This is a genomic window from Streptomyces sp. IBSBF 3136, from assembly GCF_036815105.1.
GTDB lineage: Bacteria > Actinomycetota > Actinomycetes > Streptomycetales > Streptomycetaceae > Streptomyces.
Map to the genome: position 1 here is coordinate 1 of NZ_JAJSZC010000038.1, position 44925 is coordinate 44925.

Annotated in this window: 37 protein-coding genes and 1 tRNA gene; 15 read left to right on the forward strand and 23 right to left on the reverse strand. The window is 72.1% G+C overall.

The features are described 5' to 3' along the window. Nucleotides 1–754: SAM-dependent methyltransferase (locus V7E45_RS11065; protein ID WP_333773928.1), on the forward strand; the 754-nt coding region annotated here is incomplete at its 5' end. A gap of 467 nt (nt 755–1221) precedes the next feature. On the opposite strand, the gene V7E45_RS11070 is transcribed toward V7E45_RS11065, so the two are convergent. Beyond that, nucleotides 1222–2517 carry an MFS transporter gene (locus tag V7E45_RS11070; RefSeq protein WP_333773929.1) on the reverse strand — a complete coding sequence of 432 codons (1296 nt, stop codon included), beginning with the start codon at nt 2515–2517 and terminating at the stop codon, nt 1222–1224. Then, nucleotides 2514–3164 (reverse strand): GntR family transcriptional regulator, encoded by a 651-nt coding sequence (locus tag V7E45_RS11075; protein ID WP_333773930.1) that lies wholly within the window; start codon nt 3162–3164, stop codon nt 2514–2516. The genes V7E45_RS11070 and V7E45_RS11075 overlap by 4 nt, the downstream gene beginning before the upstream one ends. Nucleotides 3165–3354: 190 nt before the next feature. Between V7E45_RS11075 and V7E45_RS11080 the strand changes: the two genes are divergently transcribed. Beyond that, the gene (locus V7E45_RS11080; protein ID WP_333773931.1) at nt 3355–4260 is read left to right on the forward strand and encodes a D-alanyl-D-alanine carboxypeptidase family protein; all 906 of its coding nucleotides are present in this window, start codon (nt 3355–3357) and stop codon (nt 4258–4260) included. Between the two features lie 168 nt (nt 4261–4428). Then, entirely contained in the window at nt 4429–5502 is a 1074-nt protein-coding gene (locus V7E45_RS11085; protein WP_333773932.1) for a BRO-N domain-containing protein, read from the forward strand. 87 nt (nt 5503–5589) lie between these two features. Here the strand turns inward: V7E45_RS11085 and V7E45_RS11090 are convergent, their stop codons facing one another. The 3 genes from V7E45_RS11090 to pdhA (V7E45_RS11100) are packed head-to-tail and all read right to left on the reverse strand — an operon-like array spanning nt 5590 to nt 9211. After that, entirely contained in the window at nt 5590–7005 is a 1416-nt protein-coding gene (locus tag V7E45_RS11090; RefSeq protein ID WP_333773933.1) for a dihydrolipoamide acetyltransferase family protein, read from the reverse strand. Between the two features lie 11 nt (nt 7006–7016). Continuing rightward, entirely contained in the window at nt 7017–7982 is a 966-nt protein-coding gene (locus tag V7E45_RS11095; RefSeq protein ID WP_333773959.1) for an alpha-ketoacid dehydrogenase subunit beta, read from the reverse strand. A 23-nt stretch (nt 7983–8005) separates the two neighbouring features. Then, complete coding sequence (gene pdhA, locus V7E45_RS11100) at nt 8006–9211, reverse strand: pyruvate dehydrogenase (acetyl-transferring) E1 component subunit alpha (protein ID WP_333773934.1); 1206 nt, start codon at nt 9209–9211, stop codon at nt 8006–8008. Nucleotides 9212–9724: 513 nt separating this feature from the next. Between pdhA (V7E45_RS11100) and V7E45_RS11105 the strand changes: the two genes are divergently transcribed. Beyond that, entirely contained in the window at nt 9725–10768 is a 1044-nt protein-coding gene (locus V7E45_RS11105) for a phosphotransferase (protein ID WP_333773935.1), read from the forward strand. A gap of 64 nt (nt 10769–10832) precedes the next feature. Here the strand turns inward: V7E45_RS11105 and V7E45_RS11110 are convergent, their stop codons facing one another. Continuing rightward, nucleotides 10833–12428: a protein kinase domain-containing protein gene (locus V7E45_RS11110; RefSeq protein ID WP_333773936.1), complete on the reverse strand. Its 1596-nt coding sequence runs from the start codon at nt 12426–12428 to the stop codon at nt 10833–10835. Nucleotides 12429–12772: 344 nt separating this feature from the next. Here V7E45_RS11110 and V7E45_RS11115 point away from each other — a divergent pair, with 344 nt between their 5' ends. After that, a complete protein-coding gene (locus tag V7E45_RS11115; protein ID WP_333773937.1) occupies nt 12773–14398 on the forward strand; it encodes a Stk1 family PASTA domain-containing Ser/Thr kinase in 1626 nt (541 codons plus the stop codon). A gap of 101 nt (nt 14399–14499) precedes the next feature. On the opposite strand, the gene V7E45_RS11120 is transcribed toward V7E45_RS11115, so the two are convergent. Continuing rightward, a complete protein-coding gene (locus V7E45_RS11120; RefSeq protein WP_333773960.1) occupies nt 14500–15045 on the reverse strand; it encodes a bacterial proteasome activator family protein in 546 nt (181 codons plus the stop codon). Between the two features lie 165 nt (nt 15046–15210). Between V7E45_RS11120 and V7E45_RS11125 the strand changes: the two genes are divergently transcribed. Then, nucleotides 15211–15786 carry a hypothetical protein gene (locus V7E45_RS11125; RefSeq protein ID WP_333773938.1) on the forward strand — a complete coding sequence of 192 codons (576 nt, stop codon included), beginning with the start codon at nt 15211–15213 and terminating at the stop codon, nt 15784–15786. Nucleotides 15787–15817: 31 nt separating this feature from the next. Here the strand turns inward: V7E45_RS11125 and V7E45_RS11130 are convergent, their stop codons facing one another. The 7 genes from V7E45_RS11130 to pdhA (V7E45_RS11160) all read right to left on the reverse strand — a co-directional run bounded on the left by V7E45_RS11130 (nt 15818) and on the right by pdhA (V7E45_RS11160) (nt 23790). Next, nucleotides 15818–16798 carry an NAD(P)H-quinone oxidoreductase gene (locus tag V7E45_RS11130; RefSeq protein ID WP_333773939.1) on the reverse strand — a complete coding sequence of 327 codons (981 nt, stop codon included), beginning with the start codon at nt 16796–16798 and terminating at the stop codon, nt 15818–15820. A gap of 57 nt (nt 16799–16855) precedes the next feature. Beyond that, a complete protein-coding gene (locus V7E45_RS11135; protein ID WP_333773940.1) occupies nt 16856–17953 on the reverse strand; it encodes a potassium channel family protein in 1098 nt (365 codons plus the stop codon). After that, nucleotides 17950–19302 (reverse strand): molybdopterin molybdotransferase MoeA, encoded by a 1353-nt coding sequence (locus V7E45_RS11140; RefSeq protein WP_333773941.1) that lies wholly within the window; start codon nt 19300–19302, stop codon nt 17950–17952. Before V7E45_RS11140 ends, V7E45_RS11135 begins: the two co-directional genes overlap by 4 nt. Next, a complete protein-coding gene (locus V7E45_RS11145; RefSeq protein ID WP_333773942.1) occupies nt 19299–20198 on the reverse strand; it encodes an NTP transferase domain-containing protein in 900 nt (299 codons plus the stop codon). Before V7E45_RS11145 ends, V7E45_RS11140 begins: the two co-directional genes overlap by 4 nt. A 120-nt stretch (nt 20199–20318) precedes the next feature. After that, a complete protein-coding gene (locus tag V7E45_RS11150; protein WP_333773943.1) occupies nt 20319–21644 on the reverse strand; it encodes a dihydrolipoamide acetyltransferase family protein in 1326 nt (441 codons plus the stop codon). Next, nucleotides 21644–22648 (reverse strand): alpha-ketoacid dehydrogenase subunit beta, encoded by a 1005-nt coding sequence (locus V7E45_RS11155; RefSeq protein ID WP_333773944.1) that lies wholly within the window; start codon nt 22646–22648, stop codon nt 21644–21646. The genes V7E45_RS11150 and V7E45_RS11155 overlap by 1 nt, the downstream gene beginning before the upstream one ends. Further along, nucleotides 22645–23790, reverse strand: a complete 1146-nt coding sequence (pdhA, locus tag V7E45_RS11160) for a pyruvate dehydrogenase (acetyl-transferring) E1 component subunit alpha (protein ID WP_333773945.1) — start codon at nt 23788–23790, stop codon at nt 22645–22647. The genes V7E45_RS11155 and pdhA (V7E45_RS11160) overlap by 4 nt, the downstream gene beginning before the upstream one ends. Nucleotides 23791–23980: 190 nt before the next feature. Between pdhA (V7E45_RS11160) and V7E45_RS11165 the strand changes: the two genes are divergently transcribed. Then, a complete protein-coding gene (locus tag V7E45_RS11165) occupies nt 23981–24466 on the forward strand; it encodes an Lrp/AsnC family transcriptional regulator (RefSeq protein WP_333773961.1) in 486 nt (161 codons plus the stop codon). 114 nt (nt 24467–24580) lie between these two features. Here V7E45_RS11165 and V7E45_RS11170 read toward each other — a convergent pair whose 3' ends face one another. Both V7E45_RS11170 and V7E45_RS11175 read right to left on the reverse strand, forming a co-directional pair. Next, a complete protein-coding gene (locus tag V7E45_RS11170) occupies nt 24581–25168 on the reverse strand; it encodes a TetR/AcrR family transcriptional regulator (protein ID WP_333773946.1) in 588 nt (195 codons plus the stop codon). Further along, nucleotides 25165–26679, reverse strand: coding sequence for a 3-hydroxyacyl-CoA dehydrogenase (locus V7E45_RS11175; RefSeq protein WP_333773947.1), 1515 nt, complete (start codon nt 26677–26679; stop codon nt 25165–25167). The genes V7E45_RS11170 and V7E45_RS11175 overlap by 4 nt, the downstream gene beginning before the upstream one ends. A 159-nt stretch (nt 26680–26838) precedes the next feature. Here V7E45_RS11175 and paaN point away from each other — a divergent pair, with 159 nt between their 5' ends. Then, on the forward strand, nt 26839–28530 hold the full coding sequence (gene paaN / locus V7E45_RS11180; protein ID WP_333773948.1) for a phenylacetic acid degradation protein PaaN: 1692 nt from the start codon (nt 26839–26841) through the stop codon (nt 28528–28530). On the opposite strand, the gene V7E45_RS11185 is transcribed toward paaN, so the two are convergent. Genes V7E45_RS11185 through V7E45_RS11195 form a run of 3 tightly spaced genes read right to left on the reverse strand, consistent with a single transcriptional unit; the run spans nt 28527 to nt 31491 of the window. Beyond that, on the reverse strand, nt 28527–29285 hold the full coding sequence (locus tag V7E45_RS11185) for a TrmH family RNA methyltransferase (protein ID WP_333773949.1): 759 nt from the start codon (nt 29283–29285) through the stop codon (nt 28527–28529). The two genes, paaN and V7E45_RS11185, sit on opposite strands and share 4 nt — an antisense overlap. Continuing rightward, a complete protein-coding gene (locus V7E45_RS11190; protein ID WP_333773950.1) occupies nt 29282–30580 on the reverse strand; it encodes an HTTM domain-containing protein in 1299 nt (432 codons plus the stop codon). Before V7E45_RS11190 ends, V7E45_RS11185 begins: the two co-directional genes overlap by 4 nt. Beyond that, nucleotides 30577–31491, reverse strand: coding sequence for a DUF5819 family protein (locus V7E45_RS11195; protein WP_333773951.1), 915 nt, complete (start codon nt 31489–31491; stop codon nt 30577–30579). The genes V7E45_RS11190 and V7E45_RS11195 overlap by 4 nt, the downstream gene beginning before the upstream one ends. 314 nt (nt 31492–31805) lie before the next feature. On the opposite strand from V7E45_RS11195, the gene V7E45_RS11200 reads away from it, so the two are divergent. Further along, nucleotides 31806–32939 (forward strand): acyl-CoA dehydrogenase family protein, encoded by a 1134-nt coding sequence (locus V7E45_RS11200; protein WP_333773952.1) that lies wholly within the window; start codon nt 31806–31808, stop codon nt 32937–32939. 108 nt (nt 32940–33047) lie between these two features. Here V7E45_RS11200 and V7E45_RS11205 read toward each other — a convergent pair whose 3' ends face one another. The 4 genes from V7E45_RS11205 to V7E45_RS11220 form a co-directional block, all read right to left on the reverse strand. After that, nucleotides 33048–33377, reverse strand: coding sequence for a rhodanese-like domain-containing protein (locus V7E45_RS11205; RefSeq protein WP_333773962.1), 330 nt, complete (start codon nt 33375–33377; stop codon nt 33048–33050). Nucleotides 33378–33426: 49 nt separating this feature from the next. Then, the gene (locus V7E45_RS11210) at nt 33427–34239 is read right to left on the reverse strand and encodes a hypothetical protein (RefSeq protein ID WP_333773953.1); all 813 of its coding nucleotides are present in this window, start codon (nt 34237–34239) and stop codon (nt 33427–33429) included. Between the two features lie 269 nt (nt 34240–34508). Continuing rightward, nucleotides 34509–35945 (reverse strand): DUF2252 domain-containing protein, encoded by a 1437-nt coding sequence (locus V7E45_RS11215; RefSeq protein ID WP_333773954.1) that lies wholly within the window; start codon nt 35943–35945, stop codon nt 34509–34511. A gap of 336 nt (nt 35946–36281) precedes the next feature. Beyond that, nucleotides 36282–36365 (reverse strand) — tRNA-Leu (locus V7E45_RS11220). 387 nt (nt 36366–36752) lie between these two features. Here V7E45_RS11220 and V7E45_RS11225 point away from each other — a divergent pair. The 6 genes from V7E45_RS11225 (at nt 36753) to pknB (ending at nt 44846) form a co-directional block, all read left to right on the forward strand. Next, nucleotides 36753–37511 carry a DUF3662 and FHA domain-containing protein gene (locus tag V7E45_RS11225; RefSeq protein ID WP_333773955.1) on the forward strand — a complete coding sequence of 253 codons (759 nt, stop codon included), beginning with the start codon at nt 36753–36755 and terminating at the stop codon, nt 37509–37511. A gap of 10 nt (nt 37512–37521) precedes the next feature. Beyond that, complete coding sequence (locus V7E45_RS11230) at nt 37522–38040, forward strand: FHA domain-containing protein FhaB/FipA (protein ID WP_020941139.1); 519 nt, start codon at nt 37522–37524, stop codon at nt 38038–38040. A 140-nt stretch (nt 38041–38180) separates the two neighbouring features. Further along, nucleotides 38181–39728 carry a Stp1/IreP family PP2C-type Ser/Thr phosphatase gene (locus tag V7E45_RS11235; RefSeq protein ID WP_333773963.1) on the forward strand — a complete coding sequence of 516 codons (1548 nt, stop codon included), beginning with the start codon at nt 38181–38183 and terminating at the stop codon, nt 39726–39728. Between the two features lie 27 nt (nt 39729–39755). Further along, the gene (locus tag V7E45_RS11240) at nt 39756–41204 is read left to right on the forward strand and encodes an FtsW/RodA/SpoVE family cell cycle protein (RefSeq protein WP_333773956.1); all 1449 of its coding nucleotides are present in this window, start codon (nt 39756–39758) and stop codon (nt 41202–41204) included. Further along, nucleotides 41201–42679 carry a penicillin-binding transpeptidase domain-containing protein gene (locus tag V7E45_RS11245; protein ID WP_333773957.1) on the forward strand — a complete coding sequence of 493 codons (1479 nt, stop codon included), beginning with the start codon at nt 41201–41203 and terminating at the stop codon, nt 42677–42679. Before V7E45_RS11240 ends, V7E45_RS11245 begins: the two co-directional genes overlap by 4 nt. A 172-nt stretch (nt 42680–42851) precedes the next feature. Beyond that, nucleotides 42852–44846 carry a Stk1 family PASTA domain-containing Ser/Thr kinase gene (pknB, locus tag V7E45_RS11250; RefSeq protein WP_333773958.1) on the forward strand — a complete coding sequence of 665 codons (1995 nt, stop codon included), beginning with the start codon at nt 42852–42854 and terminating at the stop codon, nt 44844–44846. Nucleotides 44847–44925 lie beyond the last annotated feature (79 nt).

Sequence of the window (44925 nt, forward strand, 5' to 3'; positions counted from 1 at the left end):
CCCCGACGACCTCCCGCCCCGGCTGACCCGCCTCACCTTCCACGGCCCCCTCTCGGAAGCCCGCGCGGCCGCCATGGTCCGGCGCCTCGCCGCCGCCGGGCCCGGCCGTGTGCTGGACGTCGGCTGTGGCTGGGGCGAGCTGATGCTGCGCGTGCTGGAGGCGGTACCGGGAGCGCGCGGGGTCGGCTTGGACCTGGGCGGAGAGGACCTGGAGCGGGGCCGGCGGAACGCGGCGGCGCGGGGTCTGGCGGACCGCGTGGAGTTCGTCGAGGAGTCCGCCACGGGTACCCGGCGGGGCCCGGCGGACCTGGTGCTCTGCCTGGGCGCGAGCCACGCGCTCAGCACGGCCGAGCCGCCCACCGCCGAGGCGCTGCGGGAGCTGCGGCGGCTGGTGGCCGACGGCGGGCGGGTGGTGCTCGGCGAGGGGTTCTGGCAGCGGCCGCCCACGGAGGCCGAGCTGGCCGGGATGTGGCCGGGGGCCTCCGCCGGCGACCACCACGACCTGGGCACCCTGCTCGATCTCGCGGTCGGGGCCGGTTTCCGGCCGGAGTGGACCGAGACGGCGGGCCCGGACGAGTGGGAGGAGTTCGAGTCGGCGTACCAGGCGGACGCGGAGGTGTGGCTCGCCGGGCACCCGAGCCATCCGCTGGCCGCCGCGACCCGCGAGCGCCTGGACCGGCACCGGGGGCAGTGGATGGCCTACCGGGGTGTACTCGGCCTCGCCTACCTCACCCTCGTACCGGTCGCCGCCTGAGAGCTCCTGCCGGTCGCTGTCCGAAACGCCTGGGACGCGGCAGCCGCGGGTGGGCGGCGCCTCACGCCGGGCGCGCACACCGGGACGCGCCCGGCCTCCCCGACCCGGCCTCCGTGCCGAGCGCCGTCCGAGACCCGGCGGCCGCCGCCGACGGGGGTGGGGTCCGACTCACGCCGGGCGCACCGTCTCCCCCGGCCGGCCGCCGCCAAGGACTTCCCCTTCAGTGACGGACCACCCGACGCGAGCCGGGAAGGCCGGCTCACGCCGGGTGCATGATCCCTACCCGACCGGCCACAAGGCGTGCCCCCGCACTCGACCGGCCACCAAGCATGCCCACTCCCGGCGGGCTACCCAGCCACGGGCCGGAAGACGCGGCTCACGCCAGTACCTGCACCCTCTCCACCCGACCGCCCACCACACGCGCCCCCTCCCGGCGGGCCGCCCGGCCACCGGCCGGAAGGCACGGCTCACGCCGGTACGTGCACTGTCTCCACCCGGCTGGCCACCAGGCGTTCCCGCTCCCGGCGGGCCGCCCTGCCGCGCAGGCGCAGGATCTGGCTGACGCCCAGCGCCTGGAGGAAGAAGACCGCCGAGAAGGCCACCGTGTAGTCGTCCCCCGTGGCGTCGAGCAGGACGCCGATCGCGAACAGGGTCGTCATCGAGGCGATGAACCCGCCCATGTTGGTGATCCCGGAGGCGGTGCCCTGCCGCTCGGGCGGGTTGGCCGGGCGGGCGAAGTCGAAGCCGAGCATCGAGGCAGGACCGCAGGCGCCGAGGACCACGCAGAGGGTCAGCAGCAGCCCCATCGGGGCGTGGGTGCCGGGCCAGGCGAGGGTGAGCGCCCACAGCACCGCGGTCGCCGCGACGGTGCCGAGGGCCAGCGGCAGCCGCGCCCGGTGGTGGCGGGCGACGATCTGGCCGTAGACCAGGCCGATGGCCATGTTGGACAGCACGACGAGGGTCAGCAGGTCGCCCGCCCTGGCCCGGCTCAGTCCCTGCGCCTGGACGAGGAACGGCAGGCCCCACAGCAGCAGGAACACCATCGCCGGGAACTGGGTGGTGAAGTGCACCCACAGACCGAGCCGGGTGCCGGGCTCGCGCCAGGACGCCGCGATCTGCCGGCGCACATAGGCCGAGCCCCGGTGCGGGGACGGCTGGGGCTCGTGCCCCTCGGGGTGGTCCTTCAGGAACAGCAGGGTCAGCACCAGGACGACCGCACCGGCCACCGCGCTGCCCGCGAAGGCGGGGGTCCAGCCGATGCCGTGCAGCAGCCGGGCGATGACGAGGGTGGAGACGAGGTTGCCCGCCATGCCGACCAGACCGGCGAGCTGCGCGACCAGCGGGCCGCGCCGGGCGGGGAACCAGCGGGTGCCGAGGCGCAGCACGCTGATGAAGGTCATGGCGTCGCCGCAGCCGAGCAGCGCGCGCGAGGCGAGGGCCGTGCCGTAGGAGGCGGAGAAGGCGAAGCCGATCTGGCCCGCGGTGAACAACACCGCGCCGATGCTCAGCACCCGCTTGGTGCCGAGCCGGTCCACGAGCAGGCCCACGGGTATCTGCATGCCCGCGTAGACCAGCAGCTGGAGGATCGAGAAGGTCGAGAGGGCGGAGGCGCCCACGTGGAAGCGGTCGGCCGCGTCCAGGCCGGCCACGCCCAGGGAGGTGCGGAAGATGACGGCGACGAAGTAGACGGCGACGCCGATGGACCACACCGCGACGGCACGCCGGCCGCCCTCGGGGTCACCCGGCAGGGTGGCGTTGCTCATCGGACCTCACCCCGCGCGAGGTGCGAGAACCAGCCCACGTGCCGGTGCACGACGCCCACCGCGGCCTCCGCGTCCCCGGAGCGCAGCGCGTCCAGGATCTCCTCGTGCTCGGCGAGCGTCTTGGCGATCCGGTCGGGGTGGGAGTGCATGACCGCGACGCCCATCCGCAACTGACGGTCGCGCAGCTGGTCGTAGAGACGGGAGAGGATCTCGTTGCCGCCGCTGCGGACGATCTCGGCGTGGAAGCAGCGGTCGGTCTTGGCGGCGGCGGCGAAGTCCCCGGCCGCGGCCTGTCCCTTCTGCTGCTCCAGCAGCTCCGCCAGCCGTTCCAGCAGCGCGGGCGAGGCGGGTACGGCCTTGCGGGCCGCGTGCTCCTCCACCAGCAGCCGGGTCTCCACCACGTCGGCGATCTCCTGCGCGGAGACCGGCAGGACCAGGGCGCCCTTCTTGGGGTACAGCCTGATCAGGCCCTCCACCTCGAGCCGCAGCAGCGCCTCGCGCACGGGCGTGCGGGAGACCCCCACGGCGTCGGCCAGCTCGCCCTCGGTGAGCAGCGTGCCGCCCTCGTAGCGGCGGTCCAGTACGGCTTGCTTGACGTGGGTGTAGACGCGGTCGGCGGCGGGGGGCTGTTTCACAGGCGTAGCCATGTCCACAGGATAGATACAACGCGTACGCATACGGGAGCCCCGTCCGGCATATGAACGTGACGCAGATCTCACCCAGCGCCCGCACAACCTTCTGTGCTACTTACGTGTCGCACACGTGCGGCCCCACTCGCTTGGCAGTCCAACTCGGCCGCATTCCAGGGGCATTCAAAGACAATCGGGGTATTTCACTTTGATTACCGGCATCAAGGGCACCCGCCGCATCCGCCGAGCCACCGCCGTCGCCGTCACCTCCGGCGCGATGCTCGCCACCGGGGCCCTCACCGCGGCGCCCGCGCAGGCCGTCACCGCGCCCTCGATCGTGGCCAAGGGCGGCTACGTGATGAACAACTCGAGCGGCTCCAGCCTGTACAACAAGGCAGCGGACGACACGCGCTCCACGGGCTCCACCACCAAGATCATGACCGCCAAGGTCGTGCTGGCGCAGTCGAACCTGAACCTCGACTCCAAGGTGACGATCCAGAAGGCGTACAGCGACTACATCGTGTCGAAGGGCGCCTCGTCGGCGCACCTGATCGTCGGTGACAAGGTCACCGTCCGCCAGCTGCTGTACGGGCTGATGCTGCCGTCCGGCTGCGACGCTGCCTACGCGCTGGCCGACAAGTACGGCACCGGCTCGACCCGCGCCACGCGCGTGGCGAACTTCATCGGCAAGATGAACACCGCCGCCAAGAACCTCGGTCTGAAGAACACGCACTTCGACTCGTTCGACGGCATCGGCAACGGCTCGAACTACTCGACGCCGCGCGACCTGACGAAGATCGCCAGCAGCGCGATGAAGAGCTCCACCTTCCGCACGATCGTCAAGACGAAGTCGTACACCGCGAAGACGATCACGAAGACCGGCAGCACTCGCACCATGGGCCGGTGGGACAACACCAACACGCTGCTCTCCAGCTACAGCGGCGCCATCGGTGTGAAGACCGGTTCCGGCCCCGAGGCCGGCGCCTGCCTCGTCTTCGCCGCGACCCGTAACGGCAAGACCGTCATCGGCACGGTCCTGGCCTCCAGCTCCTACGCCCAGCGCGCCACGGACGCCACGAAGCTCCTCAACTACAGCTTCGCCAAGCTCGGCTGACACCCACCCAGCAGAGCACCGAGGGCCCGCCGCGACTCCGCGGCGGGCCCTTCGCGTCGTGGAATGCCAGCGGAATCGACGATCTTCCCTCGCAATCGTGAAAGATCCCGGTTGCGGTTGGCATGTTCGATTTCCTCCGCTCTACGTTCCGCAGCGGAGGTGGTTCGGATGAATGAACCCAGCAAGCGATCCGACTCGGCCGCACGGCACGAGGCGATCGACATCAGCGACTTCGTCTACGCGGCGACCGGAGCCCGGGTGCGAAGGCTGACCATGCCGGACGGGACGCATTGGTTTCCGGCTGTGGATGTGTGCAGGCAGTTGGGCCACACCAACCCGCAGAAAGCACTGGGCGACCATGTCCCGGAAGACCATCGAGAAAATCTCGAGACCCTAACTGGAGGTTACGGTCTCAGCGTTCCCGCAGGTAGGGAGTGGCGCCGAGACTTGAACGTCATCTCTCTCCAAGGTCTCATCCTCCTCGTCAGCGCCTGCACCAAGCCTTCCTGCGCCCCCTTCAAGCAGTGGGCGGCGGAAGTGATCGAGACAGTGCAGCGGGAGGGTTCCTACGCCCTCGAAGAGGCGGAGGTGCAGTCGGCCGAGCCGGGTGCTCCAGTCGCATACGCCATGCCGGAGCAGGTCGCCGAGGCCATCGTGCGGCTGGAGGCGCACAACCTTCAGCTGGACGAGGAGCTGGCGAACGGGCAGCGCGAGACGATCGCGCTGCAGAAGGAAGCCGTCGATCTGCAGAAGGAGACACTCGGACTGCAGAGGGAAACCGTCGACCTGCAGAAGGAGACACTCGGACTGCAGAGGGAGTCCGTCGACCTGCAGAAGGAGATGCTGGGCATCCAGCGGGAGACCCTGGCGACGCAGAAGGCCACCCTCGCCGTGCAGCAGGCCCTGGTGCGGGCGATGGAGCGCATCGCCGACCGGTTCGACGTCCTGGTCCTCGGTCGTGCCGCCCCCAGCTCCGCTCACCCCACCACGGAGACCGTGCTGGCCGACTGGCGGCGGCGGTTGTCGGTGACGGAGGACGTGTGGACGGTGGCGGTGGTGATCGCGCCGGTGCTCGTCGAGAAGGGTGAGCTGCGTGAGCCGCTCGAGTCGATCGCGGCCCGTACGGGCCTGACGGTGCATCGTGTCAACGAGTGCCTGCGCCTGCTGCGCCGGCACGCCTGCATCCGCTCCCAGGGCGGAGCCGAGGACGGAGCACCCGTCTACGTGCTCGGCCGCGTCTGACGACCCGGTGAAAAGACGGAGGGGGCGGCCGCAAACCAAACTTGCGGCCGTCCCCTCCAGGGCGTCGAGGTTACTCCTCCTGGGGTGTCAGGCCCAGGAGATCAGTCGCTTCGGCTGTTCCAGGATCGCCGCCACGTCGGCGAGGACCTTGGAGCCCAGTTCGCCGTCGACCAGGCGGTGGTCGAAGCTGAGGGCCAGGGTGGTGACCTGGCGGGGCTTCACCTTGCCCTTGTGGACCCACGGCTGGAGCTTGATCGCGCCGACCGCGAGGATCGCGGACTCGCCGGGGTTGAGGATCGGCGTACCGGTGTCGACGCCGAAGACGCCGACGTTGGTGATGGTCACCGTGCCCCCCTGCATCGCCGCCGGTGACGTCCTGCCCTCGCGGGCCGTGCCGACCAGCTCGCCCAGCGACTCGGCGAGCTGCGGGAGCGTCTTGGCGTGCGCGTCCTTGATGTTGGGGACGATCAGGCCACGGGGGGTGGCCGCGGCGATGCCCAGGTTGACGTAGTGCTTGAGCACGATCTCCTGGTTCGCCTCGTCCCAGGACGCGTTGATGTCCGGGTTGCGCTTGATGGCGACCAGCAGGGCCTTGGCGATCAGCAGCAGCGGGTTGACCCGCAGGCCCTGGAACTCCTTGTCCTGCTTCAGCTCCTCGACCAGCTTCATCGTGCGCGTCACGTCCACCGTCACGAACTCCGTGACGTGCGGGGCCGTGAAGGCCGAGCCGATCATGGCCTGTGCCGTCGCCTTGCGGACACCCTTGACCGGGACACGGGTCTCACGCGCGCCGTCGTGCGACACGACGGGCGCGGCGGCCGCGGGGGCCGTCACGGGCGAGGGGGCCGCCACGGCCGGTTCGGCGGCCTGGGGGGCCGCCGCCGCGTGGACGTCCTCGCGGGTGATGACGCCGTCGGGGCCGGACGGGGTGACCGTGGTGAGGTCGACGCCGAGGTCCTTCGCCAGCTTGCGCACCGGCGGCTTGGCCAGCGGCCGGGACTCGGCGGGGGCGCCGTGGCCGTTCAGCTCGGTCTGGACGGCCTGGGCGGCCTGGGCGGCCGCCGGGACCTTCACCTCTGGGCCCTTGCGCGGCCGGCGCTTGGTGGAGGTGGTCGCCACGCCGTAACCGACCAGCACGGGCTGGCGGGCCGGAGGCTTGGGCTCCTCCTCCACCTTCGCGCTCTCCGCGGGGGCCGCGGGCGCGGCCTCGGCCTGCTCGGCGGGGGCCTCGGCCGGGGCGCCGCCCGACACGTCCACCGCGATGATGGCGGTGCCCACGTCGACCGTGGTGCCCTCGGGGAAGCGCAGCTCGCGGACCACACCGTCGTAGGGGATGGGCAGTTCGACGGCCGCCTTGGCGGTCTCGACCTCGCACACCACCTGGCCGTCGGTGACCGTGTCACCCGGCTGGACGTACCACTTGAGGATCTCGGCCTCGGTGAGTCCCTCGCCCACGTCGGGCATCTTGAACTCGCGTACGGATGCTTCCGTCATCGTCGTCACGAACCCTCTCCTCAGTACGCCAGGGCACGGTCGACGGCGTCGAGCACCCGGTCCAGGCCAGGCAGGTACTCCTCCTCCAGGCGCGCCGGCGGGTACGGGGCGTGGTAGCCGCCGACCCGGAGCACCGGGGCCTCCAGGTGGTAGAAGCAGCGCTCCGTGATCCGGGCGGCGATCTCCGCGCCGGAGCCGAGGAACACCGGCGCCTCGTGGACGACGACCAGGCGGCGGGTCTTCTCCACCGACGCCTGGACGGTGTCGAAGTCGAGGGGGCTGACCGAGCGCAGGTCCACGACCTCCAGGGACTTGCCCTCCTCGGCGGCCGCGGCGGCGACCTCCTGGCAGAGCTTCACCATCGGGCCGTAGGCGACCAGGGTGAGGTCGGTGCCCTCGCGGACGACCTGCGCCTTGTGCAGCGGGGCGGGGATGGCCTCGGTGTCGACCTCGCCCTTGTCCCAGTAGCGGCGCTTGGGCTCGAAGTAGATCACCGGGTCGTCGCTCTGGATGGCCTGCTGCATCATCCAGTACGCGTCGGAGGCGTTGGAGGGGCTGACCACCTTCAGGCCGGCCACGTGCGCGAACAGCGCCTCGGGGGACTCGGAGTGGTGCTCGACCGCGCCGATGCCGCCGCCGTAGGGGATACGGATGACGACCGGCATCTTGACCTTGCCGAGCGCGCGGGCGTGCATCTTCGCGAGCTGGGTGACGATCTGGTCGTAGGCCGGGAAGACGAAGCCGTCGAACTGGATCTCCACCACCGGGCGGTAGCCCCGCAGCGCCAGGCCGATCGCGGTGCCCACGATGCCGGACTCGGCGAGCGGGGTGTCGATGACCCGGCTCTCGCCGAAGTCCTTCTGCAGGCCGTCGGTGACCCGGAAGACACCACCGAGCTTGCCGACGTCCTCGCCCATGACGAGGACCTTGGGGTCCGTCTCCAGGGCGCGGCGCAGCGACTCGTTGATCGCCTTGGCCAGTGCCATGTTCTTGGTCTCGGCTGCCATGGTCAGACCCCCTCTGCGTCCGCGAACGACGCCTGGTAGGCGGCGAACTGGGCTCGCTCCTCGTCGACGAGCGCGTGCCCGTCCGCGTACACGTTCTCGAAGATGGCGAACCGGTCCGGGTCCGGCATGGCACGGACCGCCTCGCGCACTCGCCTGCCCAACGCCTCGGACTCGGCCTCGAGTTCCGCGAAGAATCCCTCGTCCGCGTGGTTTGCGGCCTCCAGGTACCGGCGCAGGCGCAGGATCGGGTCCTTCGCCTCCCAGGCCAGGCGCTCCTCGTCACCCCGGTAGCGGGTGGGGTCGTCGGAGGTGGTGTGGGCCCCCATGCGGTAGGTGTACGCCTCGACCAGGGTCGGGCCCTCGCCGTTGCGGGCGCGCTCCAGCGCCCACTTGGTGACCGCGAGGCAGGCCAGCACGTCGTTGCCGTCCACCCGTACGCCCGGGAAGCCGAAGCCCTGGGCGCGCTGGTACAGCGGGACGCGGCTCTGCTTCTCGGTGGGCTCGGAGATGGCCCACTGGTTGTTCTGGCAGAAGAACACCACGGGCGCGTTGTAGACCGCGGAGAAGGTGAAGGCCTCGGCCACGTCGCCCTGGCTGGAGGCGCCGTCACCGAAGTAGGCGATGACCGCCGAGTCCGCGCCGTCCTTGGTCACGCCCATCGCGTAGCCGGTGGCGTGCAGGGTCTGCGAGCCGATGACGATCGTGTAGAGGTGGAAGTTGTTGCTGTTGGGGTCCCAGCCGCCGTTGTTCACACCGCGGAACATCCCGAGCAGGTTGGTCGGGTCCACCCCGCGGCACCAGGCGACGCCGTGCTCGCGGTAGGTCGGGAAGACGTAGTCGTCCTCGCGGGTGGCCCGGCCGGAGCCGATCTGGGCGGCCTCCTGGCCCAGCAGCGAGGCCCACAGGCCCAGCTCGCCCTGGCGCTGCAGCGCGGTGGCCTCGGCGTCGAAGCGGCGGGTGAGCACCATGTCGCGGTACAGGCCACGCAGCTCGTCGGGGGTGATCCCGGCGACGTACGCGTCGTACTCGGCGTTCTCGACCCGCTCGCCCTCGGGCGTGAGGAGCTGCACGAGTTCCGGGTCGGTGCTCTTCTTGGTGGTGCGGGTCGTGCGCTTGGTGCCGGTGGCTCCGGTCCTGCTGCCGGTGGTGCCGGCCTTGCCTGCGGCGCTGCGTCGCGGCTTGCGCGCGGCACTGCTCTCCACGGTCACGTGTGCTCCTCCGTCGTTCCGGCCCCCGGGGTTGCCGGTAGGCCAGTGCGGCTCACCTGTTTTCGACCACCGGGCACGGGGTGGGTGCCACTCGGCCGGGAACAGGCGTGACAGGTGCCCCGGCGAGCGCCCTGCGACTTTTACGTTACCCAGTGCTCCACATTTCTGTGAAACCCCTCCTGACCTGCGTTTTTGCTTGGATTTCCAAGTAAATCCGCAAGGACCGGAAGCCCGCTGGTCACAGCCTTGCAGGAGGCCGGAGCTACGGCACGTTATCCCGGCGACCCCGGACACGGGAAGAGCCTTCTTGTGACACTCGCCTCGCACACCAAGATGGACATGTCGTGACATTCCCGTCTGGCGGGACAGGATGCGGGTCGCCCGGCACGGCGCCCCGCGCGACCGGGGGGCGCTTTTTCGACCCGGTACGCCGGGTGACCGAAAGAGACCGCCGATGACTGCCTGTGACAACGCCCAGCTCACGGGGTCTTGGGGTGCCCTAACATCTGGCGCGTGCCGCGCTCATGTGTACCACCCCCTCTTTCGCACGCGCCCCCTCTGGGCGCCCTGCTGCCCCTGTATTCCGCCGGTGCCGCCCTCGCCTGTGAACCCGTCGACCAGGGCCTGCTCAACCGGGGCTACCGGGTCAGCACCACCCGCGGCCGCTACTTCCTGAAGCACCACTTCGACCCCGACACCGCCGATCCGGCGGCGATCGAGCGCCGGCACAGCGCCACCCAGCGCCTGGCCGACCTGGGGGTGCCGGTCGCCCCGCCGCTCGCCCACCGCGAGGGCCGCACGGTCGCCGTGGTCGGCGGCCACGCGTACGCCCTGTACCCGTGGGTCGACGGCCGGCACCGCCACGGCGGCCAGCTCACCCGGGGGGACAGCGCGCGCCTGGGGGCCCTCCTGGGGGCCGTACACGCCTGTCTGGAGCGGGTGATGCCCCCCAAGGGGCGCACCCGCCCCGCGACGAGCCCGCACCCCGTGGAGAGCGCCGACCCGGCCGACACCTTCAGCCTCATCGACGACCTGCTCGGGCACGTCCGCCGGCACCGCCCGGCCGACGCCTTCGACGCGCTGGCCCGCCACCGGCTCCTGGAGCGGCGCGCGCTGGTGGAGCAGCACGCGCACCGGCGCCCGCCGCGCGGCGGGCCGGTGGGGTGGGTGCACGGCGACTTCCACCCGTTCAACCTGCTCTACAAGGACGACGCCCCGGCCGCCATCGTCGACTGGGACCGGCTAGGGGTGCAGCCCCGCGCCGAGGAGGCCGTGCGCGCCGCGGTGATCTTCTTCGTGCGGCCCGTGGGCGCGCTGGACCTGCGCAAGGTGCGGGCGTACGCGCGCGCGTACCGGCGCGCGGCCGGGGCCACCCCCTCGGAGCTGGCCGCGGCCGTGCACCGGGTGTGGTGGGAACGCCTGAACGACTTCTGGATGCTGCGCTGGCACTACGAGCGCGGCGACACCCGCGCGGACTGCCAGTTCCCGGCCGCCTCGGCACTCCCGGTGTGGTGGACCCGGGAGTACGACGCGGTGTGCGACGCCTTCGTGGAGTGACCGCGGAGCCGCCCGCCGCGTGCGCGGTTCAGGGCGACGGCGGGAGCGACGGCGTCGACGGCCTTCAAGTCCCGTCGCCGCCGGCCGCGCCGTCGGTGGCGCCGCCGTCCGTGCCGCCGACCGTGGCGCCGCCGTCCGTGCCGCCGGCCGCCGGGTCCGTCGACGGCGGCGGACTGGTCTGCGGGGCCGTCTCCTCCTGCGAGGTCTGCGGGTCCGTCGGCTCGTCGGTCGGGTCGGAGGTGACGGTGCGGGACGGGGTCGCCGACGGCGTGTAGGACGGCGGCCAGTCGGAACCGGTGCCGGTGCCCGTGCCGTTGTTCGTGGACGTGTCCGTGGGCCGCCCGGTGGACTCGTCGGACGGCGTCGCGGAGTCCGTCTCGTCCTTGGTGGACTTCGAGTGCGTCTTCGCCGGCTTGACGTCGTCGCCGGTACCGCCGCTGCTGTTGTTGTTGTGGTTGAGCGCGAGCGCGACGCCCGCCGCGATCGCGATCACCGCGAGGACGGCCAGGATCCACAGCTTGCCGCGGCCGCTGCCCCTGTTGCCGTGCCCCTCGAAACCGCCGTCGTCGCCGTACCCGGTGGGCAGGATCGGCTGCGGGATCTGCGTGGTGCCCGCGCCGAACTCGCCGGGGTGCTGCATCGCGGTGGTGCCCGCGAAGCCGGCCGCCGGGGTGTGCCGGCCGTCGTGCGCCGCCACCGGGCCGGTGTTCCAGGTGCCGGTGTGGCCGCCCTGCTCGTACAGCATCTGCAGGCCGTACTGGACCAGGCCGCGCATCTCCTCGGCCGTCTGGAACCGGTCGTCGGGCTCCTTGGCGAGCGAGCGCATGACCAGGCCGTCCAGCTCCGGCGGGCAGGCGTCGGAGGTCTCGGACGGCGGGGTCGGGATGTCCTGGACGTGCTGGTAGACCACCGACAGCGGGGTCTCGCCGGTGAACGGGGGCCGCAGCGCGAGCAGTTCGTACAGCAGGCAGCCGGTCGCGTACAGGTCGGAGCGGTGGTCGACGGCCTTGCCGAGCGCCTGCTCCGGGGAGAGGTACTGCGGGGTGCCCATGACCATGCCGGTCTGCGTCATCGTGGTCGACGCCCCGTGCAGGGCGCGGGCGATGCCGAAGTCCATGACCTTGACGGCGCCGTTGTCCGTGATGATCACGTTGGCGGGCTTGATGTCGCGGTGCACGATGCCGTGCTGGTGCGAGTAGGCGAGCGCCTCCAGCACCCCGGAGACGATGATCAGGGCCTGCTCGGGACCCGGCGCCTCGGCGTTCAGCAGCAGGTCGCGGATGGTGCGGCCCTCGACCAGCTCCATCACGATGTACGGCACGGACTGGCCGCCCACGAAGTCCTCGCCGGAGTCGTACACGGCGACGATCGCGTGGTGGTTGAGACCCGCCACCGACTGGGCCTCGCGCGTGAAGCGGGCCTTGGAGGTGGGGTCCTCGGCGAGGTCGGCGCGGAGCAGCTTGACGGCGACCGTGCGGCCGAGACGGACGTCCTCGGCGGCGAACACCTCGGCCATGCCGCCGCGGCCCAGCCGATGGGTCAGCCGGTACCGGCCGTCGCCGACGAGCCCGCCGTTGCCCCACATCTCCGGCGTCTCGGACATGCCGCCACCAGTCGCCTCGGGGTCGGACGGGCCCTGGGCGCTGTGCGTCTGTGCCATCGGTCCTCGCCGTCGTTTCTGCCCGCGGTGCGCGCGGTGTTGTCACGGTCTCCGTCGGCCACGCTACAGCCTTCGCGGGGGCCGCCGGTCCGGATCCGCTACCGGGACCGGTCCCGGACGGATCGGTCATGAAACCTCTAGCACGCGCTCTCGTGCAAATTCTGTGTGCCGGTCGTACGCCCGCTGTAACGCTTGCGCGACGCTTCTTGCGCGTACGGTCACGGAACGGGCACCCCGCTTGACGTGTCCGGGCCCTGGGGCAGACTTGGCCGGGAATGAGACATTCGATCAAGGCATGTTCCGCTCGATGAAGGCGCCGGACGGCCAGTGGGGGACACGGAGAGATGAGCCAGGACGGCGCACAGGGCAGATACGCGGGGCGCGCTCTGGCGGGCGGTCGCTACCAACTGCGTGACCTGCTCGGTGAGGGCGGCATGGCCTCGGTGCACCTGGCGTACGACGCCGTGCTCGACCGCCAGGTCGCGATCAAGACGCTGCACACCGAACTGGGCCGGGAGCAGGCCTTCCGCGAGCGCTTCCGCCGCGAGGCCCAGGCCGTGGCCAAGCTCACGCACACCAACATCGTCTCCGTCTTCGACACCGGCGAGGACGACGTGGACGGCATGACGACGCCGTACATCGTCATGGAGTACGTCGAGGGCCGCCCGCTGGGCTCGGTCCTGGACGAGGACATACGGCAGTTCGGGGCGATGCCCGCCGACAAGGCGCTGAAGATCACCGCCGATGTGCTGGCGGCGCTGGAGATCAGCCACGAGAAGGGCCTGGTCCACCGCGACATCAAGCCGGGCAACGTGATGATGACCAAGCGCGGCGTGGTCAAGGTCATGGACTTCGGCATCGCCCGCGCCATGCAGTCCGGGGTCACCTCCATGACCCAGACCGGCATGGTCGTCGGCACCCCGCAGTACCTCTCGCCCGAGCAGGCCCTCGGCCGCGGGGTGGACGCCCGCTCCGACCTGTACTCGGTCGGCATCATGCTGTTCCAGCTGGTCACGGGGCGGCTGCCGTTCGACGCCGACTCGCCGCTGGCGATCGCCTACGCGCATGTGCAGGAGGAGCCGGTGGCTCCCTCCTCGGTCAACCGGTCGCTGCCGCCCGCGGTGGACGCGCTGGTCGCGCGGGCCCTGAAGAAGAACCCGAACGAGCGCTTCCCGACCGCCGAGTCCATGCGGGACGAGTGCCTGCGCGTCGCCGGCTCCTTCCAGGCGGCGGCGCCGAGCATCGTGCCGGGCTCCGCGCCGACGCAGAGCGGCTCGGGCGTCGGCTCCGCCGTGTTCCCGCCGGTCGACCAGGCGACCCCGGCGCCCACCGGCCCGGTGCAGACGCCGTACCAGCCGGTCCCGGCCCCGCACCCCTACGGCACCCCGCCACCCGCCTACGGCTATCCGCAGCAGGGCGGCTACCAGACGCCGCCCGCCGCGTTCGGGCAGCAGGCGCACGCGACCCCGCCGCCGTACTCCGTCACGTCCCCGACCACGGTCCAGGGACCGCAGGGCGGCGGCGGCAAGGGCAACAAGCCGGTGATCATCGGGTCCGTCGCCGTGTCCCTCGTCGCGGTCGTCGGCCTGGTCGTCGCGCTGACGCTGAACAGCGGCGGCGAGGACGACAAGGGCGGTGGCCGCGCCAGTGCCTCGCCCTCGACGCACGCGTCCGGCTACCGCCCCCCGGACACGTCGAAGACCATCGACAAGACGGAGTGCACGGAGCCGCAGGAGTCGTACACCGACCCCCACAAGGTGCGGCTCCCCAACTTCCAGTACAAGAACATCGACTCGGTGAAGGCGTGCTTCCAGGCCGCCGGCTGGAAGTACGAGATCAAGAAGGTGGACGACAACACCTGGGGCGACGGCACGGTCATGTCCCAGTTCCCCGTCGCGGACACGGACTTCGACGCCAAGGGCAGCCAGACCGTGCAGCTGAGCGTCTCGACGGGCAACCCGCCGCAGTGACCCGGCGCCGGTGAGGCGCACGCGAAGGGGCCCGGCGGTCGTCCGCCGGGCCCCTTCGCACGATTTCGGATACGGCCCTCGGCTACGGCCTTCGCCCCGCCCTACAGGTACGGCCCGCCCGAGCGGCCGCCGGCCCGGGGGTCCTCGACGCCCTCGGGGCCTCCCACACCCGGCGGGAGCGCGCGGCGCATCTGCTCCAGCTGCGCCCGCGCGGCCATCTGCTGGGCGAACAGCGTCGTCTGGATGCCGTGGAACAGGCCCTCCAGCCAGCCCACCAACTGAGCCTGCGCGATCCGCAGTTCCGCGTCGCTCGGGGTCGCCTCGTCGGTGAACGGCAGGGACAGCCGCTCCAGCTCCTCGACCAGCTCCGGCGCCAGGCCGTCCTCCAGCTCCTTGACCGAGCTGGCGTGGATCTCCTTCAGCCGGACCCGGCTGGCCTCGTCCAGCGGAGCGACCCGCACCTCCTCGAGGAGCTGCTTGATCATGCTGCCGATCCGCATGACCTTCGCCGGCTGCTCGACCTGCTCCGTCACCGGAATCTCGCGGGAGTCCTCGTCCCCGCCGCCGCCACCAATCGCCATGCCGTCCTGGCCCACGACCAGGATCTGGGGATTTTCCGGCGACCGTTCGTTCCTCGGCATCTCCATGCCGCCATTCTCTCGCACGACTCCACCTCATCACCGTGCTGCCCCCTCATGGGGCTGATCCACCCTTTAGACCTGTCGGCCCAATATGAAATGCCCTGTCCGTCCGGGAATGTGAGGCTGGCTTTCTGTCGGAGTTCGACGATCGGGCTACGGGAGGTCACCGACGTGACTCCATGGCTGCGCCTCACGCTGCGCCTCGTACGACTGCTGCTCGTCCTCGTGACGGCCACGCCGGTCTCCGGCGTGGCCCTCGCCTACGGCGCGGAGGCCACCCCGCCGGACGCGTCCGCGCCCCCGGGCCGGTCCCTCGTGTCCGTCTCCCCGGCCGCGCACGCCTCCGGGCGCGCCGCGTCCGCGTCCGCCGCCGAGCCCTCGCGGGCCGGGAGCCGCGCGGGCGAGGGCAGGATGCGGCCGGGCCGGCCGGACGGTCCGGCCGCCGAGGAGGAGGGGGACGACGACCCCAGCAGGATCACCGGGTCCCCCGGCCTCGCGGAGCCGCAGGACGGCTACCCGGAGGAGGCCGAGCCGCCGGGCGTCACCCCGGCCGCCTCCGACACGCCGGAGGAGGCCGGACTCGACCCCGGCCGGCAGCCGCTGACCCCCACGAGCCAGGATCCGGTCCCCCAGGCCGGCGCCCCCGCCGAACCGGCGCTGCGCATCCTGCCCCTGGGCTCCGGCCTGGTCCTCATCGGCCTGGGCCTGGGCCTGGCGTTCCTGGGCCTGCGGGTACGACGGAGCTGACCGGGGGCCGCCGCGGCCGGCGGGCCGGCCCTTACGGCGCGACCAGCAGCACCTTGCCGATGTGGCCGCTCGCCTCCACCACCCGGTGGGCCTCGGCCGCCTGCCGCATCGGCAGCTCACGGTCGACCACCGGGCGCACGTGGCGGGCCACGAGCAGCGGCCACACGTGCTCGCGCACGGCGGCCACGATGGCCGCCTTCTCGCTCAGCGGGCGGGCCCGCAGCGAGGTCGCGGTGACCGCGGCCCGCTTGGACAGCAGGGTGCCGATGTTCAGCTCGCCCTTGGTCCCGCCCTGCATGCCGATGATCGCGAGCCGGCCGTTGACGGCGAGCGCCTGGACGTTGCGGTCCAGGTACTTGGCGCCCATGTTGTCGAGGATGACGTCGGCTCCCGCACCCTCGGTGGCCTGCCGCACCTCGGCGACGAAGTCCTGCTCGCGGTAGTTGACGAGGACGTCCGCGCCCAGCTCGGCGCAGAACTCCAGCTTCTCCTTCGTCCCGGCGGTCACCGCGACCTTGGCGCCGATGGCCTTGGCGAGCTGGATGGCCATCGTGCCGATGCCGCTGGAGCCGCCGTGCACCAGCAGGGTCTCGGCCGGGCGCAGGTGGGCGACCATGAAGACGTTGGACCAGACCGTGCAGGCCACCTCGGGCAGCGCGGCCGCCTGCTTCAGGTCGATGCCCTCGGGCACGGGCAGCAGCTGGCCGACCGGGACGGCGACCTTCTGGGCGTAACCGCCGCCCGAGAGCAGCGCGCACACCTCGTCGCCCACGGCCCAGCCGGAGACGTTGGGGCCGAGCGCGACGATCCGGCCGGAGCACTCGAGGCCGGGGTAGGGGGAGGCGCCGGGGGGCGGGTCGTAGAAGCCCTGCCGCTGCATGATGTCGGCGCGGTTGACGGCGCTGGCCACCACCTCGACCAGCACCTCGCCCGCGCCGGGCACCGGGTCGGGGACCTCGCTCCACACCAGCGACTCGGGCCCACCAGGTTCGGGAATCGTGATCGCATGCATGGACGCGACGCTACTCCCCGCCGGCGCTGCTCCCGGGGCAGGCCCGCTCGGTCTGGCCTAGTCCTCGGGGAGCGGGCGGGCGTGCGGGGTGACACGGGCGCCTGGGGTCACCCGGACGATGGTGATCAGGCGGTCGGTGAGCTGGAGGTCGCCGATGGAGGAGTCGTCGTAGCCGAGCACCCGGTGTCCGCGCACGACGCTCACCACCAGGTCGTCCGTCTCGCGCGGCGAGCGGCCCACCTCGGCCCTTACGACCGGGCGTTCGACGATGTCCAGGCCGCTGCCCTGCTGGATCAGGTCCTCCATGACCATGCCGGCCGCGGGGCTGAGCACGGACAGGCCGAGCAGCCGGCCGGCCGCGCCGGAGCTGGTGATGACGGCGTCGGCGCCGGACTGCTTGAGCAGCGGGGCGTTCTCCTCCTCGCGCACGGCCGCCACGATCTTCGCGCCGCGGTTGAGCTGGCGGGCGGTCAGGGTGACGAGCACGGCGGTGTCGTCGCGCTGCGGGGCGATGATGATCTGCCGGGCCCGGTGCACCTCGGCCCGCTTGAGCACCTCACTGCGGGTGGCGTCGCCTATGACGCCCGCGAACCCCTCGGAGGTCGCCGCGTCGATCGCCTTGGAGCTGGGGTCGACCACCACGACCTGCTCCTTCTTCAGCCCCGTGGTGCAGACGGTCTGGATGGCCGAGCGGCCCTTGGTGCCGAAGCCGATGACCACGGTGTGATCGCGCAAGGTGGACCTCCAGCGGTTCAGGCGCCATTCCTCCCGGGTGCGTTCGGTGAGGACCTCCAGCGTGGTGCCGACCAGGATGATCAGGAACAGCACGCGCAGGGGCGTGATGACGAAGATGTTGGTGAGCCGGGCGCTGTCGCTGACCGGGGTGATGTCGCCGTATCCGGTGGTGGAGAGGGTGACGGTCGCGTAGTAGAACGCGTCGAGGAAGTCGACCGAGCTGTCGGAGTTGTCGCTGTAGCCCGCGCGGTCGGCGTAGACGACCAGCGCGGTGACCACCAGCACCGCGAAGGCCATGAGCAGCCGTTTGACGACCTGGCGGATCGGACGCTCCACCACTTTCCTCGGGAGTCTCACCCGATGGGTCACCAGATGTTCGTCCGCCTGGCGGGCGATGGCGTCATGGCCCGGAAGTTTCACGTGAAACACACCCCGATACCGGCCGCCGCCCACGGCAGGTCGAGCAGTTCCGCCTCCTCCCCCTGCCGGGCGCCGCCCGGTGGCACGACGGCCAGTGCGTCTGCGGCGGCGATACCGCGCAGCATGGCGGGGCCGTTGTAGTGCAGCGGGACGGCGTGGTCGCCGCGCAGCACCACCGGGATGAGCCGGGTGTCGTGCGGGTGCCCGTGCACGGCCTCCCTGAGCGCCAGCGTGTACGGCTCCGGGGCGGGGCGGGCGGCGAGGGTGCGCAGCAGCGGCTCGGCGAGCGTGAGCAGGCCGGAGACGGCCGCGAGGGGGTTGCCGGGCAGGCCGACGAGGTGCTGGTCCTCCTTGGTGCGGGCCAGCAGCATGGGGTGGCCGGGGCGCACCTTGACGCCGTCGACGAGGAGTTCGGCGCCCATGCGGTCCAGGGTGGGGTGCACATGGTCGACCGGTCCGGCCGCGGTGCCGCCGGTGGTGACGACGAGGTCGGCGGTGGAACCGGTGAGTGCCTTGCGCAGCGCCCTGGCGTCGTCGCCCAGCCTGCGTACGGCGGTGACCTCGGCGCCGAGCGCGCGCAGCCAGGGCGGCAGCATCGGGCCGAGCGCGTCCCGGATCAGCCCGTCGTACGGGCGCCCTTCGGTGAGCAACTCGTCGCCGAGGACCAGGACTTCGACGCGGGGGCGGGGGACGGCCGTGACGGTGTCGTATCCGGCCGCCGCGGCCAGGCCCAGGACGGCGGGGGTGACGAGGGTGCCGACGGGGAGGAGCTGGTCGCCGCTGCGGCATTCCTGGCCGCGGGGGCGGATGTCCTGGCCGTGGACGACCTCCCGGGTGGCGTGCAGCCGTCCCTGGGCGTCCGTGCGGCCGTGTTCGGTGCGCAGGACGGCGGTGGTGTCGGCGGGGACGCGGGCGCCGGTCGCGATGCGGACCGCCTCGCCGTCGGTCAGCGCGGCGGGCTGGGCGTGTCCCGCGAGCACGCCCTCGTCCCTGACCTCCCAGGGGCCGGGTCCGGCGACCGCCCAGCCGTCCATCGCGGAGGTGTCGAAGGAGGGCAGGTCGGTGAGCGCGTCGAGCGGCGACGCGAGCACCAGGCCGAGGGCGTCGGCGAGGGGGACGGAGACGGGGGTGCGGCGGCTGCCCGAGCGGGCGGCCCGGGCGGCGATGTCGCGGGCCCGGGGCCAGGGCGTGGCCCTGTGCCGCTCGTGCCGTCGCTCGGCGCGGACGGGCGTGGGCACGGGTGCGTCGCCGTCGTCCTTCGGTTCCCTCACGAGGGCCAGGGCCTCCTCGACGTCCAGGTCGTCGGCGTCCGCCGCGGGCGCCCCCGCCCGGGTACCCGGGGCGGTCATCCGGCGTCCGGACCGGGGTTGCCCGCACCGTCGGCGGCGTTCTCCCGCTCCCAGCGCACGGCCAGCGCGGCGGCCTTGCGGGCGGCCTCGGCGACCGCCTCCGGGCCGCCTCCGCCCTGGGCCGCGGCGTAGCCGACGAGGAAGGTGGTCAGGGGCGCGGCGGGCCGGTCCACGCCGTGGGCGGCGTCTCGGGCCAGGTCGAGCAGGCCGCGGATGTCGACGTCCAGGTCGATGCCCAGTTCGTCCTTGACTGCGGAGATCCATTCATCCAACACGTGCCCATGCTCCCTGATGCGTGCCCTGGCGTTGACGAGGTCGTCCCAGGTGTCGCAGTCGAAGGACGCGAGCGGGTCCGGGACGCGGGTGAGTCGGAGGGCGCCCGTCAGCCGGCGCAGGGGCAGGCCGGTGAGGCCGCCCGGCGTGGTGGCGAGGGCGGCCAGTTCGCGGCGCAGCGCGGCGGTGCGGTAGGCGGCGACGAGCGGCTGGTCACGGCCGTCGGCGTCGGTGAGCAGCGCACCGTCGGCGCCCGTCTCCCGCAGCGCGGTCAACAGCCGGTCCAGTGCGGCCGTTTCGAGGAACGGCAGGTCGGCGGAGAGGACGACCGCCTGCGCGGCGGTGGTGAGCCGCAGTCCGGCCTCCAGCGCGGCGACGGGCCCGGCGCCGGGCGGGTCCTCGCGTGTCCAGCGCACCGGGCGGGAGGTCGGCCGGGGACCGGCGACGACGACGGTCGTGGCCGCGCCGGCGCAGGCCGCGAGCACCCGGTCGAGGAGAGCCCGGCCGCCGACCCGCAGTCCGGGCTTGTCGGCCCCGCCGAGCCGCCGGGCGGCCCCGCCCGCCAGCACGACGGCGTCGTACGGTGCGGCGGCCCCGATGGCGGCGGGAGCGTTCTCGGTCACCCCCCGAGTATGCGGGCCCCGCTGATCACAGGGAACCGAGGATCGGTGTCGCACCGAGGAGGTGAGCCGCACCGCGCGGGGAACGCCCGGGTGCGGCGTCCCCCGCGGTCTCGCGTCGGGTCACAGGGTGCGCAGCAGCACCGCCGGTTGTTCCACGCAGTCCGCGACGTACCGCAGGAAGCCGCCCGCGGTGCCGCCGTCGCACACCCGGTGGTCGAAGGTGAGCGAGAGCTGGACGACCTGGCGCACGGCCAGTTCGCCCTCGTGCACCCACGGCTTGGGGACGATGCGGCCGACGCCGAGCATGGCCGCCTCGGGGTGGTTGATGATCGGGGTGGAGCCGTCGACGCCGAAAACGCCGTAGTTGTTCAACGTGAAGGTGCCGCCGGTGAGTTCCGCGGGGGTCAGCGTCCCGGTCCGGGCCGCCTCGGTGAGCCGGGCGAACTCGGCGGTCAGCGACTCGGCGTCGCGGGCGTGGGCGTCCCGGACGACCGGCACGACCAGGCCGCGCTCGGTCTGCGCGGCGAAGCCGAGGTGCACCTGGTCGAGCCGGACGACCTCGCGGGCCTCGGTGTCGACGTAGGAGTTCAGCTCCGGGTGGCGGGCCAGGGCGGCGGCGCAGATCCGGGCGAGCAGCGCGATGAGGGAGATCTTCGGTGTCCCGGCCGCGTTCATCGCGGCCCGCGCGCGCATGAGTTCCGTCGCGTCGGCGTCGACCCAGCAGGTGGCGTCGGGGATCTCCCGGCGGCTGCGGGACAGCTTGTCCGCGACGATGCCCCGAACGCCCTTGAGCGGGGTGCGGACGCCGTCGCGGACGGGGGAGACGCGGGCGGCCGGTGCCTGCGGCGCGGGGGCCGGCGCGGTCCTGGCCCGCAGCGCGCCCTCGACGTCGGCCCGCAGGATCAGCCCGTCGGGGCCCGATCCGGCGAGCTGCCGCAGGTCCAGGTCGTTGTCCCGGGCGAGCCGGCGCACCAGCGGGGAGATCACCGGGACGGGTCCCGCGACGGGCGCGGGTGCGGCAACCGGTGCGGCAACCGGTGCGGCGACAGAGGCGGGGGCGGCCGGGGCGGGCTGTTTCACCGGCCCGCCGGCGGCCGCGGTGCGCACCCTGCGGCGCCGCGCCGGCGCCTCGGAGGTGCCGTAGCCGACGAGGACGTTGCCCGATCCCCCGCTGTCGCCCTCCGTGTCCGGGGCGGTCCCGGAGCCCACCGCGACCGTCAGCAGCGGGGCGCCGACGGGCAGTTCGGTGCCCTCCTCGCCGAAGCGGGCGGTGACCACGCCACCGTAGGGGCAGGGAACCTCGACCATCGCCTTGGCCGTCTCGACCTCGACGACCGGCTGGTCGATGGCGACGACGTCGCCGACGTTCACCAGCCAGCGGACGATCTCCGCCTCGGTGAGCCCCTCACCGAGGTCGGGCAGCTTGAACTCCAGAACCTGTGCCATCAGCCCTCGGCCTCCCACTGCAGGCGCGCCACGGCGTCCAGGATGCGGTCGACGCCGGGCAGGTGGTGCCGTTCCAGCATCGGCGGCGGGTAGGGGATGTCGAAGCCGGCCACGCGCAGCACCGGGGCCTCCAGGTGGTGGAAGCAGCGCTCGGTGACACGGGCGGCGATCTCGCCGCCGGGGCCGCCGAATCCGGTCGACTCGTGCACGACGACCGCGCGACCGGTGCGCCGCACGGACGCGCAGACCGTCTCGTCGTCGAACGGCACCAGGGAGCGCAGGTCGACCACTTCCAGGTCCCAGCCCTCGGCCCGGGCGGCCTCGGCGGCCTCCATGCAGACCGGCACGGACGGGCCGTAGGTGAGGAGCGTGGCGCTGCTGCCGGCCCGCCGGACCACCGCGCGCCCGATCGGTTCCACGTCCGTCGGCTGCTCGGGGTTCCAGGCGTCCTTCGACCAGTAGAGGCGCTTGGGCTCCAGGAAGACGACCGGGTCGTCGGAGGCGATGGCCTGGCGCAGCAGCCCGTAGGCGTCGGCGACGGTCGCGGGCGTGACCACGTGCAGACCCGGGGTGGCCATGTAGTAGGCCTCGGAGGAGTCGCTGTGGTGCTCGACGCCGCCGATGCCGCCGCCGTAGGGGACACGGACGGTGATCGGCAGCGGCATCCTGCCGCGGGTGCGGTTGCGCATCCGGGAGACATGGCTGATCAGCTGCTCGAACGCCGGGTAGGCGAACGCGTCGAACTGCATCTCGACGACCGGGCGCAGGCCGTACATGGCCATGCCGACGGCGGTGCCGAGGATGCCCGCCTCCGCGAGCGGGGTGTCGGTGCAGCGGTCCTCGCCGAACTCCTTGGCGAGCCCGTCGGTCACCCGGAAGACACCGCCGAGGGTGCCGACGTCCTCGCCCATGACGTGCACGGAGGGGTCGGCGGCCATCGCGTCGCGCATCGCGCGTGTGAGGGCCTGCGCCATGGTGGCGGGCTTGACGGCGACGGTGGTCATCGCAGGCCGCCTTCCTGGTCGCCCTGCTCCGCCTCGAGCTCGGCGCGCAGCAGGGCGCGCTGCTCGCGCAGCTGTGCGGTGTTCTCGGCGTAGACGTGGTCGAAGAGGTCCATGGGGTTCAGTTCGGGGTCCCGGTTCATGCGCTCCCGCAGGTCGGCGGCCATCTCCTCGGCGTCCTTCCGGGCGGCCTCGAGACCGGCCTCGTCGAGCAGGCCGCGCCCGGTCAGCTCCCGCTCCAGCAGCTGGATCGGGTCGTGGGCGCGCCATGCCTCGACCTCGGCGTCGCCGCGGTAGCGGGTGGCGTCGTCCGCGTTGGTGTGGGCGTCGACGCGGTAGGTCACCGCCTCGACCAGGGTCGGGCCGCCGCCCGAGCGTGCGCGCCGCACGGCGTCGCTGAGCACCTCGTGCACGGCGATCGCGTCGTTGCCGTCGACCAGCCGGCCCGGCATGCCGTACCCGACGGCCTTGTGGGCCAGGGAGGGCGCGGCGGTCTGCTTGGCGAGCGGGACGGAGATGGCGAAGCCGTTGTTCTGCACCAGGAAGACCACCGGCGCCTGCCAGACGGCCGCGAAGTTCAGGGCCTCGTGGAAGTCGCCCTCGCTGGTGCCGCCGTCGCCGACCATGGCGAGCGCGACCACGTCGTCGCCCTTGATGCGGGCGGCGTGCGCGAGACCGACGGCGTGTGGGAGCTGGGTGGCGAGCGGGGTGCTCAGCGGGGCGACCCGGTGCTCGTAGGGGTCGTAGCCGGTGTGCCAGTCGCCGCGCAGCAGGGTGAGCGCCTCGACCGGGTCGACGCCCCGGGCGACCACGGCGAGCGTGTCGCGGTAGCTGGGGAAGAGCCAGTCGCGCTCGTCCAGGGCCAGCGCGGCGGCGACCTCGCAGGCTTCCTGACCGGTGCTGGAGGGGTAGACGGCCAGACGGCCCTGCTTGGTCAGCGCGGTGGCCTGCGCGTTGTAGCGGCGGCCGCGCACCAGCTGAGCGTGCAGTCGGCGCAGCAGGTCCGGGTCGGCCTCCGCCGCCGCCTCGGTGCCGAGGACGCGGTAGGGCTCGGCGTCGGGCAGCAGCGGCGCGGGGTCCATACGGGGCTGCCAGGCGGGCGGCGGCGAGGGCTGGTAAGCGCCTCGCTGCTCCATGACCGTCATGACGGCACCTCCTCGTGGGAGCGGCTACGGGAGGCGCGTCGGCTGTGACTCGCCTCACCAACCGATTGTTCGGTCGTCGGCACATTTTGGCTACAGGCCCCGCCAGGCTGTGGACAAACGGTTCTCCACAACCTGCAATGAACGCAGGACGTCCACGGCGATGAAGCGGGGGGACATGGCAGCTGAACAAATGGCCGACGGGCCGCAGGACGGAGCCGTCCTGCCGGCCCCGCGTCCGCTGGACGCGATCGACCAGGACATCCTGAAAATCCTCCAGGCGGACGGACGCGCCTCGATACGGTCCGTGGCCGAACGGGTGCACGTCTCCCGCGCGAACGCCTACGCGCGCATCAACCGTCTGGTCGAGGACGGGGTGATCCGGGGGTTCAGCGCCCGCGTCGACCACGAGCGGGCGGGGCACGGGACGTCGGCGTACGTCACGCTCAAGATCGTCCAGAACACCTGGCGCACGGTCCGCGAGCAGCTCAGGCAGCTGCCCGGCGCCTCCCACATCGCGCTGGTGGGCGGCGACTTCGACGTGCTGCTGCTGGTGCACACGCCCGACAACAGGGCGCTGCGCGAACTGGTGCTCACCCGCCTCCAGGCCATCCCCGAGGTGCTCAGCACCCGCACGCTGCTGGTGTTCGAGGAGGAGGACCTGGAGCCGGAGGCCTGAGCCGCGGGGAGCGGTACCGCTTACCCGCACGGCGGCGGTGGCCGTCAGCCCCGTGCCTCCTCGCGGCCGCGGGCCTCAGGCACTCCGCTCTCCCGCGACCGCGACCGCGGGCCCTCAGCCCTGCCGCAGGCCCGCGAAGGCCAGGAGGACCACCGCGTCGGCCACCTCGCGGCCACTGGCGCCCCGGGTGTCCGGCCGGTACCACTCCACGACGGAGTTGATCATCCCGAAGACCAGCCGGGTGGCCAGGCGCACCTCGACGTCGCCGCGTATGTCGCCGTCGGCGGCGGCGGCCTTCAGCAGCTCCGCGACCCGGTGGTCGAAGTCGCGGCGCCGCTCCAGCGCCCAGCGCTCGGTCTCGGTGTTGCCGCGCACCCGCAGCAGCAGCGTCACGTAGGGCAGCTCGGACATGAGCACCTCGACCGTGCGCCGCACGACGTGCTCCAGCCGGTCCGCGGCGCGCCCCGTGCGCGCGGGCTCCTCCTCCAGGATGCCGAACAGGCCGTCGAGCGCCCGGCTGACCGCCCGGCGCAGCAGCTCCTCCTTGCCGCTGACATGGTGGTAGATCGAGGACTTGGAGATGCCGGCCGCCCGGGAGAGGTGCTCCATGGAAGTGCCGTCGTAGCCACGCTCGTTGAAGACCCGCACCGCGACCGAGAGCAGCGTCTCGGGGGTGTACGTGTCGCGCTTGGCGGTGGTCATGGGGTGCTCTCCCGCTTGTCGGTGGCGTACGCGTGACGGTAGAGCGCGAGGGACGGTGCGTACCGGCCGCAGGGGTCGCGCAGGTGCAGGTCGTCCAGCAGGTCGTAGGCCCAGCCGCGGCCGAGCCTGCGGCTCCACTCGAAGGGGCCGAGCGGGTAGTTGACCCCCAGGCGCATCGCGGTGTCGACGTCCTCCTCGGTGGCGACGCCCTTGGCGACGGCGTCGTGCGCGAGGTCGACGATCCGGGCGACCGTGCGGGCGACGATCATGCCCGGGACGTCGCCGATGACGCTGACGTCCTTGCCGAGCGCCTGGAACAGGCCGATGGCCTCGGCGAGGGTCTGCGGCGAGGTGTCCTGGGAGGCCGACAGGGCGATGCGGGTCGCCTTGCGGTAGTCGAGGGCCAGGTCGAAGTAGACGACGTCCCGGAACTCCACGGACGTCTGGCCGTCGGCGAGAGCCAGCTGGCCGCCGCTGGGCAGCACCAGCCGGGTGCCGTTGTCCTCGTCGTCCTCGCGGACCTGGATGCCCGCCTCGCGGAGCATCGGGAGCAGGCCGGCGGCGGGGCCGAGATCGCCCTCGACGGTGACATGGGCCGGCGGCCGCTCCTTGTCGGCGGTGTGCGGCTCGGGGCGTTCGGCGCCCTCGGCGTAGTCGTACCAGCCGTGTCCGCTCTTGCGGCCGTGCCGCCCGGACTCCACCAGCCGGCGCTGGGCGAGCGAGGGCGTGAAGCGGACGTCCTGGAAGAAGGACTGCCACACCGAGTGGGTGACGGACTCGTTGACGTCCTGCCCGATGAGGTCGGTGAGCTCGAAGGCGCCCATCCGGAAGCCGCCGCACTCGCGCAGCACCGCGTCGATGGTGGCCGGGTCGGCGGCCTGGGCCTCGTAGACCGCGAAGGCCTCGGCGTAGAACGGCCGGGCGATGCGGTTGACGATGAAGCCGGGGGTGTCCGCGCAGGCCACCGGCGTCTTGCCCCAGACGCGGGCGGTCTCGTACGCGCGCGTGGCCGACGTGACGTCGGTGGCGAACCCGGAGACGACCTCGACCAGCGGCAGCAGCGGGGCGGGGTTGAAGAAGTGCAGGCCCACGAAGCGGCCGGGGTTGCGCAGCGCGCCGCCGATGGCCGTCACCGAGAGGGACGAGGTGTTGGTGGCGAGCAGGCAGTCGTCGGCGACGAACTCCTCCAGCTCACGGAAAAGCCGCTGCTTGACGTCGAGGCGCTCCAGGACGGCCTCGACGACCAGCGCGCAGTCGGCCAGGTCGGAGAGTTCGGCGGCGGGCGTGAGCCGGGCGCGGGCCGCGTCCCGCTCGGCGGCGGTGAGCCGGTCCTTGGCCACGAGCCGGTCCAGGCGGGCGCCGATCGCTTCGGCCGCCGCCCCGGCGCGTCCGGGGACCGCGTCGTAGAGCCGCACGGGGTGGCCGGCCACCAGCGCGACCTGGGCGATGCCCTGGCCCATGGTGCCGGTGCCGACGACGGCCACGGGGCTGCTGAGGTCGAGTGCTGTCATGTGCGCGATCCTCCCGCACGGCGTTGTCCACAGATGCGGCGGACCCCCTTGTCCCGACCGATCGTTCGGTTACTCTAGCTCTGACCGTCCCATCCCGCTGCTCTTTACGCCAGGTCGTGAACTCGAGGAAGAGTTCACCAGACGAGGAGTTGGTCCCGCATGGCCGCCGAACTGACCGCGCACGAGCTCATCGCGAAGCACCGGCCCACTCTCGACCAGGCGCTCGAGGCGATCCGCACGCGCGCGTACTGGTCCCCGCATCCCGAGCACCCCAAGGCCTACGGCGAGCACGGCAGCCTGGACGCGGCGGCGGGCAAGGCCGCCTTCGACGCCGTCCTCGGCACCCGCCTCGACCTCGGCCAGCCCGGCACCGACGACTGGGTGGGCGGCGAGGTCTCGCCGTACGGGATCGAGCTGGGCGTGACCTACCCGCACGCGGACATCGACGTGCTGCTGCCCGCCATGAAGGCCGGACAGCGCGCCTGGCGGGACGCGGGCGCGGAGATCCGCGCGGTGGTCTGCCTGGAGATCCTCAAGCGGATCAGCGACCGGACGCACGAGTTCGCGCACGCCGTCATGCACACCAGCGGTCAGGCCTTCATGATGGCGCTCCAGGCGGGCGGCCCGCACGCGCAGGACCGCGGCCTCGAGGCGGTGGCGTACGCGTACGTGGAGCAGGTCCGCACCCCCGACACGGCGGAGTGGACCAAGCCGCAGGGCAAGCGCGACCCGCTGGCGCTGAGCAAGGCGTTCACGCCGGTCCCGCGCGGCATCGGCCTGGTCATCGGCTGCAACACCTTCCCGACCTGGAACGGCTACCCGGGCCTGTTCGCCTCCCTGGCGACCGGCAACGCGGTCCTGGTCAAGCCCCACCCGCGCGCGGTGCTGCCGCTCGCCCTCACCGTGCAGGTCGCCCGCCAGGTGCTCACCGAGGCCGGCTTCGACGCGAACCTGGTCGCGCTGGCCGCCGAGCGCCCCGGCGAGGGCGTGGCCAAGACGCTCGCCACCCGGCCCGAGATCGGGATCATCGACTACACCGGCTCGACCTCCTTCGGCGACTGGCTGGAGGCCAACGCCCGCCAGGCGCAGGTCTACACCGAGAAGGCCGGCGTCAACACGGTCGTCGTGGAGTCGACGGACGACTACAAGGGGATGCTCTCCAACCTGGCCTTCTCGCTGTCCCTGTACAGCGGCCAGATGTGCACCACCCCGCAGAACCTGCTGATCCCCCGCGACGGCATCCGCACCGAGGCGGGCCCCAAGACCTTCGACGAGGTGACCGCCGACCTCGCGCGCGCGGTCGACGGCCTGCTCGGCGACGACGCCCGCGCCAACGCCCTGCTCGGCGCGATCGTCAACCCGGACGTGAAGGCGCGCCTCGAGGCGGCGGCCGGCCTCGGCGAGGTCGCCCTCGCCTCCCGGGAGATCACCAACCCGGAGTTCCCGGGCGCGGTCGTCCGCACCCCCGTGATCGTCAAGCTGGACGGCGCCAAGCCGGACGCCGAGGCCGCCTACATGAGCGAGTGCTTCGGCCCCGTCTCCTTCGCCGTCGCCGTCGACTCGGTGACCGACGCGCTGGAGCTGCTGCGCCGCACGGTCCGCGAGAAGGGCGCCATGACGGTCGGCGCCTACACCACGGACGCCGAGGTCGAGCGGGCCGTCGAGGAGGTCTGCCTGGAGGAGGCCGCCCAGCTGTCGCTCAACCTGACCGGCGGGGTGTACGTGAACCAGACCGCGGCCTTCTCCGACTTCCACGGCTCGGGCGGCAACCCGGCGGCGAACGCGGCCCTCACCGACGGCGCCTTCGTGGCCAACCGCTTCCGGGTGGTGGAGGTCCGCCGCCAGGCCTAGGACGGCGTGGGTGCGCCCCCGGCGGTGACACTCCAGTGGTACAGCGTCATGGCCACGCTCGTGGCCAGGTTGTAGCTGGAGACCTGGGGGCGCATCGGCAGCCGCAGCAGGCGGTCGGCACGCGCGCGCAGCTCGGCCGAAAGGCCGGTGCGCTCCGAGCCGAAGGCCAGCACGGCGTCGTCCGGCAGGACGGTGCCCCGGATGTCCTCGCCCTCCGGATCGAGGGCGAACAGCGGCCCGGCGGGCAGTTCCTCGACGTCGAGCCGTTCCACGACGGTCGCGAAGTGCAGCCCCGCCCCGCCGCGCACCACCGCGGGGTGCCAGGGGTCCAGGGTGCCCGTGGTGACCACCCCGGTCGCCCCGAAGCCCGCGGCGAGCCGGATCACCGCCCCGGCGTTGCCGAGGTTGCGCGGGTTGTCGAGGACCACGACCGGCGTGCCGCGGGGCGTGCGGGCGAGCACCCGCAGCTGCGCCTCGCGGGAGGGCCGTACGGCCAGCGCGGCGACACCCGTCGGATGCGGGCGCGGCACGAGCGAGGCGTACGTCCGGTCCGGCACCTCCGTCAGCAGCGCGTCCAGCCGGTCCCTGACGTCGTCGGCCAGTTCCCCGGCGAGGGCCAGCGTCGACCGCCGGTCGGTGGTGACCGCCACCGGGACCCGCGCGCCGAAGCGCAGCGCGTGCTTGAGCGCGTGGAAGCCGTCGAGCAGCACGGCACCGTCGGCGTGCTCGCGCCAGCGGGTCACGGGGTCGGTCATGCGGTGAACCCTACGTGGCCCCGCGCACCCTCCTCCGGCGAGCGCGGCGCCGGCAGCGCCCCGTCGCCGTCACCGTCGTCGCCGTCACCGTCACGCTTGCCGTCAGGGTCGAGGCCGCGGTCGCGGTCGCCGTCGCGGCCACGGGTGCCGTCACCGCGCCCGGTCAGCCGGTCGCGCGCCCGTGCCGCCAGGCCGCCGAGCAGGAGCAGGAAGGACGTCGGCAGGAAGACCGCGTCGGCGGTGATCATCGCCAGCGAGAAGAACGGCAGTCCGAGGACGACCGCGATCACGGCGTGCTCGGTCATCATCAGCACCAGCAGGACGTTCTTGACCCGCCGGTTGAACAGGGTGAAGGGGAAGGCGACCTGCACCATCACGGTCCCGTAGGTCACGATCATCATGATCGTGCCGCTGGACGACATCAGATCGGCGAGGCCGGGCCACGGCGAGAAGTAGTCCAGGTGCAGCGGGTAGTACACGGCCGTGCCGTCCTGCCAGCGCGACCCCTGGATCTTGTACCAGCCGGCGGTGGCGTAGATCAGGCACGCCTCCGCCATGATCACGCACAGGGCGCCGTTGTGCAGGACGTTGGCGATCACGTCCAGCAGGACCCGCGACTCCCGGGCTCGCTCCAGGCGCTGGACCGCTGCCCAGAGGCCGAGACCGGCCCACGCCGTCCACAGCAGCACCGGCACCAGCAGGTCGCCGTCGAACCGGCCCGTCAGCGTCACACCGCCGAGCGCCAGACCGAGCACCGCCCACAGCACGGGGCCCGCCCGGTCGGCACGCACCCGCTCCCCGCGCTCGCGCGCCGCCTCCCGGCGGGCGGCCCGCCGGGCGTCCAGCGACCACACCCCGCCGCACCGCGTGAACACCAGGTAGATCGACATCAGGTGCAGGACGTTGTCGCCGCCGTCCCCGACGAAGACGCTGCGGTTCTGCAGCGACAGGACGCCCACCATGAACAGCAGGGACGCGGTGCGGGTGCGCCAGCCCAGCAGCAGCGCCGCGCTGGAGAGCATCGCCAGCAGGTAGAAGACCTCGAACCAGGCCTGTCCGCCGGACCACATGAGGGCGGTGAAGGCGTGGTTGTCGGAGGTGAGCTGCCGGGCGAGGTCCCAGCTCCACGGGCCGTCGGGACCGTACAGCTCCTGGCGGTGCGGGAACTCGCGCAACAGGAAGAGCAGCCAGGTCCCGGCGAAGCCGATGCGGATCACAGCGCTCTGGTACCGGCCGAGCGGCGACTCGGTCACGCGGGCGATGGCCCGCGACAGGGTCAGGGAGAGACGGTTCACCGCACACCTCCCGCGGCCTCGTCGGCGCTCACCGTCCACCAGGGGAGCACACGGTAGACGGGCTTGTCGGAGATCTTCTCCTGACTCCACGCGGGCGGCTGCACGTTCGTGGTGGTGGAGCGGACCTGCACACGCCGTACGACGCCCTCGCGGCGGATCATGTCCTCACCGTTCAGGCGCATCACGACTATCCGGCGCACGTACTGCTCGGACAGCGCGCCCCGCATGCCGATGGGCCGGTTGTCCGCGCCGTGCGTGGCGACGAAGAAGTCCCAGCCGCGCCGCAGCTCGTTCTGCTGGGTGTGGCTCGGCACCAGGTTGCCGTCGATGTCGGCGCCGTCCTGCGCGGAGAGGTCGTACCAGCCGGTGGTGAACAGGCCGCCGTCCTTCGTCCGCAGTTCGGCGCGGACCTGGACGGCGATGTTCTGCTGCAGCGGGTTCGGGGCGAACAGCTTCCAGTTCTGCTCGAACTCCGGGTACACCCACTCCTCTATCGCCTTGCCGTGCTGCTTCGTCACCGTGTTCGCCGGCGCGACGCTCAGGAACACCATGGCCAGGTGCACACACGCGGTGACGGCCACCACGGCGAGCGCCACCGCGGCGCCGACCTGGTAGCGGGGGGAGAGGGCGGCGACCCCGGTACGGGGCGCGGCCGCGACGGTCACCTGCTCGGGAGACGGTGGACCACCGGCATCGCCGGGACCGGGACCACCGGGATCGGCATCCCCCGGGGCGTCGGAGTCACGTGGATCGCCGGGACCGGCATCGCCGGGGGCTTCGGAGTCACGGGGATCGCCGGAGTCACCGGCGTCATGGGAACCGCCGAGGCCACCGGGGGCGCCCGGGGCACGGAGGTCACCCGGGCCGCCCGGCCCGGCAGGGGCCCGTGAGTCCTCGTCGTACGCGTCCATTGCGCCCGTCCCCCGCTTCCAGTCGGTCGTCCCGGCCCCGTCACCGGCGCCCCGCTCGTCCCGAGCGCCACTCCTCGGCGCTCGCACGGAACGGTACTCAGCCCCGGCCGCCCAGCGCAGCCCCGGGTACGGCACCGTGCGGTGGCCCTCGCCACGCCGCACCGCCCGTGGCGGTGGGCCGGCACGAACGTACTCGATACGGCCCGCGCCGCCCTTCCCGTTCCCTTCTTCTAGAACCTGTTCTATCTTGACGGCCCGTCGGACGAACTGTCAGACGCACCGTCAGATCACCGGAGCGCCGGGAGGACAGGGTCGTGGACTTCACCTTCAGTGAGGAGCAGTTGGCGGCAGCCGAGGCGGCACGGGGGGTGTTCGCCGGGGTGGCACCGGACGCGGTGCCCAGCCCCGCGCTCACCACCGGCGCCGTGGCCGAGGGCTTCGACCGGGAACTGTGGTCCCGGCTGGCCGACGCCGATCTGCTCGGTCTGCTGCTCGACGAGCGTTACGGCGGCGCGGGTCTCGACGCCATCGCGCTGTGCCAGGTGCTGCGCGAGTCCGCGAAGGTGCTGGCCCGGGTGCCGCTGCTGGAGCACAGCGCGGCCCTCGCGACCCTGCAGACCTACGGCGGCGCGGAACTGGCGCAACGACTGCTGACCCCGGCGGGACGCGGCGAGCCGGTGCTGACGGTCGCCGCCCACGGCCGCACCGGGCACGACCCGGCGGGCCTCGCCGTCACCGCGCGCCGGGACGGCCGGGACTGGCTGCTGGACGGGACGCAGACGGCGGTTCCCTGGGCCTTCGACGCGGACCTCGTCCTCGTGCCGGCGCACACCGACGCCGACCGGACCATGCTCGCACTGGTCCCCCGCGGACAGGCCGGACTGGAGCTCGCCGAGCAGATCTCCACCAGCGGGGAGCGGCTGGCCGAGCTGCGGCTGCGGTCCGCGCGGATCGAGGCGGGCCACGTGATCGAGGCCGCGGGCGCCTGGGAGTGGCTGCACGCGCTGCTGGCCACCGGCACCTGCGCGCTGGCCCTCGGCCTCGGTGAACAGGTGCTGCGGATGACCGGTGACTACACCGGCAAGCGGGAGCAGTTCGGGTATCCGATCGCGACCTTCCAGGCGGTGGCCGTCCAGGCCGCCGACCGGTACATCGACCTGCGCGCCATGGAGGCCACCCTCTGGCAGGCCGCCTGGCGGATCGCCTCCGGCGCACCGGGAGCGCTGCCCGCCGCCGGAGACGTCGCCGTGGCGAAGATCTGGGCGGCGGAGGGCGTACGCCGGGTGGTGCAGACGGCACAGCACCTGCACGGCGGGTTCGGCGCGGACACCGACTACCCGCTGCACCGGTACCACGCCTGGGCCAAGCAGCTGGAGCTGTCGCTCGGCCCGGCGGCGGCGTACGAGGAGACCCTCGGCGACCTGCTGGCAGCCCACCCGCTCAGCTGACCGGCGTCCGGTGCCGCCCGGGGCCGGTTGCGGACGTGGTCCTCCGCCGTGCGGCGCCCGGCACGCACTGCCGCCCCTCGGGCGGCGAGGCCACGTTCGCAACAGGCCCTAGACGACCGCGCCCGGTGCCCCGCCGTCGGTGATCACCGGTCGGCCCGCGGCCTGCCAGATCTGCATGCCGCCGTCGACGTTCACGGCGTCGATGCCCTGCTGGATCAGGTACATGGTCACCTGCGCCGAGCGGCCGCCGGAGCGGCAGATGACGTTGACCCGGCCGTCCTGCGGGGCGGCCTCGGTCAGCTCGCCGTAGCGGGCCACGAACTCGCTCATGGGGATGTGCAGCGCCCCTTCGGCGTGGCCGGCGTCCCACTCCTCGTCCTCGCGGACGTCCAGCAGGAAGTCGCCGTCCTTGAGGTCCGTGACCTCGACCGTGGGCACACCAGCTCCGAAACTCATGTCCCCGACGCTACCCGAAGCGGGGCCGGTCTCAGTCCTGCGCCAGCAGGCCCGCCAGCTCGGCCTCCCGCTGTGCGATGTCGTCGTGCAGCCGGCCCGCGATCTCGTCGAGCAGGCCGTCGGGATCGTCCGGGGCGAGCCGCAGCATGCCGGCGACCGGACCGCCCTCCAGCTCGCGGGCGACCAGGGTGAGCAGTTCCTTGCGCTGGTCGAGCCATTCCAGCCGGGCGTACAGCTCCTCGGCGCGGCTCGGGCGCCGCGCGGGCGGCACGGGGCCCGCCGCCCACTCGTCGGCCAGTTCCTGGAGGAGCTTCTCGTCGCCGCGGGCGTAGGCGCCGTTGACGCGGGTGATGAACTCCTCGCGCCGCTGCCGTTCCTCTTCCTCCTGGGCGAGGTCGGGGTGGGCCTTGCGGGCCAGCTCTCGGTAGAGCCGGCGGGCCTCCTCGCTGGGCCGCACCCGCTGGGGCGGCCGCACCGGCTGGTCGGTGAGCATGGCGGCGGCCTCGGGGAACAGGCCGTGCCCGTCCATCCAGCCGTGCAGCAGTTCCTCCACGCCGGGGATGGGCAGGACGTGGGCGCGGGCCTCCTCGGCCCGGCGGATGTCCTCCGGGTCGCCGGTGCGGGCGGCCCTGGCCTCGGCGATCCGCGCGTCCAGTTCCTCGATCCGCGAGTACAGCGGACCGAGTTTCTGGTCGTGCAGCCGGGAGAAGTTCTCGACCTCGACGCGGAAGGTCTCCACGGCGATCTCGTACTCGATCAACGCCTGCTCGGCTGCCCGCACGGCCTGTTCCAGCCGTTCCTCGGGCCGCGGTGCCTGGGACTGCTCAGCTTCCGGGGTGGTCACCCGCCCAGCGTAGGCCACGGCCGGAAGCGGTCGGCCGGAGACGGTCGCTCACCCGGCCGGAAATCCGGGCCCGGGAACCCGGCCGCCGAGCCTCCCGCCGCCGCGCTCCCCCTCTCCGCCCTCCCCACCGGCGAGGAGGGGAGGCAGGGGAGAAGCGCTGGAGCGGGCGGCCTCCGAAGGAGGGAGCGGCCCCCGGAGGGGGAAGCGGCCGCCGGACGGGGAAGCGGCCGCCGGAGGGGGAGCGGCCCCCGGAGGGGGAGCGGCCGCCGTCACACCCCCATCTCGGCCGCGATCCGCCCCGACCGCACCGCTGCGACCAGCTCCGCGTGATCGGCCTCGGTGCGGTCGGCGTAGGCCACGGCGAAGTCGGCCAACGCCTCGTCCAGCTCCTCGTTCTTCCCGCAGTAGCCGGCGATCAGGCGCGGGTCGGCGCTGTGCGCGTGGGCGCGGGCCAGCAGGGCCCCGGTCATCCGGCCGTAGTCGTCGACCTGGTCGGCGGCGAGCGCGGCCGGGTCGACGCTGCCCTTGCGGTTGCGGAACTGGCGCACCTGGAAGGGCCGGCCGTCGACCGTGGTCCAGCCCAGCAGGATGTCGCTCACGACCTGCATCCGCTTCTGGCCGAGGACCACCCGGCGGCCCTCGTGCTCCGCCGCCGGCGTGCCGAAACCGGCCGTGGCCAGGTGCGGGACGAGCGCGGAGGGCCGGGCCTCCTTCACCTGGAGCACCAGCGGCTCCCCACGGTGGTCGAGGAGCAGCACCACGTAGGACCGGGTGCCGACGCTGCCGGTGCCGACGACCCGGAAGGCCACGTCGTGCACCGCGTGCCGGGCCAGCAGCGGCGGGCGGTCCTCGGAGAGGGTGGCCACGTACGGCTCCAGGGACGCGGCCACCGCGGCGGCCTCGGCGTCGGGTATGCGGCGGAGCACCGGAGAGGCGTCGACGAAGCGGCGGCCGCCGTCCGCGGTCTCCTCCGTGGACTTCGCCGCGAAGCGGCCGCTGGTGTTGGCCCGGGCCTTCTCCGAGACCCGCTCCAGCGTGCCCAGCAGGTCGTGGGCATCGGCGTGGGAGACCAGCCGCTCGTCCGCGATGGCGTTCCAGGCGTCCAGCACCGGCAGCTTGGCCAGCAGCCGCATGGTGCGCCGGTAGGCGCCGACGGCGTCCTGGGCGGCCCGGCGGCAGGTGTCCTCGTCGGCGCCCGCCTCCCGCCCGGCCAGCACCAGCGAGGCGGCGAGCCGCTTCAGGTCCCACTCCCAGGGGCCGTGCACGGTCTCGTCGAAGTCGTTGAGGTCGATGACCAGGCCGCCGCGGGCGTCACCGTACAGACCGAAGTTGGCCGCGTGCGCGTCGCCGCAGATCTGGGTGGTGATCCCGGTCGTCGGGGTGCGCGCCAGGTCGTGGGCCATGAGGCCGGCCGAGCCGCGCAGGAAGGCGAAGGGGGTGGCGGCCATCCGGCCCACCCGGATCGGCGTCAGCTCGGGGATGCGGCCGGCGTTGGACTCCTCCACCGCGGCGACCGCGCCCGGGCGGGAGCCGTCCGGGTCGAGCGTGCGGTGGGCGTCGCGGGGCACGCTCGACCTGAGCGCCTTGCCCTCCTTCTTGGGCGAGCCCTGCGGCGGCCACTCGGCGAACCCCCGCACCCGCGGCAGCCGAGGTGCCACCGCCCGCTCGCCCGACTCCGCCACATCCACCACACCGGCTCCGGTCATCACGACCGCCTCCCCCGAACACGTACTGGTACGAACGCCGGGCCGAAGCCCAACTCGTGCAGACCGTACCGCCGGTGACCGAAACGCGTCAGACCCTGTGGACAACTCGGCGCATGTGGAGAACTCGGTGCCCCGGATCGCTCCGACCGCCCCCGCACCCTTGGGCCGTGATCGCCGTCACAGCGGCCGGCCCGGCCGCTCACCGTGACAACCGCCACGATCCCGGCGGCGACCCCACCGCGTTCCGCCGGCAGCCCCTGAGAGCTTCCTCACGTGCCGGACGTACCAAAACGACTACGGGCCCATCGTCTTCACGATGGGCCCGTAGCCTCTGTGTGCGCGAGGGGGGAGTTGAACCCCCACGCCCTTGCGGGCACTGGAACCTGAATCCAGCGCGTCTGCCTATTCCGCCACCCGCGCATTGGGTGTGTCTTCCGTTCCCGGCCCTTGTGGGCTGGCCCCTTCCGACATCCAGAACATTAGCACGTCGTACGGGGTGGGTTCACATCCCTTACGGGCCTCCCGCCCCCGCCCCCCGCGGCCACCGGCGTATCAGGCAGTGCCTGTTCACGTATCAACCTCGTACCGGTCACGGCCATCTCCCCCACAGGCGGGCCGGGTGCACAGCCGGGTGCGGGACACTGGTCGTGAGGCGCCTCTACGATCCATGCCAGAGGAGTTCGAAGGGGAGCCGCTGGGGGAACCGGCTGATTGCCGGGCGCGTAGATACGATCAGTGAGCAGTACCGGCCAGGACGGCGGCACGGAGCAGGGCAAGACAGAGCGGGAACGACGGAGGAGGTGCCCCATGGGAGTCCTGAAGAAGTTCGAGCAGCGTCTCGAAGGTCTGGTCAACGGCACCTTCGCCAAGGTCTTCAAGTCCGAGGTCCAGCCCGTGGAGATCGCCGGAGCGCTCCAGCGGGAGTGCGACAACAACGCCACCATCTGGAACCGCGACCGCACGGTCGTGCCGAACGACTTCATCGTGGAGCTGAGCGCGCCGGACTTCGAGCGCCTCAGCCCCTACTCCGGGCAGCTCGGCGACGAGCTGGCCGGCATGGTGCGCGACTACGCCAAGCAGCAGCGCTACACCTTCATGGGGCCGATCAAGGTCAACCTGGAGAAGGCCGAGGACCTCGACACCGGTCTGTACCGGGTGCGCTCGCGGACCCTCGCCTCCTCCGCCAGCCAGCAGGGCGGCGCCCCCGCGGCGCCCCCCGCCGGCCGGCCCGGTCAGGGCGGCGGTCAGGGTTACCCGCCCGCCGCCGCTCCGATGAGCGGCGGACGCACCCGCTACTGGATCGAGATCAACGGCACCCGTCACCAGATCTCCCGCGCGACGCTGGTGCTGGGCCGCAGCACCGAGGCCGACGTGCGGATCGACGACCCCGGCGTCTCCCGCAGGCACTGCGAGATCCGGACCGGGACGCCCTCGACGATCCAGGATCTCGGCTCCACCAACGGCATCGTGGTGGACGGGCAGCACACCACCCGCGCTACGCTCCGCGACGGCTCGCGGATCGTCGTGGGCAGCACCACCATCATTTACCGGCAAGCCGAAGGGTGAAGCGGGGGCAATGTCAGAGCTGACCCTCACGGTCATGCGGCTGGGTTTCCTGGCCGTACTGTGGCTGTTCGTGATCGTGGCCGTGCAGGTCATCCGGAGCGACCTGTTCGGTACGCGTGTCACCCAGCGCGGAGCGCGCCGGGAGGCGGCACGGCCGCAGCAGGCCGCACGGCAGCAGCAGGCCGCGCCCCCGCCCCAGCGCGGCCAGCAGGGCGGCGGCCGGCAGCGCCGCAACGCCCCCAGCAAACTCGTGGTGACCGAAGGCACACTGACCGGCACCACCGTCGCGCTGCAGGGGCAGACCGTCACCCTGGGCCGGGCGCACGACTCCACGATCGTGCTGGACGACGACTACGCCTCCAGCCGTCATGCCAGGATCTACCCGGACCGCGACGGTCAGTGGATCGTCGAGGACCTCGGCTCCACCAACGGCACCTACCTGGACCGGTCCCGGCTGACGACCCCCACACCGATCCCGCTGGGCGCGCCGATCCGCATCGGCAAAACCGTCATCGAGCTGCGGAAGTAGTGCTACGTCATGAGTGAGCGCGAGCGGAGCGAGCACGCAGCGGCAGGCCGCACCCCGGTCTGCGGCGCGCTCCCGACCGGAGGGTGGGCAGTGTGGCTCGACACGACCGGCTGTACCCGGAGCCGACGGGCGAGGTGCGCATGAGTCTGTCACTGCGCTTCGCCGCCGGATCGCACAAGGGCATGATCCGGGAGGGCAACGAGGACTCCGGTTACGCCGGTCCGCGCCTGCTCGCCATCGCCGACGGCATGGGCGGCCAGGCGGCCGGCGAGGTCGCCTCCTCCGAGGTCATCTCCACCCTGGTCACGCTCGACGACGACGTGCCCGGCTCCGACATCCTGACCTCGCTCGGCGTCGCCGTGCAGCGCGCCAACGACCAGCTGCGCTCCATGGTCGACGAGGATCCCCAGCTTGAGGGCATGGGCACCACGCTCACCGCCCTGCTGTGGACCGGGCAGCGGCTCGGCCTCGTGCACGTCGGCGACTCCCGCGCCTACCTGCTGCGCGACGGGGTGCTGACCCAGATCACCCAGGACCACACCTGGGTGCAGCGGCTCGTGGACGAGGGCCGGATCACCGAGGAAGAGGCCACCACCCACCCGCAGCGCTCCCTGCTCATGCGCGCGCTCGGCAGCGGCGACCACGTCGAGCCCGACCTGTCGATCCGCGAGGTGCGGGCCGGCGACCGGTACCTGATCTGCTCCGACGGCCTGTCCGGCGTCGTCTCCCACCAGACGATGGAGGAGACCCTCGCCAGCTACCAGGGCCCCCAGGAGACCGTGCAGGAGCTGATCCAGCTCGCGCTGCGCGGCGGCGGCCCGGACAACATCACCGTGATCGTCGCCGACGTGCTCGACCTGGACACCGGTGACACCCTCGCCGGGCAGCTGTCCGACACCCCGGTCGTGGTCGGCGCCGTCGCCGAGAACCAGCACCACCTGCACGACAACGGCATCATGCAGACGCCGGCCGGCCGCGCCTCCCACCTCGGCCGCCAGGGCCACGGGCAGGGCGGCGGCGAGTTCGGCCCGCCCGGCTCCGGCGACAGCACCGGCTACGCGCCCGCCGGCGGCTTCGGCGACTACACCGACGAGGACTTCACCAAGCCCCGCAAGAACCGCAGGTGGCTGAAGAGATCGGTGTACGGCATCCTCGCCCTCGCGGTGATCGGCGGCGGACTGTACGGCGGTTACCGCTGGACGCAGACGCAGTACTACGTCGGCACCAACGGCGAGCACGTCGCTCTGTACCGCGGCATCAGCCAGGACCTGGCCTGGGTGTCGCTGTCGAAGGTGCAGCAGGACCACCCCGAGATCGAACTCAAGTACCTGCCGCCCTACCAGCAGAAGCAGATCAAGAACACGATCGCGGCGGGCGGCCTGCAGCAGGCGCAGACGAAGATCAAGGCGCTGACCGTGCAGGCCTCAGCGTGCCGGAAGCAGGCGGAACGCGCCGCCGCGCAGAGCGAGCACCACGCCAAGACGGGCCAGGGCGGGGCCGGAGGCACCACGGGAACCACCCGTACCTCCTTCACGTCCAAGGCATCACCGACGCCGAACCCGTCGGCCTCGGGCTCCTCGAAGTCGCCTTCGAAGTCCCCGAGCCCGTCCGCGACCGCCACTCCCAACCCCGGCCCGAGCCTCTCCGAGGATGAGCAGAAGGTCGTCGATCAGTGCGGCAAGCAGTGAGCAAGCCGTGAGGGGCCCTGTCACACGATGAGCAGTACTTCGAATTCGACGCACCACACGTCCACCATCGGCGCGATCGGCGCGCCGAGCCGGCGCAACACCGAGCTGGCTCTGCTGGTGTTCGCCGTGGTCATCCCGGTGTTCGCCTACGCCAACGTGGGTCTGGCCATCGACGACCAGGTGCCCACGGGGCTGCTGAGCTACGGCCTCGGCCTCGCGCTGCTGGCCGGCGTCGCCCACCTCGCGGTGCGCAAGTTCGCCCCGTACGCCGACCCGCTGCTGCTGCCGCTGGCGACCCTGCTCAACGGGCTCGGCCTGGTGGTCATCTGGCGGCTGGACCAGTCGAGGCTGCTCCAGTCACTGCCTAACTTCTCGCCGGCCGCCCCCCGGCAGCTGCTGTACACCGCCCTGGCCATCGCCGTGTTCGCCGTGGTGCTGATCTTCCTGAAGGACCACCGCGTCCTGCAGCGCTACACCTACATCTCCATGTTCGGCGCGCTGGTCCTGCTGATCCTGCCGCTGGTCCCGGGTCTTGGCGCCAACATCTACGGCGCCAAGATCTGGATCCGCATCCCCGGCCTGGGCTCGCTCCAGCCCGGGGAGTTCGCGAAGATCGTCCTGGCGATCTTCTTCGCCGGCTACCTGATGGTGAAGCGCGACGCCCTGGCCCTGGCCAGCCGCCGCTTCATGGGCCTGTACCTGCCGCGTGGCCGCGACCTCGGCCCGATCCTGGTCGTCTGGGCGATCTCGATCCTCATCCTCGTCTTCGAGACCGACCTCGGCACCTCGCTGCTGTTCTTCGGAATGTTCGTCATCATGCTGTACGTCGCCACCGAGCGGACCAGCTGGATCGTCTTCGGTCTGCTGATGTCCGCGGTCGGCGCCGTCGGCGTGGCGAGCTTCGAGCCGCACATCCAGACGCGTGTGCACGCCTGGCTCGACCCGATGCGCGAGTACCAGCTCAGCCGCCAGATCACGCACGACGGCATCCTGCACTCCGACCAGCTCCAGCAGTCCCTGTGGGCGTTCGGCTCCGGTGGCACCCTCGGCACCGGCTGGGGGCAGGGCCACTCGGACCTGATCAAGTTCGCCGCCAACTCCGACTTCGTCCTCGCGACCTTCGGCGAGGAGCTGGGCCTGGCGGGCATCATGGCGATCCTGCTGATCTACGGCCTGATCGTGGAGCGTGGCGTGCGCACGGCACTGGCCGCCCGCGACCCGTTCGGCAAGCTGCTCGCCGTCGGCCTGTCCGGCGCCTTCGCCCTCCAGGTCTTCGTGGTCGCCGGCGGTGTCATGGGGCTCATCCCGCTGACCGGTATGACCATGCCGTTCCTGGCGTCCGGTGGTTCCTCCGTGCTGGCCAACTGGGCGCTCATCGCCATCCTCATCCGCATCAGCGACACCGCCCGCCGCCCGGCGCCCACCCCTGCCAGCAACCCCGACGCCGAGATGACCCAGGTGGTCCGACCGTCATGAACAAGCCCCTGCGCCGGATCGCGATCTTCTGCGGCCTGCTCGTCCTGGCTCTGTTGATCCGCGACAACTACCTCCAGTACGTCAAGGCTGACCAGCTGGCGAGCGAGAAGGACAACCGCCGGGTCGCCATCGAGCGCTACGCCCACCCGCGCGGCGACATCATCGTCGACGGCAACCCGATAACCGGTTCCGTCGAGTCCAAGAACGGCGACTTCAAGTACAAGCGGACCTACAAGAACGGGCCCATGTGGGCCCCGGTCACCGGTTACTCCTCGCAGGCCTTCGACGGCAGCCAGCTGGAGAAGCTCAACGACGGCATCCTCACCGGCAACGACGACCGGCTGTTCTTCCGCAACACGCTCGACATGCTCACGGGCAAGCCGAGGCAGGGCGGCAACGTCGTCACCACGCTCAACGCGGCCGCGCAGAAGGCGGCGTTCGACGGTCTGAAGTCCCGGGGCGGCAAGGGCGCGGTGGTCGCTCTGGAGCCCTCCACCGGCAAGATCCTCGCGCTGGCCTCCTACCCGTCGTACAACCCCTCGTCGTTCGCGGGCAACACCAACGACGACGCCGCGGCCTGGAACAAGCTCCAGAAGAAGAACGACCCGGCCGACCCGATGCTGAACCGGGCGCTGCGCGAGACCTACCCGCCGGGCTCGACCTTCAAGGTCGTCACGGCCGCGGCCGCGCTGGAGAACGGCAAGTACAACTCGGCGGACGAGCCGACCGACTCGCCGCAGCCGTGGATCATGACGGGCACGCACACCGAGCTGAAGAACGAGGGCAGCATCCGCTGCAAGAACGTCAGCATGCGTGAGGCCCTGCGGATCTCCTGCAACACCGTCTTCGGCAAGATCGGCGCCGACCTCGGCAACGACAAGATGCTCGCCGAGGCGAAGAAGTTCGGTTTCACCTCCGAGCAGTTCACGCCGGTCCGCTCCAACGCGTCGGTGTTCTCCGACCACATGAACGACTCGCAGACCGCGCTGTCCTCGATCGGCCAGTACAACACCGCGGCCACCCCGCTGCAGATGGCCATGGTCGCCTCGGCCGTCGCCAACGACGGCCGGCTGATGAAGCCGTACATGGTCGACGAGCTGCAGTCCTCCAACGTCGACCCGGTCACCACGACCGACCCGCAGGAGCTGAGCCGGCCGCTCTCGCCGAAGAACGCGCAGGTCCTGCAGCAGATGATGGAGACCGTCGTCAAGGACGGTACGGGCAAGAACGCGCAGATCGGCGGCGGTGTCACCGTCGGCGGCAAGACCGGTACCGCCCAGCACGGCGTGGCGAACAGCGCGAACCCCTACGCGTGGTTCATCTCCTACGCCAAGCTCAGCGACGGCAGCTCGCCGGTCGCCGTGGCCGTGGTGGTCGAGGACGAGAACGCCAACCGCGACGACATCTCCGGCGGCGGCCTGGCCGCGCCGATCGCGAAGAAGGTCATGGAGGCAGTCATCCAATCCAAGAAGTGACCCCCATCACGCCCTCTTCACATCGTCGCACGTTGCGATACCGGTCCTGTATCGGGTTACGGGCTTGGCCAGGTCACACAGAGCGAGCCGGGTACGGTAGGCCCGGACGGCAGCCTCCGGCCGCGCACGGACGTGTGCGGCCGGGACCGACGGAGAGGGCTGGTAGGTAGCTATGGAAGAGCCGCGTCGCCTCGGCGGCCGGTACGAGCTGGGCCAGGTGCTCGGACGTGGTGGCATGGCGGAGGTCTACCTCGCGCATGACACCCGCCTCGGCCGCACCGTGGCGGTGAAGACGCTGCGCGCGGACCTCGCGCGTGATCCGTCCTTCCAGGCCCGCTTCCGCCGGGAGGCCCAGTCGGCCGCCTCGCTCAACCATCCCGCGATCGTCGCGGTCTACGACACGGGCGAGGACTACATCGACGGGGTCTCGATCCCGTACATCGTGATGGAGTACGTCGACGGCTCCACGCTCCGTGAGCTGCTGCACTCGGGCCGCAAGCTGTTGCCCGAGCGCGCCATGGAGATGACGATCGGCATCCTCCAGGGTCTGGAGTACGCCCACCGCAGCGGCATCGTCCACCGCGACATCAAGCCGGCCAACGTCATGCTGACCCGCAACGGTCAGGTCAAGGTGATGGACTTCGGCATCGCCCGCGCGATGGGCGACTCCGGCATGACCATGACGCAGACGGCGGCGGTCATCGGCACCGCGCAGTACCTGTCGCCGGAGCAGGCGAAGGGCGAGCAGGTCGACGCCCGCTCGGACCTGTATTCGACGGGGTGCCTGCTCTACGAGCTGCTGACGGTACGGCCGCCCTTCGTGGGCGACTCCCCGGTGGCCGTGGCCTACCAGCACGTCCGCGAGGAGCCGCAGGCGCCCAGCGTCTTCGACCCCGAGATCACCCCCGAGATGGACGCCATCGTCCTGAAGGCGCTGGTCAAGGACCCGAACTACCGCTACCAGTCGGCCGACGAGATGCGCGCCGACATCGAGGCCTGTCTCGACGGCCAGCCGGTCGCCGCGACCGCCGCGATGGGCGCGGCCGGCTACGGCGGCTATCCCGACGACCAGCAGACGACGGCCCTGCGCTCGGACGCCGGAGCGGGCGCGACCACCATGCTCCCGCCGATGAACCCGGACGACGGCGGCTACGGCTACGACGACCGCCCCGACCGGCGCCGTCAGCAGAAGAAGAACAACACCTCGACGATCCTCCTGGTGGTCGCCGGTGTCCTGGTCCTGATCGGCGCGATCCTGATCGGGAAATGGGCGTTCACCGGGAAGAACGACGACGGGACCTTCAAGGCCCCGAACTTCGTCGGCAACAGCTACGGCGTCGCCCAGAAGATGGCCGTGAACTCGGACCTGAAGCTGGCGCCGCCCACCCGCAAGCCGTGCGCGGACCAGCCCAAGGGCAACGTCTGCACCCAGGACCCGGTGGCCGGCTCCGACGTCAAGAAGAACGACACGATCAACGTCGTGGTGTCCACGGGCGCCCCGAAGGTCGACGTGCCGGACGTGCGCGGCATCCAGTTCGACAAGGCCAAGTCCCAGCTGGAGGACAAGGGCTTCACGGTCGACAGGAAGACCGAGGTGTCCTCCCAGCCCCCGGGCGTCGTGATCTCCCAGGACCCGGAGGGCGGCACCTCCAAGGAGAAGGGCACCACGATCACGCTGACGGTGGCCAAGGCGGAGGAGAAGGTCTCCGTCCCGGACGTCACCGGCAAGTCCTGTGACGAGGCGAAGTCCATCCTCCAGTCGAAGGGCCTGGCGCCCAACGCGAACTGCAACGACGTCGCCGTCACCGACCCCGGTCAGGACGGCAAGGTCCAGAGCACCACCCCGCAGGCCGGCCAGCAGGTCAGCAAGAACACGCCGGTCGCGATCAACGTGGGCAAGGCGCAGGGCCCGCAGCAGGTGCAGGTCCCGCAGGTGCAGAACCACTCGCTCAAGGACGCCAGGAAGATGCTCCAGGACCTGGGCCTGCAGGTGAACGTCCAGGGCGCGCAGGACGACAACGCGGTGGTCCTCACCTCCAACCCGGCTCCGGGCAGCAACGCCAACCAGGGCGACACGGTGACCCTGTTCACGGTCGACCAGGGCGGCGGGAACAACGGCAACAACGACAACGGCGGGCCGAACATCTTCGGCGGCGTCGGGGGCTGAGGCCCCGCGCTCACGAGGGGGGGGCCCGCCCCCCCGCCCCCCCCCGGCGCCCCCGACACTCAACCCACAAAACAAACCG

Excerpts from the sequence above, each read along its gene's own strand:
- V7E45_RS11070 (WP_333773929.1), bottom strand. The coding sequence starts at position 2,517 with ATGAGCAACGCCACCCTGCCGGGTGACCCCGAGGGCGGCCGGCGTGCC.
- V7E45_RS11075 (WP_333773930.1), bottom strand. The coding sequence starts at position 3,164 with ATGGCTACGCCTGTGAAACAGCCCCCCGCCGCCGACCGCGTCTACACC.
- V7E45_RS11085 (WP_333773932.1), top strand. The coding sequence starts at position 4,429 with ATGAATGAACCCAGCAAGCGATCCGACTCGGCCGCACGGCACGAGGCG.
- V7E45_RS11095 (WP_333773959.1), bottom strand. The coding sequence starts at position 7,982 with ATGGCACTGGCCAAGGCGATCAACGAGTCGCTGCGCCGCGCCCTGGAG.
- V7E45_RS11110 (WP_333773936.1), bottom strand. The coding sequence starts at position 12,428 with ATGGCACAGACGCACAGCGCCCAGGGCCCGTCCGACCCCGAGGCGACT.
- V7E45_RS11115 (WP_333773937.1), top strand. The coding sequence starts at position 12,773 with ATGAGCCAGGACGGCGCACAGGGCAGATACGCGGGGCGCGCTCTGGCG.
- V7E45_RS11120 (WP_333773960.1), bottom strand. The coding sequence starts at position 15,045 with ATGGAGATGCCGAGGAACGAACGGTCGCCGGAAAATCCCCAGATCCTG.
- V7E45_RS11130 (WP_333773939.1), bottom strand. The coding sequence starts at position 16,798 with ATGCATGCGATCACGATTCCCGAACCTGGTGGGCCCGAGTCGCTGGTG.
- V7E45_RS11140 (WP_333773941.1), bottom strand. The coding sequence starts at position 19,302 with ATGACCGCCCCGGGTACCCGGGCGGGGGCGCCCGCGGCGGACGCCGAC.
- V7E45_RS11150 (WP_333773943.1), bottom strand. The coding sequence starts at position 21,644 with ATGGCACAGGTTCTGGAGTTCAAGCTGCCCGACCTCGGTGAGGGGCTC.
- V7E45_RS11155 (WP_333773944.1), bottom strand. The coding sequence starts at position 22,648 with ATGACCACCGTCGCCGTCAAGCCCGCCACCATGGCGCAGGCCCTCACA.
- pdhA (WP_333773945.1), bottom strand. The coding sequence starts at position 23,790 with ATGACGGTCATGGAGCAGCGAGGCGCTTACCAGCCCTCGCCGCCGCCC.
- V7E45_RS11165 (WP_333773961.1), top strand. The coding sequence starts at position 23,981 with ATGGCCGACGGGCCGCAGGACGGAGCCGTCCTGCCGGCCCCGCGTCCG.
- V7E45_RS11170 (WP_333773946.1), bottom strand. The coding sequence starts at position 25,168 with ATGACCACCGCCAAGCGCGACACGTACACCCCCGAGACGCTGCTCTCG.
- V7E45_RS11175 (WP_333773947.1), bottom strand. The coding sequence starts at position 26,679 with ATGACAGCACTCGACCTCAGCAGCCCCGTGGCCGTCGTCGGCACCGGC.
- paaN (WP_333773948.1), top strand. The coding sequence starts at position 26,839 with ATGGCCGCCGAACTGACCGCGCACGAGCTCATCGCGAAGCACCGGCCC.
- V7E45_RS11185 (WP_333773949.1), bottom strand. The coding sequence starts at position 29,285 with ATGACCGACCCCGTGACCCGCTGGCGCGAGCACGCCGACGGTGCCGTG.
- V7E45_RS11195 (WP_333773951.1), bottom strand. The coding sequence starts at position 31,491 with ATGGACGCGTACGACGAGGACTCACGGGCCCCTGCCGGGCCGGGCGGC.
- V7E45_RS11215 (WP_333773954.1), bottom strand. The coding sequence starts at position 35,945 with ATGACCGGAGCCGGTGTGGTGGATGTGGCGGAGTCGGGCGAGCGGGCG.
- V7E45_RS11225 (WP_333773955.1), top strand. The coding sequence starts at position 36,753 with ATGGGAGTCCTGAAGAAGTTCGAGCAGCGTCTCGAAGGTCTGGTCAAC.
- V7E45_RS11230 (WP_020941139.1), top strand. The coding sequence starts at position 37,522 with ATGTCAGAGCTGACCCTCACGGTCATGCGGCTGGGTTTCCTGGCCGTA.
- V7E45_RS11235 (WP_333773963.1), top strand. The coding sequence starts at position 38,181 with ATGAGTCTGTCACTGCGCTTCGCCGCCGGATCGCACAAGGGCATGATC.
- V7E45_RS11240 (WP_333773956.1), top strand. The coding sequence starts at position 39,756 with ATGAGCAGTACTTCGAATTCGACGCACCACACGTCCACCATCGGCGCG.
- V7E45_RS11245 (WP_333773957.1), top strand. The coding sequence starts at position 41,201 with ATGAACAAGCCCCTGCGCCGGATCGCGATCTTCTGCGGCCTGCTCGTC.
- pknB (WP_333773958.1), top strand. The coding sequence starts at position 42,852 with ATGGAAGAGCCGCGTCGCCTCGGCGGCCGGTACGAGCTGGGCCAGGTG.